The following is a 54,912-nucleotide window of genomic DNA, read 5'->3' as shown; positions in this document are numbered from 1 at the left end:
GGCGGTTTGGCGGTTTGGCAGCGTACTCGCCATCACCAGTCTGGCTCGCGGTGTAGTCGCTTCGCGGGCTGTCTGATGGAGGTCTTTCGGAATTGTCGTATGCCGGTTGCATTGCGCAGCAATTGGCTGCCGAGCGGTCGAAGCGCCCGCCGATAAGCCGCCGATACAAATCGCGGCGGCGTCATACTGCTACGCAGTCACTTTTCGCAATGGTCCATCAGGCACCAGCGCCGTCAACCGCGTAGCTCTCAGGCGTCGAGTCGCACGCGCGATTCACAATCGTGGCTCGAACCGTCGCATGATCGAAGCCTCTCTGCAGCCAGGTACTTCGTGGCGCTTTTTCGTCGAACATGCTTACCTCGATAAACCGGTCGAGTTTGCTCAGTGCACAGCCGGACAGGAAAACTGATGCGAGTTTCCTGCATCGCTTCAAAAATAGAATGTCGAATAGAAACGCGAAGATATTTGTGAACAAGAGCTTTTGCGGGGTGCAATTCAAATCGCACCCTCCTTGCCCAATGATATTCCGGACCACCTACTGCCTGCTTTGACCATCAGACCAATCTGAATGTCACTAATCCGTTGGTTCTTTGCATCGCATTGACACTTATTGACCAAACCAATTGGTCAATAAGCATACCGTAGCAAGCCGAAAAGCGGCGGCTGCAATACGCCAGCGAGATGACTACGCATGCGCGCACCGCCCTGTGAATCCGTCCGGAAGTCTTAATGGCATGTCTGCCGGCAACGACCGAAGTCTCAATCATGAAAACCGGGTTGACTTGTGAATTCGAACTTGAAGAAGAACTTTGATGAAAACTGAAAACGGCTTCGTCATACCGGTCAACCATGTTTAGACTATGAAAAGAAAAATCGCTGTGCTTTTCGGCACCCGTCCTGAAGCAATCAAAATGGCGCCTGTCGTTCGGGCCCTTCGCGAATCTTCCTGTCTCGAGCCGCTGGTTATCGCCACCGCGCAACACCGTGAAATGCTCGATCAGGTGCTTACGGTATTTGGCATCCAGCCCGACCATGATCTGAATCTGATGCGTCCCAACCAGACGCTCGCTGGCCTCACTTCGCGCCTGATTGCTTCTATCGACGATGTCCTGCGCGACACTGCACCCGCCGCAATGCTGGTGCAGGGCGACACGACGAGCGTGCTGGCCGGATCGCTGGTGGCGTTCTACAACAATATTCCGGTCGGTCACGTGGAAGCCGGCTTGCGCACGCACGACATGCGCAATCCATTCCCTGAGGAAATGAACCGCGTCCTCACCGGGCGCCTGACGCGCTGGCACTTCGCGCCCACGGCGTCGTCCGCGCAAAACCTGTGCGACGAGCGCTACCCGGACGAGACCGTGTTCATGACGGGCAATACAGTGATCGATGCCCTGTTCGAAGCGCGCCAGCATCCGGACAAGATTGCGCGCAGCGTGCAAGATGGACGCCGCATGATGCTGGTTACTACGCATCGGCGCGAAAACTTCGGTGAGCCGCTACGGCGCATCTGTGCGGCGGTGCTCCAACTGCTGGAACACGATCCAGTGCTCGAAGTGCTGTTCCCGGTGCATCCAAATCCGAACGTGTCGTCTGTCGTGCGCCGACTGCTGGGTAAGCATCCGCGCGTCAGCCTGTGTGCGCCGCTCGACTATCTGTCATTTATCGCCGCGATGGAAGCCGCGCATTTGATCCTCAGCGATTCCGGCGGCGTGCAGGAAGAAGCGCCAGCTCTCGGTAAACCGGTGCTCGTGCTGCGGGACGAAACCGAGCGTCCTGAGGCAGTGGCAGCGGGCGTGGCGCGACTTGTCGGCACGGACACCAACCGCATCGTCAGCACCGTCTGCCAACTGCTCACCGACCCGGGCGCTTACCTCCAGATGGCGCAGGGCGCATCGCCGTACGGCGACGGCCGCGCCGCGCGTCGCATCGTCGATATCCTCGAGCGCGAACTGGGATGCCGCGAGCAGCCCGCGCGGGATGCCGCTGCGGCAGCGCAGGCTGTGCTGATCGGGGCACCGGCATGAACACGCACACGGAACGGGACACGGCCGGCGGCGTAATGGCTGGCAGCCGCCGGTTGATCTATTTTTCCCCGGTGCCTTACGCGAGCTATGCACAGCGCCCGCATTTCATGGTGAAGGCATTTGCCGACAAGGGCTTCGACGAAATCCTCTGGATCGATCCGTATCCCACGCGTCTCCCAACCTTCGCCGACCTCAAGCGTCTGCGCACGTCTAACGGGGAAGTTGCGCATCCGACGGACCCGCTGGTTCACGTAGTGCGACCACGAGCGCTGCCGATCGAACCGCTGCCGATGAGCGGTGTCATCAACCGCTTTACTGCGTGGCGCGCAGTGTGCAATCAGTTGAAGCGCTTCGCACGCGGCGCCGATCACTGCGTGCTGGGCGTTGGCCGGCCAAGCAAGCTGGCCGACTGGGCGCTGCGGCGCGTGCCGTATGACCGCTCGTTTGCCGACGTGCTCGACAACTTCCCGGATTTCTATCGCGGTGTATCGCGTCTGTCGATGCGCATGCGTCTGCGCGCACTTCTCAGGAAAGCAGGCGACGTTTACTGTTCGTCGACTGCGCTTGCGCTCGATGTGCGCCGCAAGCGCCCCGATGCAATCGCCATCCTCAATGGCTATCCGACCGCCGGTCTGGCCGAGCCATCAGAAGCTGGACGGCGGCGCTACATCGGCTACGTTGGCACCATCGCTGACTGGTTCGATTGGCCGCTCGTGCAGGCGCTCGCCGAAGCACTGCCTGACGTGCCGATCCGTCTGATCGGCCCGGAATTTGTCGCGCGTCCGGCCCATCTACCGGCGAATATCGAACTGCTCGGCGAGGTGCCGCAGGAACGCGCCGTTACGCTGGTGCAGGAATTCTCGGTCGGGCTGATTCCATTCCGCATTAACGCGCTCACGGCCGGCGTTGATCCGATCAAGTTCTACGAGTACCGCAGTTTTGGTGTGCCCGTCTGGTCGACGCCATTCGGCGAGATGCATCACCGCGGTCACTCGCACGGTGTGACGCACATCGCGCCCGATAGCAACTGGCGCGCACTCTGGGACAGCGCGCGGGCAAACGTGGCCAAGGCCGAAGACACTGCGTCGTTTCGTCAGGAGGTGGACTGGAGCCGGCGTTTTGATCCAATGTTTGCGCGCTCGCACCGGGCGTCCGACATGCCAACACGCACATCGCAATTGATGCTCCCGCTCTCGCCCCATACATCCGATCTGGGGCACCCTGATACGTGAAACCGATGAGTCGAACCATTTTTGTCAAGGAAGGCGCTGAACTCAGGCATCGCGCAGCTTTCGGGAAAGTCCTACTCGATCTGTTGACCCATCGGCAACTGCTGATGCAGCTCATGCGGCGTGACATCGCGAGCCGCTACCGCGGATCGCTGTTCGGCACGATTTGGGCGTTCCTTAACCCGCTGCTGATGCTCTCACTGTACACCGTCGTATTTGGTGTCTTTCTCCACGCACGCTGGGCCGGCACGTCAAATAGCCTGCAATTCTCTGTGGTGCTGTTCGCCGGCCTGATCATCTTCAATTTTTTCGCCGAGTGTCTGGGCCGCGCGCCGATGTTCATCGGCGGCCACGTCAACTATGTGAAAAAGGTTGTCTTCCCGCTTGAATTGCTGTCCTGGATGACAGTGGGCACGGCGCTCTTTCACGCCTGCATGAGCATGCTGGTGTGGATTGTCTTTGCCGCGCTCGTCTACGGCACCGTTCAGTGGACACTCGCATTCCTGCCGTTGATCTTCGTGCCGTTGATTTTCATGACGGTCGGCACCAGCTGGATCGTCAGCTCGCTTGGTGTGTATGTGCGCGACATCGGGCAGATCATCGGCGTGCTGACGTCGTTCATCATGTTTCTGTGCCCGATCTTCTACGCGACCGAATCACTGCCGCGAGCGTTTCAGGCACTACTGCGCGCCAATCCGCTGACATTCATCGTGCAGCAAGCGCGCGCCGTGATGCTTGGCGGCCAATTGCCGGATTTTCCGATGCTGGCGATCTATATCGTGTCGAGCTTCGTTTTTGCGTGGCTGTCGCTCGCCTGGTTTCAACGTGCACGAGATGGATTTGCCGATGTGCTCTGAATCGATCACCGAGACTTCCGGCCGGTCGATGCAAGACGACGTCGCCATCCGCATCGAAGGTCTTTCCAAACGCTTCGCCGTGTATCACACGCCGCTGGAGCGCCTGAAGCACGTGATCGCGCCGCGCCGGCAGAAAGGCTGGAGCGAATTCCGGGCGCTCGACAATGTCGATCTGACAATCGCCCGCGGCGAGACCTGTGCAATCGTCGGACGCAACGGCTCGGGCAAATCGACGCTGCTGCAAATCCTCTGCGGTACGCTGCGCGGCACATCGGGTCGCGTCGAGGTCAACGGACGCATTGCGGCGCTGCTGGAACTGGGCGCGGGCTTCAACAACGACTTCACGGGACGCGAGAACGTCTATATGAACGGCGCCGTACTCGGCCTGTCGCGTGCGGAAATCGATGCGCGTTTCGCCGACATCGAAGCGTTTGCGGAAATCGGTGAGTTCATCGATCAGCCGATCAAGACGTATTCGAGCGGCATGTACGTGCGTCTCGCGTTCGCCGTCGCTATTCACGTCGATCCGCAAATCCTCATCGTGGACGAAGCGCTCGCGGTAGGCGACTCGCGCTTTCAGGCCAAGTGTCTGAACCGTATCAAGTCGATGCAGTCCGATGGCGTCACGATCCTGTTCGTTTCACACGATGTCGGCGCAGTGCGCACGCTGTGTGACCGCGCGCTCTGGCTGGATCAGGGCAAGGTGCGCATGCTTGGCGACGCGTTTTCCGTGACGGCGCAGTACAACCAGTTCCTGTTCGAAACGGAAGACGAGCACGAACTCCAGGAGAAGAACGACGCGCGGCTCAGCGAAGCCCGCTGCGCCGAACCTGCGCGCGTTGCCGATACCGCCTCGACGGAGCACGCCGAAGCCTCCCGCACGTCCGACAGCGGTGCCACCGTCGTCGCGAACACCGACGCTGCCGTCGAACTGACGGCAAAGCATCGCCCGATCAATCACTGGGGCAGTCACGTCGGCTCGATTCTCGATGCCGGCATTTTCAACGCACGCGGAGAGCGTCTTTCGACCATGATGGCGCTTGATGACATCGAGATCCGGGTCAAGGTGCGGCCGCCCGCGGCTGCGAACCGTGCGACGCTGAGCGTCGCGTTTTCACTAAAAGATCTGCGGGGTACAGACCTGATCGTATCGACCACGCGGGATCAACGATCGCTCGACTTCACGCAGGTGGACGGCACTGTGCTCGTGCGCTTCAGGATGAAAAACCGGCTCAATGCCGGCAATTATCTGCTGGCGGTGGCGCTCGAAGACCGCGCCAGTGTTATGCCGCAGTACTACGAGTACATCGAGGGCGCGCATTACTTTACCTCGCTCACTGAACACAAGCTGTACGGCACTTTTCTCGCCGACGTCGAGCAAACCATGGACGCGGGCATGCCGCGCTGCGAGTATCAGCATGAGTGACCAGAACAACATAAATAGCAGCCAGTATTGGGACAACCGCTTCGAAAGCGATTGGGAATCGAACGGCGGCCGGGAACAGAGTCGCTTTTTCGCACGCGTCGCCATTGAAGCGCTGCCGCAATGGCTGGTGCACAAGGTGCGCTGGGACAACCTGAGTGTTTGCGATTGGGGTTGCGCGCAAGGCGACGGCACGGAGACGCTCGCGCAGTTGCTGTCGTGGAACGTCACCGGTATCGATTTCTCACGATCTGCCATAGAACGCGCGGCGCGTACCCACCGGAATGCCCGGTTCTCGCACGAAAACCTGCTGGACCGGCCCGATCGTCCGCCGTTTGACGTCGTATTCTCATCGAACACGCTTGAGCACTTCGTGAAGCCGTGGGATGCGTTCGAGCAGATCTCGCATTACGCATCGAAGTTCATAGTCCTGCTGCTGCCATATCGGGAATTCGACCGGCATATCGAACACGAAGTGACATTCGACGCACCCAATATCCCTCTTGCGCCGAATCCGGACTGGGCGCTGGTGTACGAGTCGGTGGTCGACACGCGTTTTCGCGAGCCGACGTACTGGGCCGGCCATCAGATTCTGCTGATCTACGCGCGCACTGCGCAGCTCGGCCTGCAACGGCTCTCGCTTGCAGACGCGAGGCGCTCCGGCGTGGACGCAGACGATACAAGCACGCGCACAAAGCAATCGCTTGCCTATGTCCAAGGGGAAAAATCCCGTGCTCATCAGGCATTGGCACAAGCGGAAAAGGAGAAATGGCGCGCGGACGAAGCATTGGCACAGCTCGATGCTGAGAAGTTACGCGCAGATCACGCGATCGCTCACCTGGAGACGGAAGGGCTGCGCGCGAATCGGGCACTCGCGCAGTTGGAAACCGAGAAGGTGCGTGCCGAACAGACGTTCGCGCAGGCAGAAGCGGAGAAATCACGTGCGGACGAGGCATTGGCGCAGCTCGACGCTGAGAAGTTGCGTGCAGATCACGCGCTCGCTCAACTGGAAGTCGAAAGATCTGCCGCGAAGAATGCGAAGTTCGGTCTGGTCAGTGCGTCCACCCGCATGTCGGTCCTCACGCACGAATGCGAAACCTTGCGCGGCAAGTTGCAACAGTTGACCGATGAGCACGCCAGACTGATCGACGCGACGCATCAGCGCGACGAGTGCATTCACTTTCTGCGGTACCGCCAACAGTCTCTCATGACCGAGGTGACAACCTTGCTTGCCACCCGCAGCTGGCGCTGGACGGCGCCGCTGCGTGTCGTTCGCGGCATGCCGGACTGGATGCGGCGCCGCCTGAACGACGTCAACTACGCTTATGCGCACGGCGGCGTGTGGAACGTGGCGCATCGTTCGCTCGCGTATATCCCGAAGCAAATGAAACGGCGCGGCGAAATCGCACCGGCCGGGACCATGCCGGCGGGATCGGTCGCGCGGTCCGAGCCTTCCAACCCACCGGCCAGTCCCGCCGGCATCACGCTGGCGTCGAAGACGCCCCGTGCATTGCCCGACGTGTTCGTGTTCAGCATCATCGACTGGCACTTCCGGATTCAACGGCCGCAGCATCTCGCACGCGAATTCGCGCAGGCCGGCCATCGCGTCTATTTCTTCTCGAACCATTTTGACGACGCACGCGAGCCCGGCTATTCGATCGAGCGACTGGACGACCTGCTTCCGCTCTATCAAGTCAGGCTGAAGGTTCACCGCGCACCCGCCATCTATTTTGCTGCACCCACCGCTGAGGCCATCCAGCAGATTCACGCCGGAATGCGGCTCTTGCTGGACTGGAGCGGCACCGATCGATCGTGGTCGATCATCCAGCACGGTTACTGGTATCCAATCGCGACCGGCCTGCAGTCCGAATGCCTGGCGTACGATTGCATGGACCACCACGAAGGGTTCGGCAACGTTCCGCAGGAACTGCTCGCGATTGAAGAGCAGATGATGGAGCGCGCTGATTTGCTGGTCACCACGTCGTCGTGGCTCGAAAATCACGCGCGCAAACGCAATTCGCATGTGTCGGTCATTCGCAACGCTGGGCAATATCGCCATTTTTGCGACGCACCGGCCGAGCGCTTCGTCGATCCGCAGGGCCGGCAGATCATCGGCTACTACGGTGCGATCGCGGAATGGTTCGATATCGAGCTTGTTGCGCAGATTGCGCAGTCGTTTCCTGATGCGCTGGTGCTGCTCGTGGGCGCGGATTCCGCGGGCGTCGGCGACAAACTCGCGCGGTATCCGAATGTGCAGATGACGGGCGAGGTGCCGTACGTCAAGCTCCCTTACTATCTGTACGCGTTCGAAGTCTGCCTGATGCCGTTCCGGGTGATTCCGCTGACGCTCGCGACCAACCCTGTCAAGGTCTACGAGTATCTGGGTGCGGGGCGTTCGGTGGTCGGGGTCGATCTGCCGGAAATGGCGCAATTCGGCGATCTGGTGCGCATTGCGGATACACACGAAGGTTTTGTCGGGCAGGTGCGCGCAGCGCTGGCCGCTCTGCCCGATTCGCAGGAAGTCGTCGCGCGCCGCAAAGCATTCGCGGCCGGACAAACCTGGGCGCATCGTGTCGCCGACTTTCGCAACGAGATTCAGGCGTTGCCGCGCCCGAAGGTGAGCGCGATCGTGCTCACCTACAACAACCTGAATCTCACGAAGGATTGCCTCGATAGCCTTGAGCGCCACAGCGACGGAGTCGATCTCGAGATCGTGATCGTCGACAACGCATCGAGCGACGGTACACCCGCGTACCTGTCCGCGTGGGCTGGCTCGCGCGCAAACGTCAAGCTGATCCTCAACGACGACAACCGCGGGTTTGCCGGCGGCAACAATCAGGGGCTCGCCGCCGCGATGGGCGATTACCTCGTCATTTTGAACAACGACACAGTCGTCACGCGCGGATGGGCGATGCGCATGACCAGGCACCTGCGTCACAATCCTTGGCTCGGCATTATCGGTCCGGTAACCAATAACATCGGCAACGAGGCCCGCGTGGATACGCTCTACACGGGACTCGACGCAATGCATATCGAAGCGCAGGCGCTGACTGACCGTTGTCTCGGCGAATGGTTTGAACTGGACACCGTGGCTTTTTTCTGCGCGATGCTGCCCCGTAGTACCTACGAACGTTGCGGCCCGATCAGCGAGGACTACGGCGTAGGCTTCTTCGAGGACGACGACTACTGCCGTCGCGTTCAGGCCGCCGGTCTACGTGTCGGCTGTGCTGAGGACGTGTTTGTGCATCACCATCTCTCCGCGTCGTTCAACAAATTGGGCGAAGAAAAAAAGCGTGCGCTGTTCGAAACCAACCGTGCCATCTACGAGGCGAAGTGGGGTCCGTGGACTCCTCACAAGTATCGAGAAAGCAGGAAGATTGTGAGCGAAGACGCGTACGTGTGATTAAAGCGCGAAATGGTCTTGCGAAACGACTGCCCGAACAAAGGAGGTTACCGCTGCGGTGGGAAGCACGGTGCTGATAACAAATTCTTCATTATATGGGCGTATTGCCGATGAAAATGCCCGGCGCCCGTGGTGAAGAAAACGGCTTATCCGTCTCCATCGTTGTGTACCGACCGGATCCCGCGATTTTGGTGGGCACCTTGGCAAGTCTCTCTGATGCTTGGGCAGCTTTGCGAGTGCGACGTCCGCAATTTCCGGTGACTGTCTACCTGGTCGACAATGGTGGACTTGCAGATATTTCTGCAAGTTTCAACGTGCTGCGCGAAGTTGGAATTGCATGTACGACTATCCGTGGCCATGGCAACGTCGGCTACGGGCGCGGTCACAACCTCGCGATCAAGCAGGCGCGTAGCCGCTTTCACCTCGTGTTGAATCCAGATATCGACGTCGACCGTCATGCACTTGAAAATGCGATGGACTTCTTCGATTGCCATCCAGACGTCGGTCTGCTGGCCCCCCGCGTCGGCGGCGGGGGCAAACGTCTGCAATACCTCTGCCGTCGCTATCCCGCACTGCTCGATCTGTTCATTCGCGGTTTCATACCCATTGTGATCCGTACATGGTTCGCGACGCGTTTAGATCGCTACGAGATGCGCGACGCGATCAACGAGCACGACGTGGTCCTGGATCCCCCCATCATCAGCGGTTGCTTCATGCTATTTCGAACTCAGCTACTAAAAGAACTGGCTGGCTTCGATCCGCGCTATTTCCTCTACTTCGAGGACTACGACTTGAGCCTGCGCGCGCATACATTGGCGCGCGTCGCTTATGTCCCGAATGTGAGTGTGATCCATCACGGGGGCGGGGCCGCGCGCAAGGGCTTCGCGCATATCCGGATGTTCCTGGTTTCCGCGTGCAAATTCTACAACCGCTTCGGGTGGAAATGGCTGTGAGTCAATTGTCGACGCCCGCGAATGACGAGTTTGACTACAACTGGCGCCGCCTGCGTGCGTCACCCGGCGGCAAGACGCCGATCGATCGCGTGGCAGAGCTGGGCGAGCGGCAGAAATGCCAGCTCGACAAGCTGGCCACGCTCGCGGCCTCGATTTACAGGAGTCCTGCGGTAACGACTCACGAGCGGCACCCGCAGCAGACGCTTTTCGGACTGTTGCTCGACGCCGCGGAGGAATCCTGCGCAATCACGAAAAAGACCTCGAACTATTCCAGGTAGTCACGCTCGATGCAAAGGGTGTTCCGCACAGACGACTCACGGCGCGGCAGCGCAGGACAGTTGCTCGCGTAACCCCACCCAGTGAAGGAAGTCCAGTCTGAGACAGACACGCTTCAGGCTCACGCCGCTACTCACTGACGTCCACCAGTCGCACCCGCCGCCCGTTCTGGCGACGGTCCAATACCCTCCGAATGCGCCCGCTTCTCGCGGGCGTTTGCTTACCGGGCGCGTCCTGCTGATCGTGCCCTGCGCCTGTACCTTTCCCTACCAATCAGATGTTTCCGGAGTCGCGGTAAGTATTATCGCAGCTCATAAGATGAACACCTTCAGATGATCAATTAACTTGTTTACGCTAATTTATCTCCTGTCCACTGTTAATGATCAAGTGTGCTTATGAACAATCTTTCGACAAAACACCCTGACGAAAATGGCAATGCCATTCCTCCCGGTATTTATACGATTGAGCAGATGTCCAGTTTGCTGGCGAACCTGCATAGCACTAATATCCGGTGACGTAATGAATTTGACCAGGAGAGTTGCAGTTGTGCTTGGTTGCTGTGCATCCGCTGCGCTTTGGTATTGCCATCGACCAATGGTGCATGCCACAGTCGGAGCCAGGGCTAGTACTGCAAAGGCATGGTCAAACCCGTTCCGGGTATCGTCACCTGCATACCGCGAGGCCGAGGAATACCATAAATGGATACTGAACAATAAGAAGATGGATAGTGTCGTTGGTAGCGAAAGCGACATTGACAGATTAAGGTCGGCGGGCCAGCTAATGTCAAAAGGAATGCCTCGTCTACCGACTGCATTGCTGGAACAATACCTCCCCCTTGTCGGCAGAATTCTGGCCTCCATGAATACTGAAAATTGTGGCGATTTTATCCATGGAAAATTAACAACGTCGAAGTTGATGGATTATGCATATCCAATTATTGAATCGTTTGATAACAATGATGCGAAAACATGGTTCGCCTTCAATAGGTCTGCCATCGACGCTGAATTGGATACTTACCCGATTATTGTTTTAAAAAACACAGACGCGATGCAGGGCATTTTGATGATTGCGAAATCACTGCCTGACTCACAACATAAGTCGTTCATGTCAGATTTGGCTGCCCTGACAAAAGAAAGTAACGACAAGGCATGTACAACGGCCCGGATTCTATTTTACAAAGGCGAATCGTTACCTGAACCTTATCGGGGATACATTGCCCGATTGCTTCTCACGGGGAATGAAGGGCACGAGCCCCTGTGATGCACATGTACTCTCCTTTTCAGACGACGTGTGCAGGCTACTTCGAGGCTACACCAGAGATTTTTGCCGTTGGGCCTTTCGGCGCTTTGTGTTTGTGACATGTTGAATGAATCGCCGATATTTCGCTGGACTGTTCTAAATTAACATGGGATTGCGGAATAATGACTGAATCGATTAGTGAACTTCTCGGGCCGATACTTAATACCATCAATTCGGTTGGCGGTGCCGTGGAAACAACAATCGGAGCATGGATTGACAGTAATTCAACAGACCCCGCGACTCAGGGACACGTCGGGACGGAAATGGGACAAGCAGCGGCGGCTGTCGGTTCGGCGATTGTTACTGGAGTGGGGACGTCCATCGACAGTCTTTACCTGACGAGTCTCGGTACGGTACTCGGTACTGGCGGGACCGCATCAACGGCTCTTGACACCTTACCCTCGCAGCTGGGCAATCTGTCTTCGTCTCTGTCCGCCTATAACGACGCGGTCGCTTCTGGGGATCAGGGTGCAATAAGCTTTACCGGTCTGACTCTGTCAGGTAGCGTTGCATCGGTTCTCAGTTCCATTGGAGGCATAGTATCGGGCGTTGCGGATGCGTTGGCTTCGGCCGGCGTGATCGGAGAAGCAGCGGCAGCCCCCGCAGTGAGTCTAGGATTGGCGATTTCGTCCGCAGCAGGCCTGTTTGCGCTCACCGCAACCAATGCGGTCGTGAATGCAGTGAAGAACGCTGCCGATGCCATCAGTAACCTGCTCAATGACATTGAATCCCAGTCTGGTACTGGCACAGACATCAATACAGGCAGTAGTAGTGGGGACGCCGGGTCTCAAGACGGTTCGGGAGGAGGGCCCGAATCCGGTGCGCCGGGAGCCGCTCTGGGAAAATATGAGGACAGTACTCCGCTGATCAGTCCACTGGTTCTCGATCTGACTGGTTCTGGAATTAACCTGACGCCGCTTAATACCAGTTCTCCTTACTTCGACCTGACCAACGATGGCTTTGCCCGGCAAACGGGTTGGATCGGTACCGGCACGGGATTGCTCTGTTTCGATCCGAATGACCAGAACATCACAAACATTACCCAGTTGTTTGGCAACGCAACGACTGACGGCTTTGACATCCTGCGTCAACTGGATACCAACCGCGACAACGTCATTAATGCATCGGATGCTGCATTTGCAAGCCTGCGCGTATGGATCGATACGAACAGCAATGGTGTCACTGATCCCGGCGAGCTTTACACACTTGGCCAGCTCGGTATCGTCTCTATCAATCTGAATGCTACTGCGGTAAATGAAACCGTTGCTGGCAACAGCATAAGCTCTATCAGCAGCTATACCCTGGCGGACGGGACCACGCACGAAATTGCCGATGCATGGTTTGCTAACAGCACGACCAACACCCGGCCGGTTACGACAGTAGAGGTGACGGCCTCTGCAGCGACACTTCCTCAACTGTCCGGAGGAGGGACATTGCGCGACTTGCGCTCAGCCATGACTCTCGACCAAAGCTTGCAGGCCCTGGTGCAGGCCTTTGTCGATCAATCGAATACCACAGGCCCCTCAGCAGTGGAATCGGCTGTCCAGGCTATTCTGTTCGAGTGGGCTGGAGTCACTCAGATCAATCCATCATCGCGTGGCTCATATATTGACGCGCGCAAGCTCGGCTTCGCCGAAAAGTATCTGGGTAGACCGTTCGTCGGAATTGATGGCACTACCAACCCTGAAATCAGGGCAGGAGCCCTGATGCAACTTGCCTGGAATGATCTGTATGATGGCGCCTTGGCGCGACTCGTCCTTCAGTCGCCGCTGGCCGCCAGCACTGCGCCGGAATTCAGGTACGACTCCATCAGCGATACCGTTCAGGCGGCCTCGACATTCGCTCCCGCATTAGGCGCTGCCTTCCAGCGCCTAGGTGCGATTACCGCCGCGAATCTTGAGTCGTGGGATCTGCTACTGCGTATTGCGGATGCTGCCCGGTTCGACATGGGCATGTCTGTTCCCCTGTTTGAGGAATACGTTGCAGCTGCCACGAACGACACTGTAGCGTCGGTTGCAAGCGCCATCGCTTCGGGACTTCAGATCAGCATGAACGCGTCGGGGCGCATCCAGGAAACCGGCACTGCGATATATGGGGATTTCTATGCAGGTCCTGGAGTCAGTCTGCTGTCTGCGGGCCATGCAGACGTCATCAGCTCTACGCCACTATCGGCCCATGATATTTTCAACTACGCCGCTGGCGACGGCGTTATTGAGATTAGAGAAATAGACAGTAACTGTGCCGCGCCCGCCAACGTGCTGCAACTGGGTACGGGGATCAGCGCGTCATCGATCACAGTAAAAGGCACCAGCTCATCCATTGTGCTGACGGACGGCATCACGGGTGACCAGATCGCCCTGGACAATGAAATGGACATCGTCAACAACTCTGGAGTGCAGAAGCTCCAGTTTGCAGATGGCACGGTATGGACGAAGCAGCAGTTGCAGCAGATGGCGACCACAGGTACCACGGGTAACGACAAGCTGTACGGCACTACCGGTGCTGACGTATTTGACGGCAAGGGCGGCAACGACATCGAATACGGCTACGGAGGCGGCGACACCTTCATTTTCAATCCCGGCTACGGGAAACTGGAAATAAGTGATACGGGCTCCAGCAGCTCACCCGCCAACGTGCTGCAACTGGGTACGGGGATCAGCACGTCATCGATCACAGTAAAAGGCACCAGCACATCCATTGTGCTGACGGACGGCATTACGGGTGATCAGATCACCCTGGACAATGAAATGGACATCGTCAACAACTCTGGAGTGCAGAAGGTCCAGTTTGCAGATGGCACGGTATGGACGAAGCAGAAGTTGCAGCAGATGGCGACCATAGGTACCACGGGTAACGACACGCTGTACGGCACTACCGGCGCTGACGTATTCGACGGCAAGGGCGGCAACGACATCGAATACGGTTACGGAGGCAACGATGTCTACACTCTGCAGCAGGGATACGGTCTTCTCACAATCTACAACGGAACCAGTAGCAACATAGCGGCGGCCGGAGAGCTACTGATAAAAAATGTCGATCCGAATGAAATCTGGCTTCAGCGCGTGGGAAATAATCTGCAAGTTGACGTCATGGGTACAAAGACGGAAGCAACTATCGAGAACTGGTTCAGCTATAGCTATAGCCAACTGGCCGAGGTTGCTGTTAGCGGAGGAGCGTCTGGCAATATGGTACTGGATACGCAGATCAATCAACTAATCCAGGCAATGGCGACTTTTACAGCCAACCATCCCGGTTTCGATCCGACATCATCTGCCAACCCAACCATCACCGACCCTACTGTACTCACTCTGGTGAGCAGTACATGGCATAACTGACATTCAGGGAATAAATCTGTGAAGTGTGCGGGACGCGTGGAATATGAGGAATACGCATCCCGCCATCGCAGTATTAGCTGAGGTAGGTGAAGGATTCACCGATAACAAAGCCCACGAAATGGGTCAATAACAAGGTATTAGCTGTGACAGAAAGAGTGGAGGACATTGCCGCCGATCCGGGGTTAGCGGCGCTCGTTCTGATTGCACGCCTTCACGGTGTAGCGGCTGAGCCAGGCCAGATACGTCATGCGGCTGCATTGAATGATGGACGTTTCGGAGAGCAGGATCTGGTTCTGTCCGCGCGCGCACTAGGCCTGAAAGCGCGGGCAGTAACAGTTAGCGAAGCTCGCCTCGCAAGAACACCTTTACCAGCGTTGCTCCTGGACATCTCCGGTCGGCATTGCGTGCTGGCGGCCTGCGATGCAACGCGCGCCATGATACTGGAGTGTGGTGCGGCGACTACGACGGTGAGTTCGCCTGCACAGGTTATGGACCGCTCTGGTGGTCGTCTGCTGCTGTTCACTTCCCGCGCGTCGCTGGCCGGAGAACTGGCGAAGTTCGACTTTTCCTGGTTCATTCCGGCAATCGTCAAATATCGCCGGCTGCTGCTCGAAGTGCTGGGCGTGTCGCTCCTCCTGCAATTATTCGGCCTTGTTTCACCGCTGATGTTTCAGGTGGTGATGGATAAGGTGCTGGTCAACCGGACATACAGCACACTGAATGTGGTCTGCATAGCGCTGCTGGTCAGCTCAGTGTTCGAAGTCCTGCTGACAGGCCTGCGCAATTACGTATTTGCTCACACGACGAACCGGATCGACATCGAACTCGGCGCGCGACTGTTCCGGCATCTTGTCGCGCTTCCTCTCGCCTATTTCGGTGCGCGTCGTGTGGGCGATACGGTGGCACGCGTGCGCGAACTGGAAAACATCCGCAGCTTCCTTACGGGTCAGGCGCTGACCGCCTTCATCGACCTGATGTTCTCCATCATCTTTCTCGGCGTGATGTGCCTTTACAGCGTCTGGCTAACGCTGCTCGTCGTGCTCTCGCTACCGGTCTATGCGGCGATTTCCATCGCGCTGATTCCGGCGCTGCGCGCGCATCTGAACAGGAAATTCTCGCGCGGTGCCGACAACCAGGCCTTTCTGGTTGAGGCCGTGGCGGGCATGGAAACGGTCAAGGCAATGGCCGTCGAACCGCAGTTCATCAGGCAGTGGGAAATGCAACTGGCGGCCTATGTGGCGGCAGGCTTTCGAGTCAGTTCGCTCGGCAATGTCGGCCAGCAGGCGATCCAGTTCACCGGCAAACTCGTAACGCTCGGCACGCTGTTTTTCGGCGCGAAACTGGTGATCGACGGCAGGCTCACGGTAGGCGAACTGATCGCCTTCAACATGATGGCGCAACACGTCAGCACGCCCGTGCTGCGGCTCGCGCAACTCTGGCAGGACTTCCAGCAAACGGGCATTTCGATGAGCCGCCTGGGTGACATCCTGAATTCAAGGACGGAATTGCCACAAAGCCGCCAGGCACTGCCATCGCTTCAAGGCAACGTGAGTTTCGAGGGTATCCGCTTCAGATATCGGCCGGATGGGCCGCCGATTCTTGACGGCATCAATCTCAACATCCGCGCTGGTCAGGTGATCGGGATTGTAGGCCGCTCCGGCTCAGGCAAAAGCACACTGACAAAACTGGTGCAGCGGCTCTACGTTCCCGAGCAGGGAACGGTCCGCATTGACGGTATCGACCTGGCACTCGCCGACCCGGCCTGGTTGCGCCGCCAGATTGGCGTCGTGCTTCAGGAAAACCTGCTGTTTAACCGCTCGATCCGCGACAACATTGCATTGACCGATCCTGGCGTCGCGCTGGCGGATGTCATCCACGCAGCAAAACTCGCCGGCGCGCACGAGTTCATCTGTGAAATGCCGCAGGCCTACGATACGCTCGTCGGAGAGCACGGCTCGAACCTGTCAGGCGGACAACGACAACGTCTCGCGATTGCTCGCGCGCTGCTCACCAACCCGCGCATCCTGATCTTCGACGAAGCCACCAGTGCGCTGGACTTCGAGACCGAACGCGTCATACAGAACAACATGAAAGCGATCTGTGCGGGGCGCACGGTAATCATCATCGCGCACCGCCTCACGTCGGTCCGGCATGCCGACCACATCATTGCAATGGACCGGGGCCGGATTGTTGAACAGGGCGACCACGGGTCATTGCTCCGCCACGGCGGCTATTACGCTCACCTGGTATCCCTGCAGGACAGCGGGTCATGAAATTCCCACATTCTGTCCGCATGCAGGCGCTGGGCGACCTGCTTGCCCGGTATGCCGCCGTGTTCCGCAGCGCCTGGAACATCCGTCACCAGCTCGATGCTCCCGAGCGCACGTCCCATGAACTCGCGTTCCTGCCCGCGCAGCTTGAACTGGTGGAGACCCCTGTCCATCCGGCACCACGCTGGACCATGCGCGCGCTTGTCGCGATGACGGTACTGATCCTGCTGATTGGCATCTTCGGCAGGCTCGACATTGTGGTCACCGCGAAAGGCAAGTTTGTGCCTGATGATCGTGTCAAGGTAATCCAGCCGGCGATGACGGGCGTGGTGCGCGAAATCCTTGTTCGCGAAGGACAGCGGGTAGCGACTGGGCAGCTCCTCATGAAGCTCGATACCACGCAGGCGGCAGCCGATGCACATAAGGCCGAATCCGCAAGGGTCGATGCCGAACTCGCAGTCGCGCGTGCGACCGCTTTGCTTGCCGCCCAGCACGACGGACACTCACCTGTCGTTGCGCGCGTTGACGGCGTGCCTGACGACCGGATGCAGGAAGCGCAGCGTCAGGCCGAAGGCGCGTATCGCGAGTATCAGGACAGGATGGAAAGCGCGCGTTCGGAACTGCTGAAGCAGCAGGCCGCGCTCGACGCGACCCGTCAGGAAGTCGCGAGACTTCAGGCGACGGCACCGCTCGCACGCCAGCAGGCTGACTCTTACCAGTCGCTGGCCGACGACCGCTACGTTGCGCGCAATGACTATCTCGACAAGGAGCAGACCGCCCTCAGTCAGGAACATGAACTGGCCGCACAGCGCAGTCATGCCCGCGAACTCGCCGCGGGCATCGCAGAGCAGCGCGCCGAAGTCGAATCGACTGCTTCGAAATTCCGGCGCGATCAGCTCGATGAACAGGAAAAGAACCGGCAGCAGGCCACGCAGAACCGCGACGAAGCGACCAAGGCGCAAACACGCCAGGCACTGCTGACCCTGAGCGCGCCGGTGTCCGGCACCGTGCAGCAACTGGCAACGCACACGTTGGGCGGCGTTGTGACCACAGCGCAGTCGCTGATGGAAATCGTGCCTGACGACACCCTGGAAGTGCAGGCGCAACTGGAGAACCGCGACATTGGTTTCGTCACGGTCGGTCAGCCGGTGGCGGTCAAGGTCGAGGCCTTTCCGTACACGCGGTATGGGTTGCTCGCGGGAACAGTCATGTCGGTATCAAACGACGCGGTGCAGGACAAAAAGCTCGGGCTGACGTTTCCGGTGCGCATCCGCTTGTCGACAAACCGGCTTCGTGCGGAAAACAGGTGGATCACGCTGACTCCTGGCATGCAGGTAACAGCCGACATCAGAACGGGCAGGCGCAGCGTGGCGGGCTACTTCCTTGGCCCGCTTATCGAAGGCATGCAGGAGAGCATGCGTGAACGCTAGACGGATCGTGTGGATCGCCTTGACCTCGCTCATGGCGGTAACGCCCTGTGTACATGCCTTCGATGTGCTGCGCACTGAAGGAAGCATTACGGCGACGCCGGCCGGCGCGTTTGTGCCGGACCCGGCCAGTTGCCAGTTCGGGCCACCCGGAGTGCCGTTGGCGCTGGCGGAAGCGGTTCAGCGCGCACTGTGCAGCAATCCGAAAACGCGTGAAGCATGGGCCGATGTAAAAGCAGGCGCGGCGGGAGTAGGCGTTGCCCGTGCCGCGTACCTCCCGACGATTTCAGGCAATGGGCAGATCGTGCGCGAGAATTCGGTAACGGACGTAACGGGTCATCCGAACCTGAGTTCAGCAACGCTCGCGACCGTCCATTCGGAAAGCGTGTCGCTGAACTGGACGCTGTACGACTTTGGCGCTCGCGCGGCGACTGTCCGTAATGCGTCGGCGTTGCTGGCGGCAGCGCAGGCGACGCACAATGCGGCGCTGCAGGATCTTTTTGTGACGGTGGCGAAAGACTATTACGCGGCGCAGGCCACGGCGGGTGCACTAGCGGTCGCACTCGAGGTCGAACGGATGGCCGGCGATAGCGCGGCAGTTGCAACAGCGCGGGTCGACAGGGGCATCGCTCCGATTTCGGATGCGCTGCAGGCGCAGACCGCGTATACGCAGGCCATGCTCAGCCGCATAAAGGCGCAGGGTGCATGGCAGGCCGCGGTGGGCACATTGGCCTCCGACATGGACCTGTCGCCGGATGCTCCCCTGAAGTTGCCGGATGTGACCGACGGCGTTCAGCCGGACGCAGCGTTCGTGCAGTCCGTGGGCGAACTGATCGAAGAAGCCACGCATATACATCCAGGTGTGCTTGCAGCACAGGCACAGGTCGACGCGGCGGCGGCGAAGGTGGACCAGACGCGCGCCGCAGGCCTGCCAAGCATCAGCTTCGTATCGCGATACAACCGCAACAATCAGCCGGCCACATTGGGTCTGGGAATTCCGGAATATCCAGCGACGGGCCGCGAATGGTATGTCGGCGTGCAGGTGACGATTCCGTTCTTCGAGGGCTTCAGTCGCATGTATCAGGTCCGTCAGAGCACGGCGCAATTCGACCGTGCGCAAGACGCGCTCGATGACGCGCGCCAGCGCGTCGGTCTTGAAGTCTGGAACAGCTATCAGGCCGTTCAGACATCGACCGCTACCGTGACGGACAGCGCGACGTTACTCGATATTGCACAGCGGTCATTCACTGCCTCGCAACATCGATATGAGGCGAACGTGGGCAACATCCTCGAACTGCTCAACGCGCAGACCGCGCTGGCAAATGCGCGGCAGCAGCGCGTTCAGGCATTGGCCGACTGGCGTGCTGCCCGACTGAGGCTGGCGGGCAGCCTCGGACGATTGGGCAGCGCTGATATGCAGTGACGAAAAGGAAGGCTTTTCTCGCCGGGAGAAATGATCCCACGACGATTGGCGTCGTTGCGCGTAACCGGATCGCTGTGAGCGGGGCCGTGCCCACCCCACTCCCCACCCTCACCCAACCGCACACCCACAAAAAAGCCGGGCACCCATCGCCCGGCTTTTCCCCAACAACTAAACCATCATCCAATCAGAACCGGTGGATGATCCCCACGCCCACCGCGAACTGGCTGCCCGACGAAGACGGCGTGGTGTTGTAACCGTCGCCCAGCGTCGCCGTGGCATCGATGATCTGCCCGGCGCCGTTGGTGCCCAGCGTCTTGCCCTTCGCCTTCTGGTACGCCTGCAGCGCATACAGGCCAGTACGCTTGGACAGCGCGTAGTACTCGCCCAGATTGAACTGATGGTACTGCGCGTTCTCGTCGATACCATTCGCAAGCGTTGCGCGCGTGTAGCTGTAGCCCGCGCCGATATCCCACGCGACGGCCGGCTTCCAGTGCACCACGAAGCCGCCGGTGTTGAAGATCGCGGTGTCGTGGAACTTCGAACCCGTGCCCGGGATGTACTGCACGTTCGAGTACGTCGCCGTGATATCCCACGCGCTATTGAACGTGTAGCCGCCACCCACCGCGAAACGCTGTTGCGCCTGCGCGGTCTGATAGCCGTTGGTCAGCGCCGACACGCCAATCTGCGCGCCACCGTTCGTGGTGGTCGAATCCGCGCCCCACGCGCCGCCGCCGAGGGTCGAGTTGTTGATCCGCGAGAAGCCGACCGCGAAGCCGACCGGACCCAGCGCATACTGCGCGCCGGTCGTCCACGTCGAGCCCCGGTTGAAGCTGCCCGCCACGCCGCCCAGCGAATACGAGCCGCTGACTGTCAGACCAGCCAGTTTCGGCGAGGTGTACTCCAGCGTGTTGTTCGTGCGGTAGATCGTGTCGAGGCCGTCGATATCGCCAGGGTGCGCGCCGTAGTAGCCAGTGAGCCAGGTCGTCGGGCTATAGGGCGAGAGCATCTGGTAATACGACCCGTATTGACGGCCCGCCGTCAATGTACCGAACGTCGAGTTGGTCACGCCGACCCACGCCTGCCGACCAAACATCGCATTGGTGAATTGCGCCGCGCCATTCGCCGAGTTGAAACCGGATTCGAGCTGGAAAATCGCCTTCGTGCCACCACCCAGGTCTTCCCCGCCCTTCAGGCCAAAGCGGCTGCCTGCCCACACGCCGGGGGTCATCTTGACCGCCGATTTGCCGCCGCTGGTGGCGCCGAGCGACGCCTGATTGTTCGTGTACGACAAGCCGTTATCGACGATACCGTACAAGGTCACGCTGCTTTGCGCAAAGGCTGGCACGGTGGCCGCCATCGCTGCGCCGACCAGCACCGCGTCGACTCGTCTGATACTTTTCTTCATTTCTTTGGATCTCCAGGGTTTACGTCTCGTTGAAATACTAGTTGGCACTGCGTAGCAATCGCTTGACTGTCAAAGCCAGTGGTACCGTGAAAAAGATGTGCGACATGAACCCGCCGATGATCACGGCCGGATCGTAATAGTTCGGATGGTTGTCCGACGCGATCATGATCGCCACGTGCATCACGATCCACGCCACTACTGCGTAGAACAACGCCACCAGCGTCGCTTCGTAGCCGCGCCGGCGAAAGAACGGCCAGATCGCCGCGAAGAGCACGCCCCATGCCGTCGCGAACACGAAGTGAATACCGGTGCCGACCACATACGCCCAGATGCCGAGCGACTCCTGCACTTCTTTGCCGAATACGAGACCGGTCGCATTGCGCGGAATGCCCGCGAGCGGCATCAGATGCTGCGCGCCGACCCACACGAGCGCCTCGTAAATCCAGATGATCACCGCGCCGATCAGCCCGCCGATCACGCCCGCACGCAACGTCGCCTTGCAGCCCGTCGATCGCACTCCCCCGCCGAGGTCCGTTCCGCTCACACCGAAATTGCCACTCATCTCCACTCTCCTCCAAAGTTGCTTCACACAAGGGATACCGTCCGCGGCAGCAGACCGCGCGGGTTTCGCGCGATACCACCTGGCACGGCTTCAGTCTTTCAGGGTTCAGCTTTCAGGTTTCAGCCACCAGGCTGTTCATCAGGCACAGCGCGACGCGTTGAATCGGCGTCCGGCCGGGCGTGAATGGCGGAATATGGAGCGGAGCACGGGCCGCCGCCAGGGCGGCACTGGCACGCGTTAATCGACGCATCGAGCGACGCGTTAAGCGCCGCATTGACATCAACCGGGTCCACAAGCTTCATGCAGGTCTCCGAGAAAATAGTTTCCCGCCCCGGACTTACGTCGAATCCAGGGTCTTCGTAGTCTTCAGTTAAAGCGGGCTGGACGCGCCAGCAACGCCGAGCGCCGTTACACCGCTTCAGGCACCTTGCGCGTCTTCAGAAACGCTTCGAGCGTTTCGCCGCGCATGCTCGCGTACATGCCAAGGTTCGTGATCTTCACCACGCGAGCAAATTTTTCGAGCACGAAGAAGCACACGCCATAGCGAATCATGCCGATCCAGTCGGTGTTGTCGACCAGCGCGCGTTCTTCTGCCGTGAGGTTGGACGCGTCGTATGCGGCGTTGCGGTCTTCCAGCCACAGCGCGCGAGCCGGCGCTTCGCGCATCTGCCAGAAGAAGCGGTTCAGGCGCATCGCTTTCATGCTCTGGCGAATATCGAACGGATACGTGCCGGTCAGTTCTTCGACGCCGATCAGTTGCGGATTCATTGCGCCACCTCGTCTTCGTAGATCGTCACGGCCATCGCGGTGCTGGTCGCAAGGTAGTAGCTGCGATGCAGTTCGCAGACCTTCGGACCCAGCGCGCCGCGCATCGCGAGCCACATGATCGTCTCGACGCTTTCCGCGCCGCCCAGGCGCACGTAGTCCACATGCTTCATCGCCGCCAGTCGTTGTGGGTCATTGACGATCAGGTCGAGAAACTCCATGTCCCACTCGGTGTTGTTAAAGCCGCTGCGTTCGCCATGCACCTGGTGAGACAGACCGCCCGTGCCGACCACCACAACGTCCAGATCCTCTTCGTACGATTCGATCGCCCGGCGCAGCGCCTGGCCGAGCCGGTAGCAACGATTCGCGGTGGGCAGCGGATACTGCAACACGTTGACTTCCAGCGGCACGAGCGAAACCGGCCAGCCGTGGTCGTCGTGCGGCAGCATCAGCGACAGCGGCGAATTGCAGCCGTGATCGAGCGGACGGTCCTGGAAGATCGTCAGATCGAACTCGTCGGCGACCATCTGCTCGGCGATGTGGATCGCGAGGTCAGGATGGCCGGCGATGCCCGGCAACGGACGCTTGCCCGCGCCTTCATCGGCGAAATCGTGACTGGCCGACACGCCCAGCGCGAAGGTCGGGTAGCAATCGAAGAAGAAGCTATTGGCGTGATCGTTGTAGAACATCACCATCACGTCGGGCTTGCGGTCCGCGAGCCATTGCGCAACCGGCTCGTAGCCTTTGAACATCGGCGCCCACGCGGGATCGTTCTGCTTGCCCTTGTCGTACGCCAACCCGATAGTGGGCACATGCGAGGTGCCGATCCCACCAATGATCCTTGCCATATTCCTTGCCTTCCGTTACTTCATGCTGCGCGCCAATCGGATAGGCCGCGGTTACCCGGCACGTAGCCAGCGCGACCATCTTGGGATACAAAGATAGAAATTGTGCCGGCTGACAGAAAGTGCGGGTAAACCACAGTCGGCCACGGGATAATGCGGCGAGACGGCGACGCCCGCATACGTGCCGGGCGCCGGATACCGCTGCAACCCGCATGGCGCATGGCTTCGTTGGTATCCCGCGCCGCGCCGGCACGCTTTGGCCGGCCCACTCGCCCGTCTGCATGCGATAAACAAAACAGATGGCGAGGAAAACAAGTCGCAAGCTGATTTGCACGCGTGGTGCGGCGCTGCGCGCATGGCTATACTTGCGTGCTTCGGACGAGCAGAAAACCATGAACGAGACGACCCAGCAGGCAATTGTTCAAACCTTGCGCGAGAAGATCCTGGCCGGTGAGTTGTCGCCCGGTCAGCGTCTCGTGGAGGCGCAACTCGCGCAGTGGCTCGGCGTATCGCGCACGCCGCTGCGTTACGCGTTGAGCGTGTTGTCGTCGGAGGGCTTGCTGGACCGCTCGGGTTCACGCGGCTACGTGGTGCGCCGCTTCAGCGTGCGCGACGTGCTCGACGCCATCGACGTGCGCGGCGTGCTCGAAGGTCTGGCGGCCCGCTCGGTGGCCGAACGTGGTGTCGATGCCGCGCTCGCGGCCTCGCTCGACGCTTTGCTGCTCGAAGGCGACGAGATCTTCAACCAGCGGCATCTGAAGCCGGGCGACGACGTGCGCTACGCGCAGATGAACGGACGCTTTCATGCGCTCATCGTCGATGCGGCGCAGAACATGGCGGTAGCGGCCACGCTGAGCCTGAACGACAAGATCCCGTTCGTGTCGCCATTCACGATCGCGTTCGACGAAGCCGCCCGCGAGCGCCAGTTCATGATGCTGATGTACGCGCACCGCCAGCATCATGCGATCGTCGATGCACTGAAGAATGGCGAAGGCGCACGCGTCGATGCCTTGATGAAGGAACACACGCATATCTCGAAGGCAAGCCTGAATCTCTCGCTGCCTTCGTTGCACCTGATCGCGGGCGCCGCATGACGAACGAAGCCACCTCCCCGCTCGGCGATTCAACGCCAGCGATGCCAGCGTCAGTCAAGGCGCCGTCGTCCGTGACCAGCAAAGACCTGCTCAACCTCGCGCAATTGCGTGCGTTTCGCCTCGTCGCCGACATGGGCAGCGCGACACGCGCCGCGGCCGCGCTGTTTCGCGCGCAGTCGGCGGTCACGCGATCGGTGCAGGAACTGGAGGCGGCGCTGGGCGAACCGCTGTTCGATCGCGGCCCATCGGGCATGCTGCCGACGCCGGTCGGGCGTGCCGTGCTGCATCGTTGCGAGCGGATTTTCGCCGAACTGGAAGAACTCGCGCAATGGTGCGCCGCGCGCCAGGCACGCCGCCGGCCCGCGGCGGAAGGCGCATTGCCGGCCTATCTGCTCAACACGCGGCGGCTGCAGCTATTCGCGGCACTCGCGCGGCACCGGCATATGCCGAGTGCGGCGAAGACCTTCGGCATCAGCCAGCCCGCGGTGAGCACTGCGATCCGCGTGCTGGAAAGCGGCTCGGGCCTGAGTCTTTTTCATCGCAGCCCACGCGGCATTCTGCTCACCACCGAAGGCGAAACGTTTCTGCTACATGTACGCCGCGCGCTGAACGAGTTGCGGCACGTGCCCGACGATATCGCGGCATTGCACGGCAAGATCCAGGGCCTCGTGACGGTCGGTGCCTTGCCGCTCGGGCGCACGCTGATCCTGCCGAGAGCCATCGCGCGGATGACCTCGGAGAATCCGGGCGTGCGGGTCGTCACCGACGAAAGCTCGTATGAAACGCTGGTGGCGGGTCTGCGCGCGGGCGACGTCGACTTCATTCTCGGCGCGCTGCGCGACAACGACGCCGCGAGCGGCCTGAAGAACGAGCGGCTGATGTCGGAAGACATGGTGGTGCTGGTGCGCCACGATCATCCGCTGACTCGCGTGCGCGAGCTGAACATCATGGGCTTGCGTGACGCGCAATGGATCCTGCCGCGTACCAACTCGCCGGCGCGCGGGTTGTTCGAAGCGCAATTCAAACGGATGAAAGTCAAGCCACCGCAGCCCACGGTCGAGACCGCCGATCTTGCGGTGATCCGCGGCCTGCTGCTCGGCACCGATATGGCGGCCGCGCTGTCGGCGCAGCAGTTGCACCACGAGGTGCAGTCCGGGCAGCTCGTGGTGCTCGACCTGCAGTTGCACAACACCCGGCGCGATATCGGCCTGACGCTGCGCGCGGCGGGCACACCGTCGCCGGCCGCGCGTGCGTTGATCGATGCGATCCGCCTCTCGGTGGTTGACGTGGCCCGCACGGTCAGCATCGGCGCGAGCTAGCGGCCGCGCACGCTCGTCACGTTTGCTTTGGCAGACCGTCGAAGAACGCGCGCCAGTCGAACGGCGTGGGCAGCGTACCGTAGTCGATGCCGCCCGCCTGCATCTCATCGGCGATGCCGTCTTGCAGACGCGCGCACGCTTCGCTCATCAACGGCGCGATGCCAGCCTGCTGCAGCGTCTGCGCGACCTCGCGCATTTCGGCCGCGCGCCGGCGCCCATGCTCGGCGACGCGGCTGACCAGATAGCCGGGCACGTCGGTAGCGTCGCGCATCTTGCCGAAGGTTTCCGCCAGCGAGGCCAGCACGATCGATTCCGCGTCGTAGTGGCGCGCGGCGCGCAGACATTCGACGGTCAACGCCTCGATGCCCTTGATCATCACGCTGCGGCACATCTTCGCCGCCGACGCCACGCCGACTTTCTCCGCCACTGCTCGCGCATTGAAGCCCAACGCGTTGAGCAATGGCGCGATGCGCGCGGCGTCGACGCCACCCAGCAGCATCGGCACGGCAAGACCGTAAGGCGGCACGGGCGCCATCACCGCCGCTTCGATGTAACGCGCGCCGGCGCCCTCGATGCAAGCCTGCGCGTACTGCTTGGTGGATGGTGCAACCGAGTTGATGTCGAGGTACACCTGCTCGGGCAGGATGCAGCGCGCGACCGCTTGCGCGACCTCGATATCGGCATCGGCAGTCACGGCCGAGACGACGATCTGCGCGCCATCGAGTGCGCTTTGCAGCGTATCGGCCACGCGCACACCGGCGGCATGCGCCTTGTCGCGAAGCAGGTCGTTGCGCAAGTCGAACATCGACACCCGCACGCCTTGCGCGGCCAGGCCCGCACCGAGTATCCCGCCAGCCTCGCCGAAACCGACGAACGCCACGCATCCAATGCTTGTCAGACCGTTCATCGCGGCACCTCCGATGAGGAACGCGGTATGCGCAGCGCGCTGTCGAAGCGCTGCTGCGTCGTGCATGAGATCAGGTTATCAGCCATGTTCAACTCACCCGTTTTCGCTATAGGTCAGCCTCCATTGTAAGATCCGAAAGGATTCGGTGAGCACTTGAAGCAATATGTAATCCCATCGATTCTGTTTATCGGTGGCGCACAATACAGGGTTCTCCATAGCTTGCGGGTAACGTTCAGATCAGTCCTTTTATCTTTGCGAACCTGCGCGACTTAACGATGCTCTTCGCACTTTTCTGCTACAACATAAAGCCCTTCCGTATCGACACGTGAACAAGGTGAGACGATGAATCAGGAACAGTGGAACGCGATGGACGAATTGCTGGCGAGCCGGCTGCTGACACCGGACGCCGCGCTCGATGCCGCACTGGAGGCAAGCGCCGCAGCCGGTCTGCCGCCGATCAACGTGGCGCCGAATCAGGGCAAGCTGCTGCACCTGCTGGCGAAACTGCGCGGCGCGCGCCGCATCCTCGAAGTCGGCACGCTGGGTGCCTATAGCACGATCTGGCTCGCACGCGCTCTGCCAGCGGACGGCCGCCTCATTTCGCTCGAAGCGAATCCGGACCACGCCAAAGTGGCGCGGGCCAACATCGAGCGCGCCGGGCTGTCGGGCATCGTCTCGATCGTCATCGGCGCCGCCGCGCAAACCCTCGAAAGGTTCGTCACGGATGGCGTCGAGCCGTTCGACATGATTTTTCTCGACGCCGACAAGAAGAGCTATCCGGACTATCTGCGGCTATCGCTGCAACTGAGCCTGCCAGGCACCGTGATCGTCGCCGACAACGTGATTCGTCGCGGCCAGATCGCCGATCTGGCCAGCACAGACCCCGACGTCGTGGGCCTGCATGAGTTCTTCAGACTGCTCGCCGCTAATCCCCGGCTCGACTCCACCGCGATTCAGACCGTGGGCTCGAAAGGATGGGATGGCTTTTCGATGTCGATCGTATCGGCTTAGCGCGGGCGAGAGGCGACCTGCACGACTTCGTCATCGAACTGAGCGAAGGCGCGCGTTTGGACCGGTAGCGCTGCATAGGCTGCATAGGCTGCATAGGCTGCATACGTTGCATACGCCAGCGAAGACAGGCACCCCCCCGCCGTACATAAAGAAGCGCGGCCGCGCCGCAAACGGCGGCAATTCCCGGACAATGGAAGGCGCTTCGGTCCGGCCAACCGCGCCGCCCTTCAATCACGCAGGGAGCACACGCCAATGAACAAACGCCAATTCCTGAGCAGCGCAGCGGTATTGAGCGCGGCGGCCGCGCCCGCGTTCGGCGCGGGGCCCGTGCGCCACGCAAACTGCGCGCCCGCGCCGGTGGTCCTGACGATCTCCGGCGCGATCGGCCGCCATAATCGCGGCGCGCTCGATCCCGCATTCGACCAGTTGCTGGCAAAGCATCAGGTGAAGTTCTCCGAAGCGTATGGTGTCGATCTGTCTTTGCTCGCCGGCATGACGGCGGTGACGATCACGCCCACCATCGAATACGATTCGCGCCAGCACAGTTTCAGCGGACCGTTGCTCACCGACGTGCTCGATCACGTCGGTGCATCGAACGCGGGCGGCACGCAAATCCTGCTGCACGCGGTCGACGGTTATGCGGTGATGACGACGCTCGACAAGGTGCGTGCGTATCGCTTCATCGTGGCCACGCAGATGGACGGCAAGCCGCTGCCGCTCGGTGGCGTTGGGCCGCTGTGGGCGATCTTCGATGCGGACCATATCCCCGAGTTGTCGGCCAAACCGCTCAAAGACCGTTTCGAACTATCTCCGTGGGGGCTGTACCATCTGCAGGTGATCGCAGCGTAGCGGCGCGGCACGGCGGCTCTAGCCACGCGAACGCGATCAGCGCGCTTGTCCACACACCTCGACGCCGAACCGCTCTGCGCACGCCTGCCTCACCCGCTCCACCGAACTCGACCAGTCCTCGTCCGGTGCGCGGCGGAACAGGCGCAGCGTGTGCGGATACCACGGCGAATCGTTGCGCTCGTGCATCCAGCGCCAGTCGATGTCTTTTGCCGGCAGCATCACCCAGCAAGCTTTGCCGAGCGATGCGGCCAGATGCGCGATCGACGTATCCACGCAAATCACCAGATCGAGTTGCGCGATGATCGCCGCGCTGTCCGCGAAGTCCGTCACCCTCGACCCGAGGTCGAGCAACGGCTGACCCGCGGGCGGCTGACGCGCCTCGTCCTCGCCCTGGCCTTTTTGCAGACTCACGAAACTCAGACCCGGCACGCTCCAGAGCGGGGCCAGCGTGGCGAGCGAAGGGATCGAGCGATTCGCGTCGTTATGGTGTTTCGCATTGCCCTTCCAGACCACGCCGATCCTGCGGCCCGGCGGCAGCGCATCCAGCACCGGCCGCCATTGCTCGACCAGCGCCGGTTCGAGCGCGAGCCGCGCGGTGCGCGGAATCGTATCGATGCTCGTGCGCAGATGCAGTGGCGCACTCAGCAGACTCGTCCAGCAATCGTAATCGGACATGCGCGCGAGCGCGGCATCGTGATCGAACACGACATCGACGCCGTCGACACACGCCATCAGCCGATGCAACACCGGCGCGCACGCGAACGCGATTTGCGCGGCCCCCTGCGCTTTCAGCAACGTCAAATAGCGGCCGAACTGCAGCATGTCGCCAAGGCCGTCTTCCTGCCAGACCAGCAGCGACTTGCCGGCGAGCGAGTCGCCCGACCATTGCGGACAACTAAGCATCTCGCGAGTCTTGCGATGGATGAAACCGGGCTGCTGATAGCGGCATTCGTACAGCGCCCAGCCTTCATCGAAACGGCCCATGCCAAGCAGCAGCACGGCCAGGCCGAAGCGCGCATCGCCATAGTCGGCACGTAACGCGAGCGCCTGACGGTACGCGCTTTCTGCCTGCGGTAACTGCATGAGTTGCGCCAACGCGGCGCCGAGGTTGTAGTGCGCCTCCGCCATGTCGGGGCACACGTCGAGCGCCTGTCGAAAGGCGTTGATCGCTGCGGGCAAGCGGTCAAGCAGACGGAGCACGCAGCCAAGATTGTTGTGCGCGTGCGCGAGGCCGGGATGGCAGCGAATCGCTTCGCGATAAGCGTGCTCGGCTTCGGCGAAACGCTCGAGTTTGAACAGCGCGATGCCGAGGTTGTAATGCGCCTCGGCATAGTCGGGACGACAGGCCAGCGCTTCGCGGTGAGCCGCCTCCGCTTCAGGCAGACGTTCGAGGTCCACCAGCACGGCACCGAGATTCAGATGCGCCTCCGCATAAGCAGGCCGGATGGCCAGCGCGAGCCGGCACGCCAGTTCGGCTTCGGCCAGTCGGTGCGCCGCCTTCAGCACGCCGCCCAGGTTGTTGAGCGCCTCCGGATACTGCGGCCGAATGGTCAGTGCTTCGCGAAATGCCGTGTCGGCCTCGGCGTGGCGGCCGAGCTCGACCAGCACGCTGCCGAGGTTGTTGTGCACCTCGGCGTGCTGGTGCAGTCCACGCAGCGCCGCGCGAAAAGCCGCTTCGGCTTCGCGCGGACGACCCAGATCGCGCAACACGATGCCGTGGTTGTAGTGGGCCTCGGCATGATCGGGGCGCAGCGCCACCGCCGCACGACACGCCGCCTCCGCTTCCTCACGGTAGCCGAGCTCGTAGAGCACGCTGCCCAGATGATGATGGGCATCGGCGTGCTCCGGCCGCAGCGAGATCAGTTGACGATACATCGCCTTCGCGGCGGACAGGCGTCCTAGCGACTTGAACAGCGCGCCGAGGCTGCCATACACCTCGGCATAGTCGGGCTTGACCTGCAGACACCTGCGCCAGTGATGTTCCGCCTCAGCCATGTCGCGCAACGCGAACGAACAGGCGCCGGCAATGTTCAACGCGTCGGCGCGCGTCCCGTTCGGCAGCGTCGAATCGTCGAGCATCGGCATGACCGTCGACAACGCCTGCGCGAACTGTCCGGTCGAACACAACGCGACGGCCTGCTGGTTGAGGTCGGCGGCCGAAGGGTGAAGCATCTGCGTGGGCGTCATGAGTCGTGTGGGTGGTGTCGGCGGTGTTGCGGGGTGTCCAAGGCGTTCAGACGTAGTCCTTGCACGGTGCAGGTTACGGGATTCGGCGCGACCACAGCGCGGAGAAGTGAGCGCGTTTTAGCCGTCTGATCTGCCGATATAGCTTGCATCACGTAAGGCGCAGCGATGCTGGAATCGCCGCGCTCTTATGCCGGCCACCATGACGCTGCGCACCCGCAACCGCATGAGCGCATGGCTTGACCTGTTTGCCATGTGGCTCGTCGTGTTCGCGCGGCTCGTCAATCAAATGTTGAAGTCGTGTCAGGCGCACGAACCCATTGCAGCGCTCTGCTCGGCCGTCCATGTACATCGATCAATACAGCGGCACGGTGCTGAAAGACAGGTTGCATTGCAGGAACGTTTACGATACATTTTGCTCGTTTATGATCGTTTTGATTGACACGGACAAGGTGCACAGATGCAGCGAACGCGAGAAGAAGCGATGAATGGGCTGCTGCCCGAGCAGCGCGAACAGGTGATTCTGGAGCGGCTGCGCACGCACGGGCGCGTGCTGGCGGCGGCTCTTGCCGCCGAACTCCAGACTTCGGAGCACACGGTACGCCGTCATTTGCGCGACCTCGCCGATCAAGGGCATTGCAAGCGCGTGTACGGCGGCGCCCTGCTGATTTCGCCCGCCAACAAACCCGCCGCGCTCCGCATGAACGAAGCCGTGGATCGCAAGGCTTGCCTCGCGGGCGCGGCGGTGTCGATCGTCCGCCCGAAGCAGATCATTCTGCTCGACGCCGGCTCGACCAACGTCGCCATCGCGGCGGCGCTGCCTGATAACGCGGACTTGACGGTCGTGACCAATTCGCCCGAGGCAGGCACGCGCCTGCTGAATCGTCCGGGGTTCGACGTGATACTCGTCGGCGGGCGCATCGCACGCGGCGCAGCGGGCTCGCTCGGCGCGACCGCGTTGCTGCAAATCCAGCAGATCCGCGCCGACCTGTGCTTTCTCGGCGCATGCGCGCTCGACCCAGACGAAGGTATCGCCGCGTTCGACGCCGAGGACGCGGAACTCAAACGGGCAATGGTCAAGGCGAGCAGCCGGATCGCCATCGCGCTGACCTCCGAGAAGCTGATGACCGCCGCGCCTTTCGCGGTTGCGCCGACTGCAGCGGTCGATTATCTGTTCGTCGAAGCCGACGTGCCGGCCGCACGAGTCGCGAGTCTCGAAGCGGTCTGCGATAACGTTGTGGTGGCGCGCTGATGACGTCACTCGCCACCTCGCACGTCAAGCCGCTCAACGAGCGCATCGCGACCCTCGGCGTGTTTCTCGCCAACGGCTTCGGGATCGGCGCATGGGCCGTCGAAGTGCCGCGCATCAAGGAAAGCCTCGCGCTCAGCGACACGTCGCTCGGCATCGCCTTGTTCGCGTTCGCACTCGGCGCCATCGTCGCGATGCCGCTGGCCGGGCAACTGGCGCCACGCCTGGGCAGCGGCCGCGCGACCGCGCTGCTCGGCGCGGCGTTCGTCGTGATGCTGCCGCTGCCCGCGTTGGCGCCCGGCATGGCCGCGCTGTGCGTCGTCCTGTTCGCGCTCGGCGCGGCAAACGGCGCACTCGACGTGTCGATGAACGGGCATGCCAGCGCGATCGAAGCGCGATGGCACGCGCCGATCATGTCGTCGTTTCACGCCGCCTGGAGCGCGGGCGGCCTGCTCGGTGCCGCGACCGGCGCGATGCTGCAGAGAAGCGGCATCAGCGTGATCGGCGGCTTGCTGATACCGGACATGTTCATCGGAGTCCTGATCATCTTCGCCACGGTACTGGCCTTGCGCGATCTCGGCCCGCGCGCAGCCGCCACTTCCAGCGCGTTCTCATGGCCCAGCGCCGGCGTGATGAAACTGGCACTGCTCGCGTTTCTCTGCATGCTGGTGGAAGGCGCAGTGGCCGACTGGAGCGCCGTGTATTTGCGCGCGACATTGAATCAGGAAGCGAGCGTCGCCGCGATCGGCTATTCGGCGTTTGCGTTCTCGATGGCCGCCTGTCGCATCGTCGGCGATGTGTCGGTGCGCCGGTTCGGCTCGAGCCGCGTGGTCGCGCTCGGTGGTCTGATCGCGGTAGCCGGGCTCGCACTGGTGCTGAGCTTGCCGACCGTGCTCACCGCGTGCGTGGGCTTCGCGATGGTCGGCGTCGGCCTCGCGAATATCGTTCCCGTGATCTTCAGCGCGGCGGGCCGTTCAACCGTCACGCCGGCGATTGGTGTGTCGATGGCGGCCACCGCGGGCTATGCCGGCTTTCTCGTCGGACCGCCGTTGATCGGCCTGGGCGCGGGCCTGCTCGGCTTGCGCATGGCGCTGTGCGTACTCGTGATGGCGGCGTTGATCGTCTGCGTGGTCGGCGGCCAGGCTGTGCGCAGCGTGCGGCTTGCATAGCGGCACGTGTGAGTCCGTCGATGCGCGCGGTCCGCGCACGGATTTCGCGGATTTTTATTTGCTCTCTTTGTTCAGCACCGCCACCGGCTCGCGACCGAGTAGCGCAGCGCGTGCACCGTGCAGGCGCAATGGCCAGCTCAACGCGCCCATCAACGAGTGCGGCTGCGTGCCGTCGTCCAGACCCGTGGCCGGCCATTCGTGCCTGGCGGGCACCCACAGCGTGCCGAACAAATGATCCCACAACGGCAGCAGTTGCGTGAAGTTGTGATCGAGGTGCTCGGGTCGGATCGAGTGATGCAAGCGGTGGTATTGCGGATTGTTAATCCACGTGACGTAACGGCCGAGGTCGACGCGCAGATTCAGATGTGCGAAGTAATTGCCGGCCATGAACACGAATGAGGTCGCGCCGACGATCCACGGCTCGACCTTGAACAGCACGCCCACCAGCGGATAGAGCAGACAGCCCTTGATCAGGACCTCCAGCCAGTGATGCCGCAGCGCCACGGTGGCGTTGAAATCGATCGCGCTATGGTGCAACGAATGCAGCTTCCACAGCACCGGCCAGCTGTGCTGCAAGCGGTGAAACGCGTACTCGAGCAGATCGATGGTCAGCAACACGATCACGAACGACGCGAGCGCGCCCCACCCGCGCGACACGAGGACGACCATGCCGCCGCCAAACGCATTCACAATCGCGACGCTGACGGCCGCCGTCAGCGGTTTCACCGACTCCACGAGCGCCAAGTACAAACCCGCATAGGCCATGTTCAAACGCTGCGCCGAACGCGACTGCAACAGCGTGGCCGGCCAGCGACGCTCGAGCACCGCACCCGCGGCCGTCAGCGCCAGCACGAGCGCGTAGGCTTGCAGCCACAGGCTTGCGTGATGCAGCAGGCCGGCAACGGGGCTTGATGCGACCATGTGATTCCCCTGTGAGTGCAGTATGTCGAGGGTTGGCGGATGCTGCCGCCTTCGCTGCTGCGTCCGGCCAGAAGTCGTCGGAAGATAGCGGACGTCGGCGCTGACAGACACTGTTATGCGATCTTCGCAGCCTGCAGGTCGGTGCGCAAGCGTCGTTTGACGCGCGGTTTGTGCTGTCGGCAGAGCATCCGACGCCGTCCCCTTGGACGGAAAAAGTGGCGGGGTCCCCACTGCACGTTGTCACGATCGCGAGATATTTTTCGTATCGACCACTCGCGTCGTCGTTTTATCGACATCCGTATTGTGTTGATCCCGCCGCACCGCGTGGAACGCGTCATGTGCCCCGAACGCGACCCACGAAGACTTTTGCTTCTGGCGGGATTGGTGCACCGCGTGCACTGATACGCCAGCTGCAATGTGTTTGGTTTTGTGATTCGTCTAACGCAACAGCTATGCCATCAGGCTTCGAGGCCTTGCCAGACAGTGGCGTGCGATTCCGTGTGACGGACGGCGCGCACTTCGCGGCGCGCGATGAATCAGAATTGAAACGTGGCCGCGCGTCGGCGCGGTACTTTCGCGTAAGCCGGGGTATGGCATGCCGTGCCGATGGAAAACCCGTAGACGCATTGGCCAGCAAGGGTTTGCGAACGCTTCGGTCAGTTGTACCCCTGTCTGACCGAATGAGGTAGCGCTTACCCGCCGCCGTCCAGCGTGTTGCAAAGTTGAGACGGCGCTGCGCTTCGCGCCGGTGCGGCGTAACGCGACGCGCCTCAAACGACTTTCGCGTCGGACACGACCCAACCGTTCTCATCCTCGGCGCTGCGGCGACGCCGTGCGCGGTCGCATCGCCGGGCGTGCCCGGTGGCGCGGCAAGATCGACACCGTCATGACTTTGCCAGCGACGCAGCACCGGATCGAGCCGCCGCAGCGAGAAGCCCAATGACGCTCGCGTGAAGCTCAACGGATAGCGTTCGAACGAGGGCTCGGTGCTCGCGCGGTCTGGATGGAATAGATCGCAAAAAAGACATTGAACCAGTACGCGTGGAACGCGACTCGGTCAATCACTTCGGATACCTGAACTTTTCCGCCGCTTGCTGACGACGCACAGCGTATGGCATCTCGTGCCACCACCCTTCGTCAGGACAGCGACGCAAGCATATTCGACAACCGCCGCATATGGGCCTTGAAGGCGTCGCTCGCTTCGCGATCGGTTGTCGGATTCAGATGCGAAGTTTCAGCGAGTTCAACCTGCTCGTGAAAGTCGTTGGCAATCGTGCGTTTGATGTCCGCCGGTAACGACCGCACAATCGAAACGAGCAACGCCTCTTCGGCGTGCATCATGCCAAGAATCGAATGAGTGTCCATGCGAGAACCTCCGGTGAAGGTGTCGTCGGTGCGGCCCAGCATGAGCGCTGGTGCGCTTCATCTTACCCCTGTCGGCCTCGCGCCGCGGGGCTGCATGAATCGCGTAACGCCCGCAAGGTGGTCACGCGTACCCGCTCGCCGTTACTCCGCGATCGAATAGCGTGACGGGCGGCTTTGCGGCGATTTCGCCGGACGACGCTCGACGCGCGGGCTGGCGCCACGAATAAACAGCATCGAGCAAAGGGCGATCATGGCCCAGATGCAGAGAACTACCGTCAAAGTGCTCATTTCAGTGTCAGAAAATCGAGTCTGCGTTGATACCGTCGGACCGCGCGGCCGCTCAATGCATCGTGGTCTGGCCGGTACCGCCGAACAGCATCTCGTCGATCAGGCGTGTGGTCCAGGTCAGTTGCTTTTCGAGCGACGCACGCAAAACTTGCGCACCCGCGGTATCGCTGCGTGCAACAGCCGCGTGCGTTTGCGTCGCGAGTTGCAGCACGCTCTCCGCTGCGCGTTGCAGTTCGTACATTGCCGCAGCGTCCGGGCTCGAGGACGGGCCACCCCGTTCAGGCGTGGATAGCGCCGGCAAGCCGGTTTCGAAAGGATGATTCTTGTCGGGGTGGGAAGACATCGCGGGCTCCTTGTGCAACTGGCACGATGTCAGTGTGCGCCGGGCGCGCACTTTTCAATCCGCCGAACAGAGGCCGATTGTGAAGGCAATCCAGCTCTTCACGACGACACGTTTTTCTTCCGACGAATCGAACGCGCGGAACGTCGCGGGGCAGTGCCCGAGCGCGACAAATCGTGAATCCGCTTGCGTCAGTTCGCGGATTCACGGCGCAGTTGTTGATTGGTCGCTTCGGCGTAAAACGATGCGCACCGTGTCGCGCATCGAAAACGGTCTCAATCCGCAGCGACGATGTCGAGACGCAGCACCTCATCGCCCGCCGCGATCGCGAGCAGATGGTCGACGTTCGGATGCGCACCTGGACGGGTACGCGCGTCGGCCGTATGTTCGGCGAACAGCGCGAGACCGTATTCGGCCGCCTTGGCGTCCAGCGTGCCGAATACCTGGCGCAGATAGTTGTAGACCGCGAGCGAGCCCTGCTTGCCCGGCTTGTTCTCGATGCTGGCGACCACGGCGCCCTTGCCGTCGATCAGATCGATGCGCGCGATACCGTCAATGCCTGGCATCTGGGCAAGGTTTTCCTTGAATACATTGCTCGGTTGAATCATTGCAGACACTCCTTCGGTTCTGGAAATTGCATGGCGGGCCGTATCTTAGCCGATAGGCAATCGGGACGCGGCGCCGGTTCGACGAAACGGCCTGCCCACGCCACGTGTTGGACAGAAGTCACGCAGCCCGCGTGGTCAATACCCTGGAAGACTGTGCAAATCTGATTGCGCAGACACTGTTGAGCCCGTGATCCGATTTCGACGCCGCTCTGTGGCCACGGTTGGCGCACCGCAAATACAGGCACACATTTCCAATTCAATTTGGCATTTCCCCGGCTGCAATGCATTTATTGCCGAAAGCGCGGCGCCGTCGCGTCTCGCTCAAGAACATTTGTCAAGAATTGAAAAACACGCCGCGAGAGTTCGCCTGGCTTTGCCATTTTCTCCTATTCTCGGTACATGACTCCTTTCGCACAGCATGCAACCAATCGAAGGAAACACTTTGTCTTCAAGTCCATTTAATGCAGAGCCACCCCCGGATCTGGGTGTTCTGGTATATATCGACAACAGGAAAGAAACGATAGAGGAGTTTTACTGGCTCTACAAAAGCATGCTATTTAGCGATCTATTCACGCGCGCTAAAATTATTGCAGCATGTCATCCTGACGCATTGAATCAAGTACCGGTTGATGAAAATATAACATTGATTTCAAGTGTGCCATACATCGATCGAAACACTGAGTGGGAAGGATACCCCTATATCAATAGCGTTGGAAACCTGTGCGAGCAACGCGTCTTTGACGAATGCAAAAAATATCGATATATATTGAAAACGGATTGCGACACATTTACCACTCCAGCATTACTTGATTTCTCTCCATCCGGGCTGTGCTTTGGTTTTGGCGCTTATGCCTACGAGGAGGAAGTTCGCAATAAATTGTCGGAATGCAGTCTTCACTGGGGATTTCCTCATTCAGGCTTGCATAATGTTGGTGCTTCTGTGCTGGGCCCGTCAAATCAGGTATGTGATTTTCTCAGTGCACAAATGGATTACTGCCATAAACTCTTGAGGGAGGAATTTTCCAACTACGAAGGCAAGTGGCCGGGTTGGTGCAAAAATGTTTTGACAATGTACGCCGGCGAACTGGCCCTTCGTTGCACCTATCCGCAGCAATGTTCTCTTGGATTTCTCGATCACTTTCCCGTTTCAACAAGAAAACTCGGTAGCGATGTATTGCACATTCACGCATGGCATACGAACGAATATTGGTCAAAATTCGACTTCCGGGCAGGAAAATATTCCCACATCAATCCGGACCAAATAGATAGAACTACTTTGGGCGGCTATTGCCATTGGCTCGCTCAGGCCGACATAAACAATGTAGCGGGTGAAAAACCGGCTCGACAATTAATGAGCACAAGCGCGCGACAATAGCAGTGCTTACTCGCACCGCGAAAAAATTTGAGCGCCCAAAAAAAGCCCGCTTTCGCGGGCAACCCTTCTCTACGCAGCAAGCAGCAAGAAAACGACACACAGCAAGCAACCAGAACGCCGACCACGTCAGCCTTTCGTCGCCCCAAACGTCAAACCGGCCACGAAATGCTTCTGCATCGCAAAGAACATCACGACCGATGGCAGCGCGGCCAGAATCGATCCCGCCGAAACAAGATTCCACGCCGTCGTCCATTGCCCTTTCAACGCGGCGACGCCGACCGTGATCGGCGCGGCATCATCGCCTTGCGTCAGACACAGCGCCCAGAAGTAATCGTTCCAGACAAACGTAAACACGAGAATTGCCAATGCGGCGAGCGCGGGACGAATCAGCGGCAAGACGATCCTGAAGAACACCGTCCATTCATTCGCCCCTTCGATCCGCGCCGCTTCAACCAGTTCGAACGGCAACTGCTTGATGAAGTTGCGCAGAAACAGCGCGCAGAAGCCGGTCTGAAATGACACATGGAACAGAATCAGCGCGCTCACCGTATTGAACAGACCGAGTTGCAGCGACAGGTCGCGCACCGGAATCATCAACACCTGGATCGGCACGAAATTGCCGGCGACGAACGTCGCAAATAACGTCGAATTGCCGCGAAACCGGTAGATTGCCAACGCGAAGCCAGCCATCGCCGCGAGCGCAATCGAGCCGACCACGGCGGGCACCGTAATCAGCACGCTGTTCCAGAAGTAATGCAGCATCGGCGACGTCGTCAACGCCTCGCGATAGTTATCGAACATCGCGAAGTGCTTCGGCCATCCCCAGTAATTGCCTTCGCTCAGTTCTTCCGTCGAGCGCACCGACGTGACGAGCACCGCGATCATCGGCAACAGCCAGATCAGCAGCGCGATGGGCAAAGTCAGTTTGTACGCGCGGCGTGTGGCCGGCTTCCATTTGTCGATCGGAATCGGAAACATGATCGGTCCTTTATTGCTCGGCGCGCAGCATCCGCCGCAGGTGATAAACGATGTACACCAGCATGATGCCGAACAGCACGACCGCCACCGCCGCCGAATAGCCGATGCGATAGTATTTAATCGCCTGGTCGTACATGAAAAACGCGAGCACGGTCGAACTTTCGAACGGCCCGCCGCCCGTCATCACGGAGATCAGATCGAAACTGCGCAACGCGCCGATGATGGTGACGACGAACGCCATGAAGGTGGCTGGCCGAAGTTGCGGCAGGATCACGTGCCATAGCATCGACCAGCCGTGCGCGCCTTCCATCCGCGCGGCCTCGATCTGTTCGGCGTTCAGCGAAGTCAAACCGGTCAGATAAAGAATCATGCAATAGGCGGTTTGCGGCCAGAGCGCCGCGAACACGATCCCGAACGTCGCATAGCGTGGGTCGCCGAGCACCGGCACGCCATGGCCGAGCATCATCGCGAGCAGGCCGAAGGTCGGGTCGTAGAACCACGAGAAGATCAACCCGACCACCACACCCGACAACACGAACGGCGCGAAGAACAGCGACTTGACGATACGAATGCCGGCCACCGCCTGATTCAGATACAACGCGACCGCGAGACCCATTGGCGGAGCGAGCAGGAACAGCAGCAGCCAGATCAGATTGTTTCTGAGCGCCGTATAGAACGTCGGCGCATGGAACAACTCCACGTAGTTCGCAAGGCCGATGAACGACGGCTCGGTCATGCCGTCCCAGTTGAAAAAGCTCAGGCGTATGGTCGACAGGATCGGCCATACCACGTAGATGGCCACCATCACGCAGGCCGGCGCGAGGAACAGGAACGCGGCACGCCGCTGGCGGCGCGCGGTCGGCGTTGGACGGCGCCGGCGCGACGCGGCCAGCGGCCCGCCGCGCACCGCGCCGCCGGGTGCGGGCAAGCCAGCGCCGGCAGGTTCAACAGGACCGCCGACAGTGTGACGGCTCACGGAATGCGACACGATCGTTCTCCCGATCAGATGCAACGGCAGGCGGCCTCACGGCCGCCACCGCTCACTTCTTGTAGATGCGCTGACGGGTCTGCTCCAGTTGCGCGAGGATGTCGTCGAGTTTCGACGGGTCGGAGACGAACTGCTGCATCCCCTTCATCCCTTCGTCGGCCATTTCCTTGGTCATATCGCGGTCATAGAACTGCGCGATGCCACCCTTCGTGTTCGACAGGATCTGGAAGCCAATCTTCGAGATCGGCTCTTCCGGCTCGGGCGACTTGCTGTTCGCCGACAACGAGCCCAGGCCGCTCGCCAGCTGCGCGCCGATTGCGGGGGTCTCGACGAACGCGAGGAACGCTTGCGCATCCGCCTTGTTCTTTGCCTTCGACGGAATATGCAGCGATTCGACCGGGCCATCTTCGGCGGTCGGTACCTTCGGATCGATCACCGGGAACTGGAAATAGCCCATTTGCGGCTTCACGTTCTGCGGAAAACCCGCCGCGATGAACGTGCCCATCAGCATCATCCCCGCCTTGCCCTGGAACAGGAACGGCTGTACCGCGTCCAGATCGTAGGAGAGCGAATTGTCGATGAAATAGCCGGCGTCGAGCAATTGCTTCCACGTCGTGTAGACCTTCTTCACGCGCGGATCGGTGTACGCAATCTCGCCCGCCATCAGCTTCTGGTGAAATGCATTGCCGTTCAGACGCAGGTCGAGATAGTCGAACCAGCCGGCGAGCGTCCATGCATCGCGGCCCGCAACGGCAATCGGCGTGATGCCAGCCGCCTTCAGCTTCCTGGCGGCATCGAGAAACTCGTCCCACGTTTTCGGCTCACCGTGAATGCCAGCCTTCTCGAACAGATCCTTGCGATAGAACATGCCCCACGAGTAATACACGGTCGGCGCGGCGTACTGCTTGCCCTTGTACGAAGACGCCTCTTTGGTCGACGCATACATGTCGTTCCAGTCGTTCTTCGCCCAGTTGCCGCTCAGATCATCGAACAGGCCGCGCTGCGCGTAGTACGCCATCCGTTCGCCGTCATGCCAGTTGACGACATCGGGCGCGACGGTCGAGAGCCAGCCCGGCAACTGCACCTTGTACGCTTCTTCGTCGATGAACGACACCTTCACGTCGACACCGGGATGCGTTTTCTTGAACTCGTCAATCACCGACTGCCAGACCGCGCGCTGACTTGCGCCCTTGTATGCGATATTGATCGCGAGCGTGCCCGCCTGTGCCGTGCTGACGACCGAGGTTCCCGCAGCCGCCGCGGCCAGCGCGAGTGCCAACAGAATCTTGCGTGGTTTCAGTTTCATGCTGCCTGTCTCCTTTATTGCCTGAGTTTGCGTCGTTGTAATTACTGCATGGAATGCTTGAAAGCCAGCTCGATCATCGCGACCGGTAGACGGCCACGCCCTGAGGTTCTACCACATGCGAGCCGATCACGAATGCGTGATCGGCCACGTCGGTCAGCGTGTGCGCGCTGTCGCCGTAGTTGAACACGTAGGTCAGCGCGCCACGTCGGCTGACGCGCACGCCGTCGCCGAGCGCCATGGTCTCGAGGCCAGCCTCCTGCGCGATGCGCGCGAACAGGCGCACCGTCAGCGCGTCGTCGAACAGGCTCGCGAAATAGTGAAGCGCGCCGTGTCGTACATACGCGGGATGGCCATCCGCGAAACGGGCTCGCACGTCGAGCGCGGCGGCCGCGTCGCTGTCGATGAAATCGCGCCAGTGACGCGCGACGCCGTCATCGATGCTCGCAGCCGGGCTGTCCGCAAGACGCACGCCCTCCGTCACGTTCGGCCGCATCGATTCGACGCGCCAGACGCGCGCCGGCAGCACCGAGGCCAGCGCGCCAGGCGGCAGATTCGTCGGGATGCGCAAGTCGCGGGTCTTCGAACCGGTGCGCGGACCAAGCACGACCTGCGCGCCCGAGCGGGCGAGGCGCACGGCGAAATCGTCCGGCACGACCGGCAGCGGCGGCACGACGATCAGACTGTAGCCATCGAGCGATGCATCGACCGGCACGACATCGACATCGAGTCCGAGCGCGCGCAGCGCCGAGTAATACTCGAACGCAAAACGCGGATAGTGGAAATCGGCTCCTTGCGGATGAATCTCGAACAGCCACTTCGCCTCGTAGTCATAGACGAGCGCGACCTTCGAGCGGATCGTCGCGTTGGCGTCGGCATTCGCCGCGAGCACCTTGCCGATCTCGTGCGCGACCTGACCTGCTTCGTTGCCGCCGACGTCGAGGCGGTTGTCGGGCGTGTTCAGTCCGGCATGCATCTGCTCCTGCGCGAACGGCGCCTGGCGCCAGCGGAAGTACGACACGCAGCCCGCACCGTGCGCGAACGCCTCCCAGCTCCACAGCCGCACCATGCCCGGCAGCGGCGCCGGATTCCACAGCGCCCAGTTCACCGGACCCGGTTGCTGCTCCATCACCCAGAACGGCAGCTTCGACATGCCGCGGTAGACGTCGTGATTGAACGACGCGAAGTCGGGATGGCCGCTGCGCAACCAGCGCGCCTTCACGTCCGGCGCAAACCATTGCTCTTCGAGCGCGCCGAGCGGATAGCTGTCCCAGCTCGCGACGTCGAGATCGGCGGCGACCTTGTAGTGATCGAACTCGGTGAAAAGCTGCATGAAGTTGTGCGCGACCGGCCGCCCTGGCGAATGCGCGCGAATGATCTCGACCTGCATGCGGTTGTAGCGCGCCACTTCGTCGGACGCGAAGCGCCGGTAGTCGAGGCGATGCGATGGATGCGCTTCGGTCACGGTCGCCACCGGCGCGTCGATCTCGTCGAAGCTGCGGTACTCCATGCTCCAGAACACCGTGCCCCACGCGTGGTTCAACGCGTCGATCGTGCGATAGCGCGCCTTCAGCCATTCGCGAAAGCGCGCGACCGCTGCCGGCGAATAGCTGAGCACCGTGTGATGGCAGCCGAACTCGTTATCGGTCTGCCAGTACGCGACCGCCGGATGCCTGCCGTAACGCTCGGCGATCGCCGTGCAGATGCGTTGCGACGCTTCGAAATACGACGGCGACGAGAAGTCGTAATGACGGCGCGAGCCGAACGCACGCGGCCGGCCGTCCGCACCGATCGGCAGGATGTCCGGATGACGGTCGATCAGCCACTTGGGCGGGGTCGCGGTCGGCGTGCACATGACGACCTGCAGCCCCGCGGCGGCCAGTACATCGATCGCGCGATCGAGCCAGCCCCAGTTGTATTCGCCAGGCGTCGGTTCGATGCGGCTCCACGCGAACTCGGCGATCCGCACCTGTTCGATGCCGAGCGCTTTCATGCGGCGAGCGTCGTCTTCCCACATCGACTCGGGCCAGTGTTCCGGGTAATAACAGACTCCAAGGCGCATCCCAATGTCCTTTATGCGTAGTGTTCGACGGGTTCGAGCAAAGCGGCGGCAAAGCCGTCTTCGGTAAACAAATGACAAGCGAGCCGGGGCACGCGCAGGCTCGCGCGATCCCCCGGCGCGAGTCGCGTATTGCCTGGCGCTTTGGCGATCAGCACGGCACCGCCAGGCTGATCGAGGTGCACATAGCTGTGTTCGCCGAGCTGTTCGACGAGCGACACCGTGCGCACCAGCACGTCGTCTGCGGGCGTGGCCGATGCCGTGTCGACGAACTCCAGGTGTTCAGGACGCACACCGAGCGTGACGGGTTGCGCGGCTTGCAGACCCGCGCCGCTCACCGGCACACGGACGCTTTCCGCCGTGTGATCGAGCGTGACGAGCACGCCTTGCGGATCGATCGACGCGATCCGCCCCGGCAGGAAATTCATCCGCGGCGAGCCGATGAACCCGGCGACGAAGCGGCTCTTCGGACGGTGATACAACTCGAGCGGCGCGCCGATCTGCGCAATGCTGCCGTAGCGCTCGGTGTCCTTGCCCGCGTGCAGCAACACGATCTTGTCGGCGAGCGTCATCGCTTCGATCTGGTCATGGGTCACGTAGACCACGCTGGCCTTGGCGAACTGCTTGTGCAGCCGAGCGATCTCGACGCGGGTCTGGCCACGCAACGTGGCGTCGAGATTGGACAGCGGTTCGTCGAACAGAAACACGCCGGGCTCGCGCACAATGGCCCGGCCGATCGCGACGCGCTGCCGCTGACCGCCCGACAAAGCCTTTGGCCGACGCTCCAGCAGCGCCTCCAGTTGCAGGATGCGCGCGGCTTCCCGCACCTTGCGGTCGATTTCATCTTTGGGGGTTTTGGCGAGCTTCAGGCCGAACGCCATGTTCTCGAACACGCTCATGTGCGGAAACAGCGCATAGCTCTGGAACACCATCGCCACGCCGCGCTGCGCAGCGGGCACGTCGTTGACGAGCCGCCCGCCGATCGACAGGTCGCCATCGGTGACGTCCTCGAGGCCGGCGATCATCCGCAGCAAGGTGGATTTGCCGCAGCCGGACGGACCGAGAAACACGCAGAACTCGTTCTCCACGATCTCCAGATCGACGTCGCGGATCACCAGTGCGCCGTCGCCATAGGCCTTCTGCACGCCTCTTAACGAAATGCTCGCCATTGCATCGACTCCGTGATTTAATCAGCTCGAAGTCGGAGATTAAGCGCTTAATCAGCAGGGCCGAAAAAAATCGATCCTTGGGATCGTTTGGGCCTCGCTGGTCTCCGATGTCGTTTCTCTGTGCGACAGATGGTGCCGCGCCTTGCGCTGCGATGCAAATGTCGAACAGCCGTCCCAAATATTGAAAAGACTATGCCCACACTCAGCGAAGTCGCGCGTCATGCCGGCGTCACCCCTGCGACGGTATCCAACGTGCTGCGCAATCGCGGCCGGGTCGGCACGCAGACTCGCCAGCGGGTGCTCGACGCCGTCGACGCGCTCGGCTATCGCCCGCACCTCGCGGCCCGCGCGCTCGCCGAGGGCCGCGCGCCGACGCTCGCGCTGATGGTGTCGAGCATCGCCAATCCGTTCTATCCGGAGTTCGCGCTCGCGGTCGAACGTGCGGCGCGTGCAAGCGGCCACTTCGTGATCATCTGCAATACTAACGAAAATCCGTTGGACGGCCGCGCGTATCTCGAACAGATCGCCGGGACGCTCTCCGAGGGCGTGCTCGTGACGAACGCGAACCTCGATTTCGCCGACCTTCACAAGACCGAAGCGCGCGGCACGCCAGTGGTGCTGTGCATGTGGGAGCGGCCAAACGAGCCGCCCGGACTGCCGTGCGTCGCGGTCGATTTCCGGCGTGCCGGCGAGCTGGCTGGCGCGCATTTGCTGGAGCTCGGCCATCGGCGCATCGGCGCGATTGTCGGCAGCAAGGCCTCGGGCATTCACGCGGCGCGCTACGAAGGTTTCGTCGATGCGCTGCGCGCGGCCGGCGCACCAAGGAACCGGGTCAGACATGCCGCCGATACGATCCACGGCGGCTACCTCGCGACACGCGCGCTGCTCGAGGCCGACCCGAAGCTCACGGCGATCTTCGCGACCAACGATCTGCCGGCGCTCGGCGCGATGCACGCCGCCGCCGATCTCGGTCTGCAGGTGCCGGCCGATCTGTCGGTAATCGGCATCACCGACATTCAGCTCGCACGCGAATCGCGGCCCGCGTTGACGACGGTGGCCGTGCCGACCGTGGAAGTGGCGGGACTTGCGGTGTCGTTGTTGCGCGAGCTGATCGAGTCGTCGTATGGGCAGGCGGGTCGCGGCACGGCAAGCGTGCCGATGCGGATTTCGTCCGCGCCCGAACTCGTCGTGCGGGCTTCGACCGGCACGCCGCGTTCGCGTTGAGAGGGCCGTTCGGCCGCACGGACCGCAGACGTTAGGCGGCGAATCCTTCCATCGGCTCGGCCGCCTTCCGTGCAATTTGCCATCGTCCATGCCGCGCCCTTCAGGAGGCGCTGAATAGCACGTCGATGCACTCGCCGATGTCCGCCTTTGCGTTCGTCTTTGGCGTTAAGACCGCCTCGACAAGGCTTCAGATAGCTTTCAACCAAACCAGGGACTTTCCCCAAGTCCCGCCCCTCGATCCTGCACCGCACCAACCCGCTGAAGCCGTGTCACGCAAGGCTCAGCGCCTTTGCGCGAGCAGCGGCGTATCAACGTCCATTTACAACGCTGCCTTGACGAGTGTCGACGCGCCTGCTGTACTAAATCAACCAAAGTGATTTAGGTGACCAGCGTCGACGAGCCGCGTTTCACACCGCGATCATCTCGCCTGACCTTGTACCTCGAACCAGTTGGCCGGCACGCTGCATGCGCGCCCGTCATCGCCAGACAGTCAACAACGTCGTCGCAAACAACCGGAGGAGCGTCTCATGAATCTGAATTCCCGCAGGGGTCCTGCCAGCAGGAGGATCATCTCGATGTGCGTCGCGGCGTCGGCCGTCTGGTGCGCAAGCGCGAGCCAGGCCGCCGATCAGCCTGTCGTCGGCCTCATCACCAAGACCGACACCAACCCGTTCTTCGTCAAGATGAAACAGGGCGCCGACGCGGCCGCGTCGAAAGACGGAGCGAAGCTGCTCACCGCCGCCGGCAAGTTCGACGGCGACAACGCGAGCCAGGTCACCGCGATCGAAAACATGATGACGGCCGGCGCGAAAGCGATCCTGATCACGCCGAGCGACACCAAGGCGATCGTGCCGAGCATCAGGAAAGCGCGCGCCGCCGGCGTGATGGTAGTCGCGCTCGACACTCCGACCGATCCGCAGGACGCCACCGACGCCCTCTTCGCCACCGACAACTTCAAGGCCGGCGTGCTGATCGGCAAATACGCGAAGGCCGCGCTGAACGGCAAGCCGGCGAAGATCGCCACGCTCGATCTCGCGCCCGGCGTCTCGGTCGGCGTGCTGCGTCACAACGGCTTTCTCGAAGGCTTCGGCGTGAAGGAAGGCGATCCGTCGGTGGTCTGCAGCCAGGACACGCGCGGCGATCAGGCGAAGGGCCAGACGGCGATGGAAAACTGCCTGCAGAAAGCGCCGGACATCAACGTGGTCTACACGATCAACGAACCGGCCGCAGCGGGCGCGTACCGCGCGCTCAAAGCGGCGGGCAAGGACAAGAACGTGATGATCGTGTCGATCGACGGCGGTTGCGAAGGCGTGCGCAACGTGAAGGCCGGCGCGATCGCCGCGACCTCGCAGCAGTATCCGCTGAAGATGGCCGCGCTCGGCGTGACCGCGGGTGTCGACTATGCGAAGACCGGCAAGAAGGTCTCCGGCTATCAGGACACCGGCGTAACGCTGATCACCGACAAACCGATGGCCGGAGTCGACAGCAAGGACACGAAGTTCGGCATCGACAACTGCTGGGGTAACAAGTAATACGCACTGCACGGCGGCCCGCTGCCACGGGCCGTCATCGGATTTGCCGCGTGGCCTGCCCGCCACGCTCATGTATCGAGGTCATCCATCATGTCGACTCCTTCCGCGCCCGCCCACCGCTCGCGCTCTTCCTTTGCCGACCATTTGCCGTCACTCTCCGAGGCCGGACCGCTGATCGCACTGGCACTGGCCTGCGGCTTCTTCATCTCGCAAAGCAACCGCTTCCTGTCGTTCCAGAACCTCTCGCTGATCCTGCAGCAGACCATGGTGGTCGCGGTCATCGCGATCGGTCAGACGCTGATCGTGCTGACGGGCGGCATCGATCTGTCGTGCGGCATGGTGATGGCGTTCGGCTCGATCATCATGACCAAATTCGCGGTCGTGCTCGGCGTGCCGCCGATCCTCGCGATTCTGTGCGGGATTGCCGCAAGCACGCTGTTCGGCGCGCTCAACGGCGTGTTGATCACGCGCATCAAACTGCCTTCGTTCATCGTCACCTTGGGTACCTTGAATATCGCGTTCGCGCTCACGCAGATCTATTCGAACGCCGAGAGCGTGTCGAACCTGCCGGATGCGATCATGTTCTTCGGCAACACGTTCAAGCTCGGGCCGGCCGAGGTCACCTACGGCACGGTCCTGACGCTGCTGATGTATCTGGCCACCTGGTTCGTGCTGCGCGACACGGTGCCCGGCCGCCATCTGTACGCGCTCGGCAACAACGCCGAGGCCGCGCGGCTGATGGGCTTGTCGTCGCAGAAGATCCTGCTCACCGTGTATTCGCTGGCCGGCGCGATCTACGGCATCGCGGCGCTGCTGTCGGTGTCGCGCACCGGCGTCGGCGATCCGCAGGCGGGTCAAACGGAGAATCTCGACAGTATTACGGCGGTCGTGCTCGGCGGCACGAGCCTGTTCGGCGGACGCGGCTCGATCGTCGGTACGCTGCTCGGGGCGTTGATCGTGGGTGTATTCCGCAACGGCTTGACGTTGATCGGCGTTTCTTCGGTCTACCAGGTATTGATCACCGGCATGCTGGTGATTCTCGCGGTCGCCGCGGACAAACTCTCCCATCGTCGCGGTTGAGCACTCACAGGAGCCCTGTCATGTCGACACCCCTTTCCGCTTCCACCGCGCTGCCGGTTCTGCAGGCACGTGGACTGATCAAACGCTATGGCCACGTGACCGCGCTCGACGGTTGCGATTTCGAAGTGATGCCCGGAGAAATTCTCGCCGTGATCGGCGACAACGGCGCGGGCAAATCGTCGTTGATCAAAGCGCTGTCCGGCGCGACGGTGCCGGATGAAGGCGAGATTCTGCTCGACGGCAAGCCGGTCAAGTTTCGCAGTCCGCTGGATGCGCGCTCGCAAGGCATCGAAACCGTCTACCAGGAACTCGCGGTCGCGCCGGCGATGAGCATCGCCGAAAACCTGTTCCTCGCACGCGAGTTGCTCAAGCCCGGCTGGCGCGGCTCGCTCTTCAAGATGATCGACAAGCGCCGCATGCTCGAAGAAGCGACCACGCACATGAAGGATCTGCAGATCGGCATCCGCTCGATGCGCCAGGCGGTCGAAACGCTGTCGGGCGGCCAGCGCCAGGGCGTCGCGGTGGCGCGTAGCGCAGCCTTTGCGCGGCACGTGGTGATTCTCGACGAGCCCACCGCCGCGCTCGGCGTGAAGGAAGGCAACATGGTGCTCGAACTGATCCGGCGCGTGCGCGATCGCGGCCTGCCGGTGATCCTGATCAGCCACAACATGCCGCACGTGTTCGAGGTCGCCGACCGCATCCATATCCAGCGCCTCGGCCGGCGCGCCGCGCTGGTCAAAACCAAAGACGTGCACATGTCGGAGGCGGTGGCGATCATGACCGGCGCGAAGGAAGCAGACGTCAAGGCGATTGCATGACGCGGGTCTCCTGCTGAGCGGGTGCACGACGATGGACACTCCCGGTACCCGCTCCCCACTCAAACGCACGGTCGGCTCGAATCAGGTCGGCATGCGGCAGTTCAACGAGCGCATCGTGCTGCAGACGATCCGCCTGCACGGGCCGCTGCCGAAAGCCGACGTGGGCCGCTTGACACGACTGTCGATGCAGACGGTGTCGATGATCGTCGAGCGTCTGATCGACGACGGCCTGCTTGAAAAGCAGGCACGCGTGCGCGGCCGCATCGGCCAGCCGTCGGTGCCGATCGCGTTGCGCGCGGACGGCGCGTACACCATCGGCATCAAGGTGGGACGCCGCAGCCTCGATGTGCTGGCGATGGACTTCGCCGGCCGCGTGGTATGCCGCGATGTGTTCGAGTACGCGTATCCCGATCCGCGCACGCTGTTCCCCGCGCTCGAAAGCAAGCTGGCGCGCGTGAACCAGACGCTCGGTGCCAAAGCGGGCAAGGTGGTCGGCGTGGGCGTCGCGGCGCCGCTCTGGCTCGGCGGCTGGCGCGACTTTCTCGGCGCGCCGCCCGACGCGCTGGATGCATGGAACGAGATCGACTTGCGCACCCGCATCGCCGCGATGACGGGTCTGCCCGTCGAGTTCGCCAAGGACACCACCGCCGCGTGCGCGGCCGAACTCGTGATGGGCCAGGGCCGCGGCATTCACAATTTTCTGTACCTGTTCGTCGGCACGTTTATCGGCGGCGGCCTCGTGATCGACGGCCGGTTGCATGGCGGACCGCACGACAACGCGGGCGCGGTCGGTTCGATTCCACTGCGCGACGGCGCCGCGCGCAAGCCCGCGCGGCAATTGCTGCACGCGGCGTCGGGCTTCGTGCTCGAAAAGCTGTTCAGCGACGTGGGTGCGCCGCCCGCCGCCGCGCACGATCATCGCGCGCTATCGCCGGAGTTGTGGCGGCATACAGAACAATGGCTCGATAGCGCGTGCCCCGCGATCGCCAACGCGCTGACCAACGCGGCCGCGTTGCTCGACCTCGAAGCGATCGTGATCGACGGCGAGTTCGACCGGCAGCTGGTGCGCGAAATCATTCGGCGTACTGAGCGTGTGCTCGATCGCTTTGAATGGGAAGGGATGGTGCGCCCGCAATTGCTGGAAGGCGCGATCGGCGCCGATGCGCGTGCGATGGGTGGCGCGATCCTGCCGCTGTACGCGCATTTCGCGCCGGTGCATGAGCTATTCCTGAAACCGGCCGCGTCAGACACGGACTACCCGGAGTGAACCGTGTGACTCGCCGCGAGCGCGTGCGATGAACTTCAGATGTGCAGTTCTCCGCGCTCTGCGATCTGCTGCGCGCTTGCCGAGCAGTCGCTCACCGTTGCAAGCATCGTTGCGAGGCTAAACGGTGAACGACCCGCTCTCTACCCGGCCACCTTCTTCACAGAAGCCGTCTTCGCCGGCGGAGTGTCCAGCAGCGGCTGCAACGCGGGTGCCAGCGTCTTCAGCAACTGCACCGACAGCGCGCTCGTGAAGTTGTAGTGCGCCGCATAAGGTTCATGCACCCACGCGGTCAGCGTGCCGTAGAAGCGGTCGCCCATCGCGAACACGAAGGTGGCGCTGCGGTTCACCTTGCGCGATTCGATCAGCCGCGCGCCCTTGGCGAACACGTTGAAGCGCTGGTCGCCGGTGCCCGTCTTGCCATACACCGTGAGCGTCTGGCCATCGGGGAACGAGATGCCTTGCGCGAGCCGCCTCGCGGTGCCGCCCGTCACGACATCGCGCAACAGCGATTTCACCACGCCGGTGATTTCCGGCGACAACTGCTGTTGCGGCGCCACCGCCGCACGCTGGAAGTGCGTCTCGTACGGCGTGTCTTTCGCGAAGTCGAGTTGGCTGAGGCTTTCGGTCGGCACCTTGTTGCCGCCGTTGGCAATCACGCCGATCAGCTGCGCGAGCGCCGCGGGCCGGTCACCCGATGCGCCGATCGCCGCCGCGTACGACGGCGTGAGCGTAGCGAACGGATAGCCGAGCGCCTGCCACGATTTGCCGATCGCATCGAATGCGCGCAGCTCGACCATCCGTTTGATGCGGCGATCCTGGGTCCCGTGGTAGCGCGTCTTGAAGAGCCACGAGTAAGTGGTCAGCCGCACGTCGCGGCTCGCGTCCTGAATCTGGGCGAGCGTCGCATCGGGATGCGTGCGCAGATAGTTGAGGGCCCACAATTCGAGCGGGTGCACGCTCGCGATGTAGCCGCGGTCGTTCAGGTTGAAGCGGTCGATCGCGTATTTGGCGTACAGGTTCGCGAGGTCTTCGTCGTCGAGCATCGACGCGGCCGGGGTGTTCTTCAACGCCGCGCGCATCTTCGCGTTGAACCACGCATTCGACTCGTCCGGCGCGACGCTGCGCAACACGGTCGCCACTTTCGGCGGCGATTTACGCACGCCGAGCAGCAGCAACGCCAACGCCTGCTCGGGTGTCTTGCCGTGATACTTCGTGTAGAAGCGGTTCATGTACACGCGGCTTTCCTGATCGGCGAAACGCGTCAGATACATCTTGCGGGTCGCCGGATCGCCCAGCCATTGCGACGACGGGCCGGTGGTCTGCACCATCTCGTAGTGCACGATGTCGCGCATCAGCCGCACGAACACCAGATTCACCGAGTGCTGGAACGCGCGGTGCACGGTCAGGATGCGGCTGTTGTCGTCAGCCTCGAAATTGTTGAAGGTTTGCGCGCCGCCACCCGTGTAGAACGTTTCGCCAGGACTGGCCGAGTATTTGCGTTCCACCGCCGCGTCGAGCATCGCCTGCAGCGAGCGGTCCGGCGTATGCGTGAGGTACTTGAGCGCCCAGCGTGTCAACTGGTCGTTCGGATCGGGCTTGATGGCGTTCAGCTCCGCGTTGCTCAGTGGTGCATAACGCGCATGCAGGTCGGAGACGATCTGCAGATAGGTGACCAGGGTACGCAGTTTTGCGGTCGATCCGAGATTCAGGCGCGCGCCGGAGTTGATATCGAACGGCTGGTTGACGCTGTCGGTCTGCACGCGCACGAGGTTCGCGCCATCGCGTCGTTCGTACAACGTAAAGCTATAGGCGATCCGCGATGGATCGTCCGACGGACGCAGCATCTCGTAGCCGACGAGCCCGGCGGCTTTCGCGCCATCGCGTGTCGCGGCGGCGGCGAGCCGGTCGCTCACGGCCTGCTGCACGGCGTTGTTGAGCGTGCCCGTTGCCTGCAGGTCGAGGCGGTCGAGTTCGTAGTAGCTCGACACGCCAAGCGCCGTCAGCAGATGCGAGCGCATCGACGTCACCGCCTTGCGCGACACGAACGAGTCCGCGGTCTGCGTCCTGACGGGCGCGTGATGCAGTTCGACATGCGCGGCCAGCGCGGCATCGCGCAGCGGGATCGACACGACACCGCCATTTGCCAATAGCCGCAGATAGCTGTCGGTCAGCCGTTCGAGTTCGGGATAGCCGCGCCGCAGGAAATACGACGGCGCGCGTTGCGCGATCATCAGCGAGAGCACCTCACGGAACGCCACGCCCTGCTCGGCCAGGTTCTGTTCGGTCGACGGCGCTTTCAGCACGCGATTGACGTCGCTGAAATCGTGTCCGTACCACGCGGCAACCCCGTCGCCGATACCGTTGATTTCGCCGATCCCCGGCTGCGCGGCGAGCGGCACCGAATTCAGGTAGTGAACCACGATCTGCTGCCGCGCAGGCAACGTCTGCGGGCCGTCGAGATACGCCCGCACCGAGGCGGACGCGATTTGCCGCAATTTTTCCGGCGGCGTCGCCGTACGACCGCCGGTGGAATGGCGGAATTTCTCGATCTGCGTGGCGAGCGTGCTGCCGCCCGGCGTCGATTGATGCTGGTTGAACAGGCGCATGCCCTGGTCGGCCAACGCGCGGCTGAAGCGTCCCCAGTCGATCGCCGGATTGCGGTTCGGCTGGTTCGGATCGAGCAGATAGCGGTCTTCGATAAACAGCAGCGAATTCACGACCAGCGGCGGAATCGCGTCGAAACTGCTGTACACGCGGCCCGGAAACCGGGCGGCGAAGAGCGGCGCGCCGGTGCCGTCGAATAGTTGTAGACCGGCCGCATCTTTTTCCGGATAGGGCAGAAAAAGGCCATCGTCGGCGAGCGACAACATCCGCTCGGAATCGCGCGCCTGCGAGCGGATTTCAAAGCCGCGTTGCAGCAGGCGCTGCTGGAACGAAGGCAACAACGCGTAGCCGAGGCGGCTGTCGTAAGGACCTTTGTCAGCCTGCGGAAAACGGATTGAATGACTGACACCGTCGGCGACGGAAAAGCCCACGTCGCGGGTCAGTTCGGAGAGATAGCGCGCTTGCAGCCGCGACGTTTCGATCTCGATCTGGACAAACCGCGCGGCAAATGCCAGCGCAGCCAGAAGCACCGCCACGAGCCCCCATTTGAACCACTTACGAACAGGAGTTGTGACGGTCGCGCGAAGCGGATACCGAAGCAGTGGCCGGTTCATGGCTGCTCTCCCCCGAGCGGTCGCGAGGCTCTTTACCTAGCTTACTTCAAATCAGTGTAGGCGGAACGTGAAGGCCCCATCGATCAGATTTACCCGACGTGTCGCAGCTACAACACCCTTGCTGCCACAAGTGGCAAAACGGTAGCAAAACGCGAACCCACCGTGACACTTTAGTGTCTTTCATGTACCGGCAAATCGCGGTGTCAGTCGGTCTTGTCAGCCGGTTTTGCGGTTTTGCGATTTTGCGCCGCGCGGCCCTGCACTTGCTGTACCAGCTCTGCGCCCAGCAACTCGATGAACTGCTCAGCCGGCGGCGACAGCACGCCCCCTTTGCGCGTCACGACGCCGAAGGTCTGCGACGGCGACTTCAACCGGACAGGCACGGCGCGCAACATCTTGTGCCGGACGAACAGGCCGGCAATCGCGCTCGGCAACAGCGAAATCAGTTCGGGGCTGCTTTGCAGCAAGGCGACCGTCACGAACGTGGAGGCCGTCGAAATCGGGTTGTCCGGCATCTCGAGACCGGCCAGATCCATCTCGCGTTCGAGTAGCGCGTGCAAAGGCATGTGCGACGGATACATCACCCAGCGATGACCGGCCAGATCGCGCAGCTTCACTTCCCGCTTCGGCAACGACGGATGGCCGTAGCCCACCACCACCGACAGCGGCTCGTCGCCAAGCGGACGATAGTGGTACTTCGACGGATCGGCCGCAACCGCCGCGCGGCCGATCACGAGATCGAGCCGTCCATCGTCGAGCTGCGGCAGCATGCGGGCACTGGTGTCTTCCACCACTTCGATCGACAGATTCGGCTGGCCGGCCTGCAACCGGTTCAGCGCCGGCACGACGCACTCCGGAATCGCGCCCATGATCGCGCCGACCGCGAGCCGGCCGCCGCGCCCCGAGCGTATCTCGGCGACGTCCTGGCACAATGCGGTCAGATCGGTCGCCACGAGGCGCGCGTAGCGGATCACGCAGTGGCCGAGCTGGTTCGGGATCATGCCGCTCTTCGAGCGCTCGAAGAGCGGCATGATCCCGAACCAGCTCGGCCACTGCGTGATCCGCTACGCGCGCCTCGTGGCGAACGATCTGACCGCC

General features: G+C 61.6%; 42 protein-coding genes and 1 pseudogene. 25 read left to right on the top strand and 18 right to left on the bottom strand.

The genetic code is table 11. The annotated features are described in order from the left end of the window. The first annotated feature begins 860 nt into the window (after positions 1-860). The 12 genes from wecB to BN2475_RS16920 all read left to right on the top strand — a co-directional run bounded on the left by wecB (position 861) and on the right by BN2475_RS16920 (position 19,922). Positions 861-2,027, top strand: a complete 1,167-nt coding sequence (gene wecB, locus BN2475_RS16975) for a non-hydrolyzing UDP-N-acetylglucosamine 2-epimerase (protein ID WP_094780661.1) — start codon at positions 861-863, stop codon at positions 2,025-2,027. After that, positions 2,024-3,259: a glycosyltransferase family protein gene (locus BN2475_RS16970; RefSeq protein WP_094780660.1), complete on the top strand. Its 1,236-nt coding sequence runs from the start codon at positions 2,024-2,026 to the stop codon at positions 3,257-3,259. The genes wecB and BN2475_RS16970 overlap by 4 nt, the downstream gene beginning before the upstream one ends. A gap of 5 nt (positions 3,260-3,264) precedes the next feature. Then, positions 3,265-4,113, top strand: coding sequence for an ABC transporter permease (locus BN2475_RS16965; RefSeq protein ID WP_094780659.1), 849 nt, complete (start codon positions 3,265-3,267; stop codon positions 4,111-4,113). Then, positions 4,103-5,539 carry an ABC transporter ATP-binding protein gene (locus tag BN2475_RS16960; RefSeq protein WP_245841355.1) on the top strand — a complete coding sequence of 479 codons (1,437 nt, stop codon included), beginning with the start codon at positions 4,103-4,105 and terminating at the stop codon, positions 5,537-5,539. Before BN2475_RS16965 ends, BN2475_RS16960 begins: the two co-directional genes overlap by 11 nt. Further along, positions 5,532-8,939, top strand: a complete 3,408-nt coding sequence (locus tag BN2475_RS16955) for a glycosyltransferase (RefSeq protein WP_094780658.1) — start codon at positions 5,532-5,534, stop codon at positions 8,937-8,939. The genes BN2475_RS16960 and BN2475_RS16955 overlap by 8 nt, the downstream gene beginning before the upstream one ends. A 110-nt stretch (positions 8,940-9,049) precedes the next feature. Then, on the top strand, positions 9,050-9,892 hold the full coding sequence (locus tag BN2475_RS16950) for a glycosyltransferase family 2 protein (protein WP_094780670.1): 843 nt from the start codon (positions 9,050-9,052) through the stop codon (positions 9,890-9,892). 5 nt (positions 9,893-9,897) lie between these two features. Continuing rightward, complete coding sequence (locus tag BN2475_RS16945) at positions 9,898-10,170, top strand: hypothetical protein (RefSeq protein WP_143325800.1); 273 nt, start codon at positions 9,898-9,900, stop codon at positions 10,168-10,170. A gap of 718 nt (positions 10,171-10,888) precedes the next feature. Then, complete coding sequence (locus tag BN2475_RS16940) at positions 10,889-11,428, top strand: hypothetical protein (RefSeq protein WP_143325799.1); 540 nt, start codon at positions 10,889-10,891, stop codon at positions 11,426-11,428. A 161-nt stretch (positions 11,429-11,589) separates the two neighbouring features. Next, entirely contained in the window at positions 11,590-14,802 is a 3,213-nt protein-coding gene (locus BN2475_RS16935) for a beta strand repeat-containing protein (protein WP_094780655.1), read from the top strand. A 143-nt stretch (positions 14,803-14,945) separates the two neighbouring features. Then, positions 14,946-17,075, top strand: a complete 2,130-nt coding sequence (locus BN2475_RS16930) for a type I secretion system permease/ATPase (RefSeq protein ID WP_094780654.1) — start codon at positions 14,946-14,948, stop codon at positions 17,073-17,075. Next, positions 17,072-18,502, top strand: coding sequence for an HlyD family type I secretion periplasmic adaptor subunit (locus tag BN2475_RS16925; protein WP_094780653.1), 1,431 nt, complete (start codon positions 17,072-17,074; stop codon positions 18,500-18,502). The genes BN2475_RS16930 and BN2475_RS16925 overlap by 4 nt, the downstream gene beginning before the upstream one ends. After that, positions 18,492-19,922: a TolC family protein gene (locus tag BN2475_RS16920; protein WP_342744621.1), complete on the top strand. Its 1,431-nt coding sequence runs from the start codon at positions 18,492-18,494 to the stop codon at positions 19,920-19,922. The genes BN2475_RS16925 and BN2475_RS16920 overlap by 11 nt, the downstream gene beginning before the upstream one ends. Before the next feature lie 184 nt (positions 19,923-20,106). Here BN2475_RS16920 and BN2475_RS16915 read toward each other — a convergent pair whose 3' ends face one another. From BN2475_RS16915 to BN2475_RS16900, 4 genes are all read right to left on the bottom strand, one after another. Continuing rightward, a complete protein-coding gene (locus BN2475_RS16915; protein ID WP_094780652.1) occupies positions 20,107-21,327 on the bottom strand; it encodes a porin in 1,221 nt (406 codons plus the stop codon). Positions 21,328-21,364: 37 nt separating this feature from the next. Next, positions 21,365-21,889, bottom strand: a complete 525-nt coding sequence (locus BN2475_RS16910; protein WP_094780651.1) for a hypothetical protein — start codon at positions 21,887-21,889, stop codon at positions 21,365-21,367. 408 nt (positions 21,890-22,297) lie between these two features. Continuing rightward, entirely contained in the window at positions 22,298-22,657 is a 360-nt protein-coding gene (locus tag BN2475_RS16905) for a protocatechuate 3,4-dioxygenase (protein ID WP_094780650.1), read from the bottom strand. Then, the gene (locus BN2475_RS16900) at positions 22,654-23,502 is read right to left on the bottom strand and encodes a gallate dioxygenase (RefSeq protein WP_094780649.1); all 849 of its coding nucleotides are present in this window, start codon (positions 23,500-23,502) and stop codon (positions 22,654-22,656) included. The genes BN2475_RS16905 and BN2475_RS16900 overlap by 4 nt, the downstream gene beginning before the upstream one ends. A gap of 389 nt (positions 23,503-23,891) precedes the next feature. Here BN2475_RS16900 and BN2475_RS16895 point away from each other — a divergent pair, with 389 nt between their 5' ends. Together BN2475_RS16895 and BN2475_RS16890 are read left to right on the top strand one after the other, a co-directional pair. Further along, entirely contained in the window at positions 23,892-24,593 is a 702-nt protein-coding gene (locus tag BN2475_RS16895) for a GntR family transcriptional regulator (protein WP_094780668.1), read from the top strand. Between the two features lie 41 nt (positions 24,594-24,634). Further along, positions 24,635-25,912, top strand: coding sequence for a LysR substrate-binding domain-containing protein (locus BN2475_RS16890; protein ID WP_174641968.1), 1,278 nt, complete (start codon positions 24,635-24,637; stop codon positions 25,910-25,912). Between the two features lie 16 nt (positions 25,913-25,928). Here the strand turns inward: BN2475_RS16890 and BN2475_RS16885 are convergent, their stop codons facing one another. Beyond that, positions 25,929-26,819: an NAD(P)-dependent oxidoreductase gene (locus tag BN2475_RS16885; protein ID WP_094780666.1), complete on the bottom strand. Its 891-nt coding sequence runs from the start codon at positions 26,817-26,819 to the stop codon at positions 25,929-25,931. Between the two features lie 342 nt (positions 26,820-27,161). Between BN2475_RS16885 and BN2475_RS16880 the strand changes: the two genes are divergently transcribed. Together BN2475_RS16880 and BN2475_RS16875 are read left to right on the top strand one after the other, a co-directional pair. Beyond that, positions 27,162-27,830 carry an O-methyltransferase gene (locus BN2475_RS16880; protein ID WP_094780648.1) on the top strand — a complete coding sequence of 223 codons (669 nt, stop codon included), beginning with the start codon at positions 27,162-27,164 and terminating at the stop codon, positions 27,828-27,830. 252 nt (positions 27,831-28,082) lie between these two features. Continuing rightward, a complete protein-coding gene (locus BN2475_RS16875; protein WP_094780647.1) occupies positions 28,083-28,679 on the top strand; it encodes a putative pterin-binding protein in 597 nt (198 codons plus the stop codon). Between the two features lie 36 nt (positions 28,680-28,715). Here the strand turns inward: BN2475_RS16875 and BN2475_RS16870 are convergent, their stop codons facing one another. Continuing rightward, positions 28,716-30,866 carry a tetratricopeptide repeat protein gene (locus tag BN2475_RS16870; RefSeq protein WP_094780646.1) on the bottom strand — a complete coding sequence of 717 codons (2,151 nt, stop codon included), beginning with the start codon at positions 30,864-30,866 and terminating at the stop codon, positions 28,716-28,718. 199 nt (positions 30,867-31,065) lie between these two features. Here BN2475_RS16870 and BN2475_RS36350 point away from each other — a divergent pair, with 199 nt between their 5' ends. The 3 genes from BN2475_RS36350 to BN2475_RS16855 are packed head-to-tail and all read left to right on the top strand — an operon-like array spanning position 31,066 to position 33,281. After that, a complete protein-coding gene (locus BN2475_RS36350; protein ID WP_342744619.1) occupies positions 31,066-31,305 on the top strand; it encodes a hypothetical protein in 240 nt (79 codons plus the stop codon). Between the two features lie 18 nt (positions 31,306-31,323). Further along, complete coding sequence (locus BN2475_RS16860) at positions 31,324-32,115, top strand: DeoR/GlpR family DNA-binding transcription regulator (RefSeq protein WP_094780644.1); 792 nt, start codon at positions 31,324-31,326, stop codon at positions 32,113-32,115. Beyond that, positions 32,115-33,281 (top strand): MFS transporter, encoded by a 1,167-nt coding sequence (locus tag BN2475_RS16855; RefSeq protein ID WP_094780643.1) that lies wholly within the window; start codon positions 32,115-32,117, stop codon positions 33,279-33,281. The genes BN2475_RS16860 and BN2475_RS16855 overlap by 1 nt, the downstream gene beginning before the upstream one ends. 54 nt (positions 33,282-33,335) lie before the next feature. Here BN2475_RS16855 and BN2475_RS16850 read toward each other — a convergent pair whose 3' ends face one another. The 5 genes from BN2475_RS16850 to BN2475_RS16830 form a co-directional block, all read right to left on the bottom strand. Then, positions 33,336-34,202 carry a sterol desaturase family protein gene (locus BN2475_RS16850; RefSeq protein ID WP_094780642.1) on the bottom strand — a complete coding sequence of 289 codons (867 nt, stop codon included), beginning with the start codon at positions 34,200-34,202 and terminating at the stop codon, positions 33,336-33,338. Positions 34,203-35,339: 1,137 nt separating this feature from the next. Continuing rightward, the gene (locus tag BN2475_RS16840) at positions 35,340-35,567 is read right to left on the bottom strand and encodes a hypothetical protein (protein WP_094780641.1); all 228 of its coding nucleotides are present in this window, start codon (positions 35,565-35,567) and stop codon (positions 35,340-35,342) included. 141 nt (positions 35,568-35,708) lie between these two features. After that, a complete protein-coding gene (locus tag BN2475_RS34655) occupies positions 35,709-35,855 on the bottom strand; it encodes a hypothetical protein (RefSeq protein ID WP_162844483.1) in 147 nt (48 codons plus the stop codon). A 52-nt stretch (positions 35,856-35,907) separates the two neighbouring features. Then, positions 35,908-36,198 carry a hypothetical protein gene (locus BN2475_RS16835; protein ID WP_094780640.1) on the bottom strand — a complete coding sequence of 97 codons (291 nt, stop codon included), beginning with the start codon at positions 36,196-36,198 and terminating at the stop codon, positions 35,908-35,910. A gap of 272 nt (positions 36,199-36,470) precedes the next feature. Then, positions 36,471-36,803: a DUF2322 family protein gene (locus tag BN2475_RS16830; RefSeq protein ID WP_094780639.1), complete on the bottom strand. Its 333-nt coding sequence runs from the start codon at positions 36,801-36,803 to the stop codon at positions 36,471-36,473. 418 nt (positions 36,804-37,221) lie between these two features. On the opposite strand from BN2475_RS16830, the gene BN2475_RS16825 reads away from it, so the two are divergent. Further along, entirely contained in the window at positions 37,222-38,178 is a 957-nt protein-coding gene (locus BN2475_RS16825) for a DUF7164 domain-containing protein (protein WP_245841352.1), read from the top strand. A 126-nt stretch (positions 38,179-38,304) separates the two neighbouring features. Here the strand turns inward: BN2475_RS16825 and BN2475_RS16820 are convergent, their stop codons facing one another. From BN2475_RS16820 to BN2475_RS16800, 5 genes are all read right to left on the bottom strand, one after another. Continuing rightward, the gene (locus BN2475_RS16820) at positions 38,305-39,156 is read right to left on the bottom strand and encodes a carbohydrate ABC transporter permease (protein WP_094780638.1); all 852 of its coding nucleotides are present in this window, start codon (positions 39,154-39,156) and stop codon (positions 38,305-38,307) included. A 10-nt stretch (positions 39,157-39,166) separates the two neighbouring features. Next, entirely contained in the window at positions 39,167-40,144 is a 978-nt protein-coding gene (locus BN2475_RS16815; RefSeq protein WP_094780664.1) for a carbohydrate ABC transporter permease, read from the bottom strand. Between the two features lie 52 nt (positions 40,145-40,196). Beyond that, positions 40,197-41,450 carry an ABC transporter substrate-binding protein gene (locus BN2475_RS16810; RefSeq protein ID WP_094780637.1) on the bottom strand — a complete coding sequence of 418 codons (1,254 nt, stop codon included), beginning with the start codon at positions 41,448-41,450 and terminating at the stop codon, positions 40,197-40,199. A gap of 73 nt (positions 41,451-41,523) precedes the next feature. Beyond that, entirely contained in the window at positions 41,524-43,509 is a 1,986-nt protein-coding gene (locus BN2475_RS16805) for a beta-galactosidase (RefSeq protein WP_094780636.1), read from the bottom strand. 11 nt (positions 43,510-43,520) lie between these two features. Next, positions 43,521-44,675, bottom strand: a complete 1,155-nt coding sequence (locus tag BN2475_RS16800; protein ID WP_094780635.1) for an ABC transporter ATP-binding protein — start codon at positions 44,673-44,675, stop codon at positions 43,521-43,523. 192 nt (positions 44,676-44,867) lie between these two features. On the opposite strand from BN2475_RS16800, the gene BN2475_RS16795 reads away from it, so the two are divergent. The 5 genes from BN2475_RS16795 (at position 44,868) to BN2475_RS16775 (ending at position 50,596) form a co-directional block, all read left to right on the top strand. After that, the gene (locus tag BN2475_RS16795) at positions 44,868-45,899 is read left to right on the top strand and encodes a LacI family DNA-binding transcriptional regulator (RefSeq protein ID WP_094780634.1); all 1,032 of its coding nucleotides are present in this window, start codon (positions 44,868-44,870) and stop codon (positions 45,897-45,899) included. A 527-nt stretch (positions 45,900-46,426) separates the two neighbouring features. Then, a complete protein-coding gene (locus tag BN2475_RS16790; RefSeq protein ID WP_094780663.1) occupies positions 46,427-47,431 on the top strand; it encodes a sugar ABC transporter substrate-binding protein in 1,005 nt (334 codons plus the stop codon). A 90-nt stretch (positions 47,432-47,521) separates the two neighbouring features. Beyond that, on the top strand, positions 47,522-48,511 hold the full coding sequence (locus BN2475_RS16785) for an ABC transporter permease (RefSeq protein WP_094780633.1): 990 nt from the start codon (positions 47,522-47,524) through the stop codon (positions 48,509-48,511). 20 nt (positions 48,512-48,531) lie between these two features. Beyond that, on the top strand, positions 48,532-49,329 hold the full coding sequence (locus tag BN2475_RS16780; RefSeq protein WP_094780632.1) for an ATP-binding cassette domain-containing protein: 798 nt from the start codon (positions 48,532-48,534) through the stop codon (positions 49,327-49,329). 31 nt (positions 49,330-49,360) lie between these two features. Next, complete coding sequence (locus tag BN2475_RS16775; RefSeq protein ID WP_094780631.1) at positions 49,361-50,596, top strand: ROK family transcriptional regulator; 1,236 nt, start codon at positions 49,361-49,363, stop codon at positions 50,594-50,596. A 140-nt stretch (positions 50,597-50,736) separates the two neighbouring features. On the opposite strand, the gene BN2475_RS16770 is transcribed toward BN2475_RS16775, so the two are convergent. Next, the gene (locus BN2475_RS16770; protein WP_094780630.1) at positions 50,737-53,814 is read right to left on the bottom strand and encodes a transglycosylase domain-containing protein; all 3,078 of its coding nucleotides are present in this window, start codon (positions 53,812-53,814) and stop codon (positions 50,737-50,739) included. Between the two features lie 203 nt (positions 53,815-54,017). Next, positions 54,018-54,842, bottom strand: a pseudogene (locus BN2475_RS16765) (LysR substrate-binding domain-containing protein); the annotation flags it as partial. Positions 54,843-54,912 lie beyond the last annotated feature (70 nt).

Origin of the sequence: Paraburkholderia ribeironis, assembly GCF_900019265.1 — a bacterium.
GTDB classification, from domain to species: domain Bacteria; phylum Pseudomonadota; class Gammaproteobacteria; order Burkholderiales; family Burkholderiaceae; genus Paraburkholderia; species Paraburkholderia ribeironis.
Note: the sequence above shows the minus strand (reverse complement) of the source record. Positions and strands in the feature narration are given on the sequence as shown.

Bases quoted from the DNA above. Each gene is read 5' to 3' on its own strand.
- wecB (WP_094780661.1), top strand. From the start codon at position 861: ATGAAAAGAAAAATCGCTGTGCTTTTCGGCACCCGTCCTGAAGCAATC.
- BN2475_RS16970 (WP_094780660.1), top strand. From the start codon at position 2,024: ATGAACACGCACACGGAACGGGACACGGCCGGCGGCGTAATGGCTGGC.
- BN2475_RS16965 (WP_094780659.1), top strand. From the start codon at position 3,265: ATGAGTCGAACCATTTTTGTCAAGGAAGGCGCTGAACTCAGGCATCGC.
- BN2475_RS16960 (WP_245841355.1), top strand. From the start codon at position 4,103: ATGTGCTCTGAATCGATCACCGAGACTTCCGGCCGGTCGATGCAAGAC.
- BN2475_RS16955 (WP_094780658.1), top strand. From the start codon at position 5,532: ATGAGTGACCAGAACAACATAAATAGCAGCCAGTATTGGGACAACCGC.
- BN2475_RS16950 (WP_094780670.1), top strand. From the start codon at position 9,050: ATGAAAATGCCCGGCGCCCGTGGTGAAGAAAACGGCTTATCCGTCTCC.
- BN2475_RS16940 (WP_143325799.1), top strand. From the start codon at position 10,889: ATGGATAGTGTCGTTGGTAGCGAAAGCGACATTGACAGATTAAGGTCG.
- BN2475_RS16935 (WP_094780655.1), top strand. From the start codon at position 11,590: ATGACTGAATCGATTAGTGAACTTCTCGGGCCGATACTTAATACCATC.
- BN2475_RS16925 (WP_094780653.1), top strand. From the start codon at position 17,072: ATGAAATTCCCACATTCTGTCCGCATGCAGGCGCTGGGCGACCTGCTT.
- BN2475_RS16915 (WP_094780652.1), bottom strand. From the start codon at position 21,327: ATGAAGAAAAGTATCAGACGAGTCGACGCGGTGCTGGTCGGCGCAGCG.
- BN2475_RS16910 (WP_094780651.1), bottom strand. From the start codon at position 21,889: ATGAGTGGCAATTTCGGTGTGAGCGGAACGGACCTCGGCGGGGGAGTG.
- BN2475_RS16905 (WP_094780650.1), bottom strand. From the start codon at position 22,657: ATGAATCCGCAACTGATCGGCGTCGAAGAACTGACCGGCACGTATCCG.
- BN2475_RS16900 (WP_094780649.1), bottom strand. From the start codon at position 23,502: ATGGCAAGGATCATTGGTGGGATCGGCACCTCGCATGTGCCCACTATC.
- BN2475_RS16895 (WP_094780668.1), top strand. From the start codon at position 23,892: ATGAACGAGACGACCCAGCAGGCAATTGTTCAAACCTTGCGCGAGAAG.
- BN2475_RS16890 (WP_174641968.1), top strand. From the start codon at position 24,635: ATGCCAGCGTCAGTCAAGGCGCCGTCGTCCGTGACCAGCAAAGACCTG.
- BN2475_RS16885 (WP_094780666.1), bottom strand. From the start codon at position 26,819: ATGAACGGTCTGACAAGCATTGGATGCGTGGCGTTCGTCGGTTTCGGC.
- BN2475_RS16880 (WP_094780648.1), top strand. From the start codon at position 27,162: ATGAATCAGGAACAGTGGAACGCGATGGACGAATTGCTGGCGAGCCGG.
- BN2475_RS16875 (WP_094780647.1), top strand. From the start codon at position 28,083: ATGAACAAACGCCAATTCCTGAGCAGCGCAGCGGTATTGAGCGCGGCG.
- BN2475_RS16870 (WP_094780646.1), bottom strand. From the start codon at position 30,866: ATGACGCCCACGCAGATGCTTCACCCTTCGGCCGCCGACCTCAACCAG.
- BN2475_RS36350 (WP_342744619.1), top strand. From the start codon at position 31,066: ATGACGCTGCGCACCCGCAACCGCATGAGCGCATGGCTTGACCTGTTT.
- BN2475_RS16860 (WP_094780644.1), top strand. From the start codon at position 31,324: ATGCAGCGAACGCGAGAAGAAGCGATGAATGGGCTGCTGCCCGAGCAG.
- BN2475_RS16855 (WP_094780643.1), top strand. From the start codon at position 32,115: ATGACGTCACTCGCCACCTCGCACGTCAAGCCGCTCAACGAGCGCATC.
- BN2475_RS16850 (WP_094780642.1), bottom strand. From the start codon at position 34,202: ATGGTCGCATCAAGCCCCGTTGCCGGCCTGCTGCATCACGCAAGCCTG.
- BN2475_RS16840 (WP_094780641.1), bottom strand. From the start codon at position 35,567: ATGGACACTCATTCGATTCTTGGCATGATGCACGCCGAAGAGGCGTTG.
- BN2475_RS34655 (WP_162844483.1), bottom strand. From the start codon at position 35,855: ATGAGCACTTTGACGGTAGTTCTCTGCATCTGGGCCATGATCGCCCTT.
- BN2475_RS16835 (WP_094780640.1), bottom strand. From the start codon at position 36,198: ATGTCTTCCCACCCCGACAAGAATCATCCTTTCGAAACCGGCTTGCCG.
- BN2475_RS16830 (WP_094780639.1), bottom strand. From the start codon at position 36,803: ATGATTCAACCGAGCAATGTATTCAAGGAAAACCTTGCCCAGATGCCA.
- BN2475_RS16825 (WP_245841352.1), top strand. From the start codon at position 37,222: ATGCAACCAATCGAAGGAAACACTTTGTCTTCAAGTCCATTTAATGCA.
- BN2475_RS16820 (WP_094780638.1), bottom strand. From the start codon at position 39,156: ATGTTTCCGATTCCGATCGACAAATGGAAGCCGGCCACACGCCGCGCG.
- BN2475_RS16810 (WP_094780637.1), bottom strand. From the start codon at position 41,450: ATGAAACTGAAACCACGCAAGATTCTGTTGGCACTCGCGCTGGCCGCG.
- BN2475_RS16805 (WP_094780636.1), bottom strand. From the start codon at position 43,509: ATGCGCCTTGGAGTCTGTTATTACCCGGAACACTGGCCCGAGTCGATG.
- BN2475_RS16800 (WP_094780635.1), bottom strand. From the start codon at position 44,675: ATGGCGAGCATTTCGTTAAGAGGCGTGCAGAAGGCCTATGGCGACGGC.
- BN2475_RS16795 (WP_094780634.1), top strand. From the start codon at position 44,868: ATGCCCACACTCAGCGAAGTCGCGCGTCATGCCGGCGTCACCCCTGCG.
- BN2475_RS16790 (WP_094780663.1), top strand. From the start codon at position 46,427: ATGAATCTGAATTCCCGCAGGGGTCCTGCCAGCAGGAGGATCATCTCG.
- BN2475_RS16785 (WP_094780633.1), top strand. From the start codon at position 47,522: ATGTCGACTCCTTCCGCGCCCGCCCACCGCTCGCGCTCTTCCTTTGCC.
- BN2475_RS16780 (WP_094780632.1), top strand. From the start codon at position 48,532: ATGTCGACACCCCTTTCCGCTTCCACCGCGCTGCCGGTTCTGCAGGCA.
- BN2475_RS16775 (WP_094780631.1), top strand. From the start codon at position 49,361: ATGGACACTCCCGGTACCCGCTCCCCACTCAAACGCACGGTCGGCTCG.
- BN2475_RS16770 (WP_094780630.1), bottom strand. From the start codon at position 53,814: ATGAACCGGCCACTGCTTCGGTATCCGCTTCGCGCGACCGTCACAACT.